Genomic DNA, 57,671 nt, shown 5'->3' with positions numbered 1-57,671 from the left:
GGCCCCTCGTAACCCGCAGCCGCTAAAAGTTCGCATACCTCTTTTTTGTTTAGGAGCGTTGATTTGCGTGTTAAGAGGAAAGCAGCGGTTATAAAGTCTCTGATGGCGCCTATTATCGGCCCTCCAAATCTGGGTGAAAGTATATGGTCTTGAACCTGCATAAGTAAGCGGGCTTCGGTTTGGGCTTCCTCACTTTGCGGTACATGAAGGTTCATTTCATCCCCATCGAAGTCCGCGTTATATGGCGGGCAGACACATAAATGTAGCCTAAAGGTCTTATATGGAAGAACCTTAACGTAGTGAGCCATTATAGACATCCTGTGCAGGGACGGTTGCCTATTAAATATCACTATGTCGCCGTCCTGTAGATGCCGCTCAACAACAAAACCTGGTTCAAGAGCCTCAGCGAGCTTCTCTTTATCAGCGACGAACTCAAGCCTAATTCGTTTTCCATCAGGCCTAATTATGTAGAGCGCTCCTGGATATTTATCCGGCCCGTTTTTCACCAGCTCACGTAGTCTGTCAATGTTCCACGGCGTAACTTTTTCAGGCAGAGTAAGCCTCATAGCTACGAATAATGGGACGCCAACCTCATTTATATCCAAGTTTGAATCTGGGCTAATTACTGTGCGCGCTGAGAAATCAACCCTCTTACCCGACAGGTTGCTTCTAAATCTCCCTTCCTTACCCTTTAAGCGCTGGGATAAGGTTTTAAGCGCCCTTCCGGAGCGATGTCTGGAGGGCGGTATACCGGAGGCCTCATTATTGAAGTAGGTGGTGACATGATACTCAAGAAGCTCCGATAGATCTTGGATTATAAGCGTTGGCGCACCGGCCTCAATATTTTCCTTAAGTCTCTGATTTATTCTAATTATGTCTACGAGCTTATGGGTTAAGTCATCCTCAGATCTTATTCCCGACTCGAGCGTTATAGATGGTCTAACGTAAACCGGTGGAACCGGCAGCACTTGAAGGATCATCCATTCTGGGCGGGCGTATTTAGGATCAAAACCTAGAAGTTCAAGGTCTTCATCAGGGATCCTCTCAAATCTCTCACGTATCATGCTGGCCGTTAAACGCTGGGAGCCGCCCTCCTCAGTATACTCATGAAATACCGTTGGCTTAGTAAACTCTATCTTATACTGTTTTGCGCCGCAATACGGGCATTCACGGTTCTTTCTAGCCTCCTCAAGAACCCTATTATAGAATGATGTGGGAACAGTGCCAAGCATCTTCTTTAATCTTTCCATTCTGGCCCTAAGCGAGCTAATGGTTTTTTCAGGCAACAGGAGGCGCCCACAATTCCTACATATCGCTTGAAGAAGATTATAGATTATTTCGGCAAACTCAACATGTATTATTGGCACAGCGAGCTCTATATGCCCAAAGTGACCTGGACACCCCGCAGATGTGTTACCGCATGTCCTGCACCTCTGCCCAGGCTCCAGTACACCTAGGCGGCTGTCCATTAGGCCTGATGGTATAACCGCTCCGTCCTCATCGTAAGTATCGGCGGTTTGAATCTCAACAACAGACATTTTTCTTATCTCTTGGGGTGACATAACGCCGAATCTTATTGAATCTATCACTTTTTGGTATGCTTCCTCAATCGCCGCCATTTTACGCCCTCTCCCTTAACTTTAATCTGGGCGCAATACATAGGCTCATTAGCTCCTGTAGGAGGAGCTTAAACGCATATGAAACCGTGACCGGTGAAACTCTTGCTTTATCTTCACATAAGTGGCACACATATTTACGCTGCCTCATATCGTAGTAAGCTATGAAGCCGCAGTTTTCACAAACATATATCACGTGTTTATCTGACTCTTCGAGAAGCCTGTCTTGGAGGAGAAGAGCTGCTCCATGCCCAATTAGGCAGTCTCTCTCCATCTCTCCGAAGCGCAGCCCGCCGCCTCTCGCTCTTCCCTCGGTCGGCTGCCTAGTCAACATTTGAACCTGTCCTCTGGCCCTAGCATGAATCTTGTCAGCCACCATGTGATGTAGCTTCTGATAGTACACCACGCCGATGAATATGTCCGCCATGTATTTTTCGCCAGTTACACCATTATATAAAACCTCGCGGCCAGTGTAACTGAACCCTAAGCTTGTAAGCATGCGCTTGAGGATCTCGCCTCTCCTCTCGCCTACGAAGGGGGTTCCATCCATAAATTCGCCCTTCAAAGCTGATATTTTGCCAGCCATCGATTCTAGGAACTGTCCGATAGTCATTCTTGACGGGATAGCGTGCGGGTTAATTATCACGTCTGGGACAATTCCATCCACGCTGAAGGGCATATCTTCCTGCGGCACAATCATCCCTATGACCCCCTTTTGACCGTGTCTTGAGGCAAACTTGTCGCCTAGCTCGGGTATGCGCTCATCTCTAACCCTAACCTTCACAAGCCTGTTTCCCTCACTAGTCTCCGTTATAAACACCGCGTCAACCACGCCTTTCTCGGAGGGCCTCATCTCTATGGACGAATCCCTCATTGTTGGGCCCCTAACCTCGAACTCCTTATACTCTTCGAGAAATCTCGGCGGGCTTACTCTACCTATTAAAACGTCTCCGCCAGAGACTTCCGTCTCCAATCCCACTATTCCATCTGGCTCTAAGTGGCTGTAGTATTGCTCTCCACGAAAACCTCTGGTTCCGGGCTCAGGCACAGTTAACTGATCCTTTAAGCCGCCTAGGTACTGGCGGCATTCAGCCTCATACAGCCTATAGAAGGTGGAGCGGAATAAACCGCGCTCTACAGAAGCCTTGTTAACGACTATAGCGTCCTCCATGTTGTATCCTTCGAAGGATAAAACCGCTACAATGCAGTTTTGCCCTGAGGGTCTGAGGTCGTACCCTATAATCTCCATGGGTTTTGTTCTGACCAGAGGCTTCTGCGGATAATGGAGCGTATGGGCTCGCGAGTCAACTCTAAATGAGAAGTTGGAGGCGTAAACTCCTAAAGCCTGTTTCGCCATCGCGGACTCGTAGGAGTTGCGTGGAGATTGATTATGCTCTGGGTACGGTATTAGAGAAGCGCAGATCCCAAGAATGCCGTAAGGCGTCAACTCAAGATGGGTGTGTTCAGGCGTTAAGTCCTCTGGATAAAGCGCTATATAGGCGTTTTCTTCCTCCTCCGCATCCAAATATTCGATTATGCCGTTCTTTATCAGATCGCTCCAAGTCCATTCTCTGGAGATAATCTTTTCAACATGCTCTTTCCTCAGCTTAGGCACACCGTTCTCCACTATGATTAGAGGTCTACGTATTCTTCCCTCATCACAGTTCACGTAAATCTCACGTTTAACACCGTAAACCTCAGAGAAATACGCGATGTTGACCTCAGGGAGTATCTCACCCATTCTTCTCGCTCTTCTTATATCATTGACTAGGGCTTCTGGGTTATCACAGTAGCCTACTGGAACACCATTCACAAAAACCTTTGTACCCGTAGCCCTGAGCTTCTCATCAGCCTCAAGTAGCGGGACAACTCCCCGCCTATAGAGTTCACGTTTGATTTTATCCGGATCCACACCGATAGATATCGAGGCTGATAAAGCCAGATTCTTAACCAGCCCACAGTTGGCGCCTTCAGGCGTCTCGTTTGGACAGAGCCTACCCCAATGCGTAGCATGCAAATCTCTAGCCTCAAAGTTAGGCTGGCTTCTGCTCAGCGGCGACTGAACCCTCCGTAGGTGGCTGTAAGTGGATATTAGGTTGGTTCTGTCGAGGAGCTGCGTTATGCCAACTTTACCCCGGCCCCAGTTGCCGGTCGCCAACGCATGCTGGAGCTTCTCAGTTATTATGCCGGGTCTGACGGCTATTGAGACGCTTAGCATGCGCCTCTTTGAACCCATTCTTTCAAGCTGATACTTTATGTCGCGGCAAAGATTTCTGAAGGCAATACGGAATAAATCGGCTAATAGGGAGCCAGCGAGCTTCAACCTTTTGTTCTTAACATGATCCTTGTCATCCGGTTTGCGCCTACCTAGCTTTAATTCAATGACTCTAGCAGCCATCTCGCCAAGTAGAATCGCCTTATCAATCCTTTTCTTATGAGACCTCCCAATATGAGGCATAAAGTTCCTGTCTATGAGGAGCTCGGCTCTTTGAATCCTATAACTCTTCACTTGGCCGTGCGCTACCCGGTTACCAATAAATAAGAGGGCTTCCTCAACAGTGTTCACTCCAGCGGCATCCTCAAACGACGGCTCCAGCTCACTCTGTATGCTTTTGTCCAGTGAAACCGCTTCAGCTATCTCCTTATCCGATTCAAGTCCAAGAGCCCTCATTAAAACAACGAACGGTATTTCCGAGGGGATGCCTGGAATAGAAACATAAAGCGCGCCGTTAGGCTTCATTCTAACCTCGATCCTAGCCCTAAAGCCCACTGTGGTCGAAAAGATTTTAGCCCTATAAATCGGTGTTGCGCCCTTAATCTCAACATCCGTGAGAATACGGTTTGGGGCTAAATCTTCTAGGGCAACTATAACCCTCTCAGAGCCATTAATTATAAAGTATCCTCCCGGATCTAGAGGATCCTCGCCTTGCCTAATAAGCTCTTCCTCGGATAAACCGTACAGGTGGCAGTATCTAGATTTAAGCATTGTTGGAATATCGCCTATATATACAAGCTCCTTATCGAGCTCTCTATCGCCAACAACCGGCGTCATCTCAACGGAAATCGGCATAGCGTATGTTAGGTTCCTTAAACGCGCCTCCATAGGATATATTTCGCGGCGCGTCCCATCAACCTCAGTAATATAGGGGCCATAAATAACGCCGTTTTCAGTCTCCCGCGCAATAAAAACTTTACCAAGCTTTATTTTAAATGGGCCTTCCGGAACCTCAATCTCAACCTCGCCAACCTCATCCACGATTTCCTGGAGGCCGTGCTCAATGAACTCGTTGTAAGAATCAAGATGTTGCCTAACCAACCCCTTCTCTTCGAAGAATGACTTAAAAACTAGAAAAGCGTCGTCCGGGCTAATCAAACCTTAAAACCTCCCCGAGCTCAAACATGTTGCAGCATAGCGCTGAATAGATTCAAGACACATTATTAAACCTTCCTATTAATTTTATTTACTGCCAGCATAACCTTCAGGTAAGAGCAAGTAAAATCTAAAACAACAAATGAAATTAATAAACTTTGCTTTTCTAAAAACCCTAAATCATGCTGGAAATACCTGCCGAATCAATTATTTGGCCCCAGCTCCGCAGGCCGACGTCCTAATCCTGACTAGACCACGGGTCCAATGCTAGTTGCTTCTGTTTGGCGGACCCGGGGGGATTTGAACCCCCGACCTCCGGCTTTCTGCGCTGGAGCCCCAGCATCAAACATATTTTGTGATGTTAATGCTATAAACATTTTGTTGTGAATTTAACGCGTTTAAGGGCGTCAAACACTTGGGAACCCAACCTTTATATTTTCTTGAATCCTTCTTTTTATAGAGTTTGAGGGGGTTTATATTTGGGGATCCCGATATCTCCGGAGGAGTTAGCTGAGGCAGAGGAAGTAGATTTTGTCGAGGAGAAAGAGGATTGGAACGTTTATAGGTTGAGTGACGGCACAATACTGAAAGTTAAACTTGTTTTAACAGGGGTGAAGAGGCTTAGAAAATGGAACCCTGATGGGACACCAATCTATGTGATAAACTCGCAGAACATTGTGCGTGTGGTTAATGTTCCTAAAGAACTGAAGGCGAAGGCGAGAGAGCCCTCTTTTAAGCCGACTTAAACCATTACTTATCTGTTAAAGACCTATTTCCCTGAGAAAACCGTTTATGCAGTCCTTCATCGACTGAAGGAATGGATGCTTGATTCTTGAAGGCTCCAAGTTTTCAAGCCTCTCTATTCTAAATGACAGTGGTGGATGGGGGTCCAATCCGATCCAGCTGCCAACCCTACCTGAAACCCTCTCAAACCATAGGCGCCTATAACCTATCTTCCTTAGGGCATTAGCTAGGGCATCCGATTTCCCAAGCGTAAGCGCCGATTCAAGATCCGCTCTAGCCTCAAAAAACTTCGCTACAAAGTATATGAGGCTTAAAGCGAACAAGAAATACAGGAAGCCGAACATCATGATGAACGGTGTTAGCTGCAAAAGAACGTAAACCCTGAAGAGGTATTCGGCCGACGTCAACATGAAGAGCGAGAGGGGATCCCTACCCTTAACGTGGCTTATTTCGTGACCTATAACCGCAGTTATCTCCTCCTCATCTAATTGGATTAGAAGCCCGGTTGTCACTAGAATGAGGCTGAAGCGCGGGGACGGGCCTGTGGCGGCTGCGTTAGGAATTATAATGTTTGCTATTCTGACTTTGGGGACAGACATGTTGAATTTATTGGCGACATCGTTGACTATTCGGTAAACATCGATGCTTTTTATCAACAGGTTTTCAGGCCTAATGCTTATACCATAATTTCTAAATACTTCTTGAACAGTCTGGGCGTCTATTGGTTTTCCAAGCGCCAAAGTTTTCTCATAAATTTCCCTCTTGATTTGGAGAAGGCGCTCCCTAGGATAATTCTGCCTGATAAAGTCGAGGTCTTCTGGGGGAATATGATATTGTAGTATGTGCACTGTAGGCGACTCTTTCGTAATAGGCCAGTCGCCCATCTGCATAATGATTTTGTCCGAGAATAAAATCAGAATAAACTGTGATAACACTAGGATTAAAGGAGCGTATGTGGGGCCGAAAAAAGCAAAAACCATATAGCTAAATAATATGAATATAAGGAATAATAGAAGCATGTTTCCAGTAAAAATTTGGCTAAGAACCCTTTTTCTCCTCGTCAACATTTTTTCACTCGTCAAATGTTTGCCTGGAACCCAGGCAAAATACAGTGTTGTTCTTCTGACATCGTCTTCGAACATTTGAAACATTATCATTAGATCCTCTTTTATCCTATTTAGAACCCTTTGTGAAAAGTGATCGCCGTAGGGTCTCATCTTGATCTCAAAGGGATCTCCGGTGGTGATCTCAACATCAACATACCATGAGCCTGAACCCAAGAGTGAGAAAGCTAAAGTTTCTTTTCCGTTAATGATCCAGCGCCTAACGTTTGCGAAATTCTGGTAGTGTGGCACTATATATTTCCTATATATAAACATGAGTAAATCGTGGTAGTAGGCGGGCGAAACCTCTGTTTGCACGTTAAATGAAAATTCTCTGACCTCGCTTAAAATCTCCATTATTCATCCATCTTTCACGTTCTACATTTATTGATGAATGCTTGCCGACTATTAAATATGTCTCTTCCCTTAAATACGTGGTGCGCGGCGGGAAAGCGTAAAGATGGCGTAAAGGTTTTTAAGGGATCACAATAATGCTTTTATAGAGAAAGTAAGAATTCTTTGGTATTAGCCAGAAATTTGGCGGTAACTATGGAGCCCAGTAAAAAACCATTAAATGTGCTCATGAAACAATTGAACTCCTATATCGGTGTTACCCTTAAAAATAATGTGGAGTACAGGGGCACCATGATTCACTGCGACAGCTACATGAACATTATATTGAATAGCGCGGAAGAATATAACGGCGATCACTTAATCGCAAATTACGGTAAAGTTTTAGTGAGGGGAAACAACATCCTCTACATAACGCTAAACCCGCCGCAGAAGAAAGAACAATAATTGCGTAAGCGCCATTATAGTCGCTTAAAAAGCGAGTCTAACTTTAGAGGCTGAAGCCTAAAAGAGGATGCAGGATTGGATGCTGTCGAGTTAAATTATGTTTAGAAGTTGAGGCGTGAAAGGGAATAGTATACGATTTCGCCCCTTCTATTAATAACGGCTAATATAAGTTCTTTTTTCAGGTTTTGTGCGCGCAGCAATATTTGTGTAAGATCCTCTATGGATAGAGCCATACCCTCATATATGCCGTAAACCAAGTAGTCCGCTGAATCTTTACTGTATTCCCCTCTACCATAGAGGCGGAAGTCCACACCTAATCCGAAACCTTCCCGAACAACGTACCCCCTGCTTCTTAAATCGCGGTAGATAAGGTATTTAACCCAAGCATTTTTCTCAATAGACTCGTATTTTTTCAGGATGTCTTGAAAGCCGACGGGGGTTCCAGTCTTCTCATCTATGACCTTAAGTAAGCCTCTGCTGCATAAGTACAGGGCTTCATAGAAAGTTAGCAGAAGCCCCTCATCTTTTTGTACTCCGTAACCTCTCAGCGATAATTTTTCAGAGTTCTCCCTAGATTCAACAATAACCCCATTATCCCTAAGCCAAGCCTCAATAATCTTCTTTTTCGCTTCTTGCTCCCCGCCACCGTTCTGTCCAACCATATTTTGCCCCAACTAAAGATTTTCTGCCCTCAAATATTTTTCCTTTCATAAAGCCTTTCAAAGTACTCTTTGCCTAGAATCCCCGCTTCGCATATTACAGCATCAACATATTTTATTGGCGTTATGTCGAAGGCTGGATTAAGCACGTTCACCCCTAAGGGAGCTACTCTAACGGATCCTATATGCGTCACCTCGCTAGGATCCCTCTCCTCTATAACCACGTCCCTCGCAAAAGCATTTAAGTCGAATGTTGATAGTGGCGCCGCAACGTAGAAAGGTATGTTATGCTCCTTAGCTAAGACAGCAATGGTGTACGTGCCTATCTTATTTATCACAGCGTCGCGGACCACTCTATCCGCGCCGACAATAACTTTATCGACAGCTCCCTTAAACATCAGGTATCCAACCATGTTATCGGTTATCAGAGTTACCGAAAACCCGTCACGCATAAGCTCATAGGTCGTTAACCTAGAGCCTTGGAGTTTAGGTCTAGTTTCAGTAGCTATCACCTTTACACGTTTACCTTCTTCCTTAGCGGCACGTATAACTGCGAGCGCTGTTCCATAATCTACGGTGGCTAATCTTCCAGCATTACAATGCGTTAAAATAGTGTCACCGTCCTCTATCAACTTAGAACCGTGTTCGCCGATCCTACGGTTTACTTCAACATCTTCATCAGCTATCCGCTGGGCTTCATCAATAACTAAGCGCCTTAAAACCTCAACGTCGCCAGCGGAGCCTTTAACCTTCTTTAAGACCCTTTCAATAGCCCAAAAAAGGTTAACTGCCGTAGGCCTTGTCCCCCTGAGTATATCGGCTGCGCGCTCAATCTCCTCGATGAAGGCTTCTCTGGTTTTCGCTTCTGAGTAATATGCCGTTAACGCTAAGCCGTAGGCCGCTGCGACGCCTATTAACGGAGCGCCCCTAATCTTCATTTTCCTAATCGCGTCAGCCACTTCGACGCAGCTTCTTATCTCAAGCCATGCTTCCTCGTCAGGAAGCAATGTTTGGTCGATTGTGGCAACTACACCATTTTTCCACTCAATTGTCCTCATGCCTAAGCCAACCAAAATATGGATTAAAAGACTTTTAGCCTTTTAACTCTATCTAAAAATTTTCAGAAGCCAAGCCCAATTTTCCAGCTGTAAAGAGCTATTTCAAGGATTATAACCACGATAATAAACAATATTATGCCGGCTCGTATCAGCGTTGAAGCTTGGCTTGGATTACGCAGGTACTTCACGCTTTGATATATAAGTATTAGTCCTGCAGCGCCTAAAGCATAGGTTATCATTACAGCTATGCTTTCGCCGAGCATCTGATCATGTAGGCCTGGATAGAGAAATATGAAGCCTCTTGAGTATGGAATTACGCTTCTAATAGGCATCGAGATCATGTATATTCCTCCGCCAAACAGGAAAATCGTGAAGAGCATTAGAATTATCGCCACAACATTTTGCGGAGGCCTATAATTTAACATTCTGCCAACCCTTCTCCAGAAACGCTCCAGCGTTTGGGAAATTTTAGCCATCCTCGGGCAACCGTCCTGCGAGCGGATCGATTTCTCCTTAAACTAATCAACAAAAATAGATTTAAATGTTATCTTTCCACAATCAATATCGCGGTCTCGAAGATTTTAGAGATTAGACATATTAGGAAACTTTTTAAGTCTTTTCGCAGTTCAAGATAGATGGCATGGTGGTATCTTATGCCTCAGCAGGTGCTGTGTGACGGATGCGGGGAGATTTTATATCAGGGCTACGACATAAAGTCTCCCGAAGAAATATACGAGATGCATGGCGGCAGATGCCCTAAATGCGGAAGAAAATTATCGCTTATGCCTCAAAAGATCGATATTCTGCCAGTGAGAGAAAGGTCGGGAAGAAACCAGAGGTCGCTTTCCCCCAGCAGGTAATGCAAAAATATTTTTATAGGAATTTAAAAATAAGATCTTGCATCATTAGCTTAAGGGTGCTTTAATGAAGCCCAAAGAAATACCTGGAAAACTCATGGATCTACTGCATGAGACGTTACGCCTTCGACCAAAAATAACGCACTCGTCTCTTATCAGGGGAACCACCCTCCTCTTAATTCTGATAATATCTTCGATTATCAGACTGCTACCTTTACGCTGGGGCTTCTACCTTAACGAGTTTGACCCCTACTTCCACTATTATGTAGCCAAACACATATCAAACAACGGTTTCGCGTACTTCTTCTCATGGCACGATTATACCGGTTGGTATCCTTATGGTCGCGATACGCGCTACTTCTCTAATCTTGGTTTAACGGTGACCGCCATCACATTACATAAAATTCTAAGCATACTCGGGGTTTCACCTTTTCTTACTTCCGCTTCAAATCCTCTGGATCCATTAGCCTCAGACCCCTTATACAACCTATGCGTAATCTTCCCAATCATAGCGGCAGCGTTCACCTGCCTCGCCATATATCTTCTTGGAAGAGATCTTGGAGGGGAGGCCGTTGGATTATTATCGGCGCTATTGCTGGCTTTAGATCTCTCCCATATCGGCCGAACATCGCTAGGATGGTTTGACGATGAAACCATCGGGATACTTAGCGCCATCCTTCTAATATTATTCTTTGGTAGGGCGGTGGATAGCGGAAGAACCCTAAAGAGCAGCGTCGCGTACGCTGTTTTGGCAGGAGTCTCTCTAGGATACCTCTGCATGTCTTGGGGCGCGGCTAGATACATGGTCGCTGTGATCGCGCTTTTCTCCTTCACGCTTCTAGTTATAAAGAGGTATTCGCCGCGCCTACTTTTATCTCACACGATTACTTTTGCTATAGCCCTCTCTATAGCTGCGGCGACCCCGCGAACGGGAGTAGGCTTCCTCTTCGAGGCAACCAATCTCCCGGTTTATGGCGTGCTCTTCCTGCTCTGTTTAGCCGAGTTAAATAGGCTTACACCAGCACTAAGAAGAAAAGTAATATATTCTCTAGTAATCATTGCTTTAATAGCCGGGATCTTCAGCGCCCTATTTATAGCTGGCTTCATTAATCTTCCCGGTATGAAGTTCCTTTTCACATTAATCCCATCGCTCCGCTCAATCAGCCCGCTCTTCGAGTCTGTCGCTGAGCATAAGCCTTCTTCATGGGCAACCTTCTACTACGACTTCGGTTTCGGAACAATATTTGTGCCGGTAGGCATATTCTTCGCCGCTTTAATGGCGACCAACTTAAGCGTACTCATCATTCTGTACTGTATAACATCCATTTACTTCGCCAGCTCAATGGTCAGATTAATTATCCTCGCATCCCCAGCCATATGCTTGCTCTGGGCATTAGCGTTGAAACGCGTCTTCTCGCCGCTTATTCTAGCTTTAAGAGAGAGGATTCCATCCCTCGGACGAAAAGCGAAGATTAAGCCCATTGAGAAGGAGCTAGTCGCCGGACTTCTAATACTGGTATTCGCGGTGTTTACATTAACATATGCTTTCGGAACAACATTCATTTTAGGCCCACAATCCCCGGGTCCAAGGGTTCTCTCATACGCTGATACCCCGGCAACTCTTTCGGGGGCTAGCCTCTCAGTCAGACCGTCTTCTTTAGTTCCAGATTGGATAGAAACCTTGACGTGGATCCGCGAGAGCCTGCCGCCCTCACCTTCCAAGCCCGGTGAAAAAGGAACTGTTGTTGCAAGCTGGTGGGACTACGGCTACTGGATAACTGTTTTCGCTAATAAAACCACTCTTGCAGATAACGGCACAATAAATGGCACGCAGATAGCTCAGATTGGAAGAATGTTTATGTCGAATGAAACCGAGGCCGTTGAAATACTTAGAAGATACAATGTTACTCATGTAGTCGTATATGTAACTTTTGACACCCAGGGGAGAGATGCACCCGGATATGGCGGCGATAACGGTAAATGGAGGTGGATGGCGCTAATAGGCGGATTGAACGACACCCTCTTTGGGAACTATACGCTTGGATGGGACTGGGTAGACAACAATAGGAATTATCAGGTTGACAGCGGCGAAGTAATAGCGAACGAGAGAGGACAGAGCACCGTATTATATAAGCTGATGAATTACGGTAAAGAAATAACATTATACGGTAGAGAGGTAACAGTCAATCTCCAACACTTCAAAAAAGCCTATTTCTCACAGAAAGAGGGTTCGCCAAGCCCTGCCCCGGGAACATCAATCGTGCCGCTGGTATGCGTATATGAAGTAATCTACGAGTAACAGCCGCAAGCGAAGACATAAATTATCCTCCAGAAAAATATTCGCTTAAAGGCAAACATAAATAACGAGAACACGGGGCCCGTGGCCTAGCCAGGATCCAAGGCACCGAGCCAGAGAAGAAGCAAAGGCGTGCATGCCTCCGGAGCCGGAGATCCCGGGTTCAAATCCCGGCGGGCCCGCCAAAAATCCAATCCTGCCGCTTTTCCGATTCACGTTTTATCTTATTTATGGTGATAGTATCTCAGGATACGGGCAGTATTTATCAAAACTTGAATGTATGTAAATGACTGCACTCATTTATTTTTCTGGCATAGATCTCAATGCTGAAAAATTTTTGCAATCTAGGTTTCAGCGTGCGTGCAAGTATAACCTTAAATCTCTGATCCACAATAATAGTGAGGATGCATGTGCAGGCTTTAGGGAGCGGAAATATTAGGAAGGCTGAGGCGCTAAAATACTCTACTCTAGCGATCATGAGCGTCTTCCTTGCAGAATTGTTTTCAGGCTTAATCGTTAACAGCCTCGCAATATTGAGCGACGCTCTACACGCTTTATTCGACACGTTATCATCGTTTATGCTTCTGGTTTCGGTGCGCGCGGCACTTAAGCCCCCTGATGAAAACCATATGTATGGTCATGAAAAGTTTGAGTTGCTGGGCGGATTAATCGGCGGCTTCACGCTAATGGTGTTAGCAGCCTATATCGCTGCCGAGTCGATTCTCAGGATCTTTAGGGTCGAGTCTTACATTAAGCTCGACCTTAACTTAGCTGGATACATCACTTTAACATACACGTTTCTAATAGATTTATTGAGAATATTGATTTTCAGATCTGTCTCTGAAAGAAGCCCAACCATATCGGCTGGCTTTTACCACGCGCTTTCAGACCTAGGTTCAACTATTATCGCGCTTTTAGGCTACTGGCTCTCAACACATGGGATATTTTATGGAGACCCCCTAGCCTCACTGATATTAAGCGCTCTCCTAATTTCGTTAAGCGCTAGGCTCATCTGGAGCAACGCCATGGAGCTCAGCGACATAGCGCCTAAAGAAACTGTTGCAAAGATCAGGGAAGAAATCTCAAAGGTCAGCGGAGGCTTATTCAGCTACGAAAACCTGAAAGTTAGGGAGATCGGCGGAAAGCTATATGTTAGAGCTACTCTTAAAATCCCAGACTATATAGGTTTTGAGGAAGCACATGGCTTCGCAAGCAGGGTAGAAGACGGCATCAGAAGGGAGTTCAAAGACGTGGACATATATTTCCACATAGAGCCGGTGGGCATGAGGGGAATGTCCACGAAGGAGTTCATCGAGAAGCTTGTGGGCAAATTTAGAGACGTGAAAGGAATTCACGATGTAAACATATCCCATCATGATGGGAAAATCTACGTTATATTGCACGTGCAGGTAGACCCATCAACGCCTATAAGTGAAGCCCACAAGCTGGCAGATAGAATCGAGGAAACTATTCGCAGAAACATGAGTAACATTGAAAACATATTTGTCCACATAGAGCCGTCAAACATCGAGCTAAATAAGGGCTACGTGTTGGATGAGAAGGAGGTGGAGGCGCTTACACAGGCGGCTGCCGAGAAACATGGGGGTAAAATAAGGGTTAAGCGCGTGATATCTTACACCGCGGATGGTAAACGCTACATCAATATTGAATGCTCTCTTGGCGAGGAGACTTCGGTTGAGGAAGCGCATGAAATGGCCACTGAGATAGAGGAAGCCATCAAGAATAGGGCTTCTGAAACAATTGTTTCAGTACATATGGAGCCGGGAGATGAGGGGGCGCGTTCCTAATAGCTTACATTGAACTATTGTCCCGTAGAGGCTGAGGGGCAGATTCCGTTAAGTATGCATTCGCCGCATTTAGGGCGCCTTGCCACGCATATTCTTCTGCCATGAAATATTAGTAGATCAGCGAACCTAAGCCACTTATCTCTGGGAACTATTTCCATTAAATCCTTCTCGATTCTCTCCGGACCATTCTCGTTTGTCAACCCAAGCCTCCTAGAAACCCTAATGACATGGGTGTCAACTATTATCCCCTCTATGACGCCGAAAGCATATGAAAGAACAATATTAGCTGTTTTTCTGGCGACCCCTGGAAGGCTCAGCAAATCCTCCATTCTTCTAGGTATCTCGCCATTATACTTCTCAACTATTATTTGGCAAGCCTTCTTTATGTTTCTGGCCTTAACTCTACAGAACCTCACAGACCTTATATCGTTCTCAAGCTCCTCTAAGCTAGCGTTCGCGTAGTCTTTAACAGTCTTATATTTCTTGAACAGGTTCTCAGTAACCTTGTTGACAAGGTCGTCGCGGTACTGCGCTGCAAGGATCGCTGCGATAAGAAGCTCTAGTGGATTACTCCATTTTAAGATCAGCTTCGCGTCTGGATGAACCTTCTCTAAAAGGTTGATTATTTCGGTAACCCTATTCTTCAACTCTTCTTTTTCCGATTTATCTGAGCACAATGCGCGAACCCCATAAAAATTTCACATTTAAGGAAACTTAAAGCTTTATTCCCCTGCAACCCATAATACCATAATAAAGATGGCGGTGAAGCCGAAAAATACTGCGAATGGTGACTTAGGATTGAAGATAAGAGAGGTGAGAGTTGTAAAGCTCGAAAAGCCGGAGAAAGGCGGATTTAAATCTGAGCCGAGAAGACAGCCCTGGATAGTTGACGCTGAGGTGGCAAACCCGATGTCTAAGTACCCCAGATATAAAAGGCATAGAAGCAGCTGGCTGCCCGGATGGGAAACCCTGTGGGTGAAGATAATCGCCGAAGACGGATCCTGGGGGGCCGCCCCGATCTCTTACGGTAAACCAGCCGCGGTTATAATTAGCGATCATTTAGGGCCGAAGATTCAGGGCGAAGACTGCTACGCTATTGAGAAAATATGGGACATGATGTTTAGGCTGACTAAACCCTACGGCTCTGAGGGGCTAGCCATGTGCGCCATCAGCAGCATCGATTTGGCCCTATGGGATTTGGTTGGAAAGCTATATGGGGCTCCAGTTCACGAGCTGATCGGCGGCCCTGCGAGAAACAAAATATTCTGTTACGCCACCGGAAACGATTTTGACTGGTACTTGGAGCTGGGCTTTAAAGCGATAAAGCTGGCATGCCCGTATGGTCCTGCGGATGGCTTCTGGGGAATTAAAGAGAACGAGAAGCTCGTCGCCGAAGCCAGAAATACTGCCGGACCGGATGTGGAGATAATGTTGGACTGCTACATGGCCTTTGACGTGGAGTACACTTTAAGGTTGGCTAGGCGCCTAAAGCCGTACAACCTTCGATGGATTGAGGAGCCACTGATCCCTGAAGATTTAAACGGTTACGTTGCGGTTAAGAGAAGGGTAAACTGGGTTTCTTTAGCCGGCGTAGAACATTGGTTTTCCCCATGGAGGTTCAGAGAAGCCATAGAGAGAAGGGCTCTCGACATTTTGCAGCCGGACATACATTGGGTGGGAGGATTAACGGCGTGCATTAAGATTTGCCATGAAGCCGACCTAGCTGGACTCACGGTCTGCCTTCACGGCGGAGCAAACGACCGATATGGCCTCCACTTAACCTATTCTATGCCAAACACCCCTTGGGCCGAGTTCTTTATATCTTCTCCGCCGGGCGTGCCGCTTGAGGAAGCCTATCCAGATAACCCTGTTCCGAGAGACGGATATATTGAGCTTGACCGCGGCGCTGGTTTCGGTGTCCCAATAAGGGAAGAGTGGCTTCATCCAGTTGAACTATAATGTTAGTCTACGCGTTAAAGCCGGGGCTTCATCAACCTCTTCGGCGATACCGATGCTTAAAATAAGTGATGATGCTCTCTGCTTCCTCACAGCAAATATTTTTCTTGCTCAAGTCGCGTTTTAGTCCATAGAGATTCAACTTTTACTTGAAGGCTCTAGCCGGGCTTACATAAAGTAAAAGTCTATCTACTTCAAGGTTTAGTCCAAGCTCTTTACTGGCGGTTGGATCCACGGCCTCTATCCACATAAGCCATCTATTTTTAGCATAGTCATATGCAACCCCTGCGTAAGTATGTATGGGGTAGACTGGATGCTCATATATTGAGCCAGGCTTCCATTTAGCCTCAAATATCGTTTCAAGATTCATTCCCCTATGGTCTATAGTGTAGGCTGCAAAGGTATCTGTAAGCGCAGCATCATTAATAACCTCCCTAGTCACGGTGCCGATGAAAACGGGTCCCATACAACCAGCTAATATGGAGCCATAAAGCAGTAGATAATTTTGCTGTTTCACGCCATTAACCGTCGGCACACCCAGCTTAACCCAGTTTCTCCCATCTCTACTTAAGGCTAAGGCTGTATGCACAACGTTTGCGCCCGCCGCCCTCGCCTTGTAAAGGCATATGTATCTTCCATCCACTATGTCGATTGTGGGATCCCTAGCTTCAGCGCTATCGTACTCCGCATCGCGTCTCAGAACAAAGCCTTCGCCAACCCATGGACCGGAGGGGTCATCCGCGGACATAAGGTATGTTTCCCATCTCCTCTCGGAGACATCGACTGAGATGTACAGCATGTAGCGTCCAGTTAGCGGATCTCTTAAAATCTGAGTCCCCTCTATACTTTTAACCGTTTGACCGCAAATGGAGCTTATTTCCTCCTTACTTATACACCAAGCTAAACTGTAGTTTTCTCCATCCTGAGAACGATATATTTCAAGAGCATATCCTCTCAATTCAGCGCCAGCCCTAGGTCTACTCGTAAGCCAGAACTCCTCATCCCATGGATCAAACCACAGTTTACCTGCACCACACCAGTGGCCCGGCTCAAACTTCGGCGGATTTAAAAGAACCTTTCTAAATTTTCTTCTAGAGAAGATCGCTTGTGGTGGATATGCTCCCTGCCACATATAAGACGCCGCCCGCTCATTTTTAAGCTAACCTTAATTAAGTTGGGGTCGAAAATTTAATGCTTTTCAAATAATTTATTTGAGCCTATGGTTATATTAGTTTGAGGAAAAACGGTCTTGACTCTAGATAAAATTATTGAGAAGGCGTATTACCTTATATATGGAAGAAGAGTTGAGCAGATTGAGGAAGGAATATATAACGTTGTTGGTGAACATGGAACTTACACTGTTGTGAGAAGTTTAGATGGTTCAGTAACATGTAATTGCCCGGGCTTCGCTTCAAGGAAGAAGTGCTCCCATTCCCTGGCAGTCATCTTGCTGAATAATCCGCACCTATTGAGAAGCATTGAGAGAGAACTGAAGAGAGAGGAGAAGAGCCGTAAGGCTAAACGCTAATTAAGGGCTTCTTAAATTGTTTTAGGGAAAGCATAATTCACTAACGAAGATGATTGACGGGTATGAGAAATGAGCTCTAAGAGGACATCCCTCGAAATATTCCGTTTAAAGAAAGTACTGGAGACTCTGGCCTCAAAAGAGGGGAGAGGAACAGAGCTCATATCGCTTTACATTCCGCCTGGAAGACAGATAAGCGAGATAATTGCTATGCTTAAAGACGAGTGGGGCACAGCATCAAACATTAAATCAACCACAACGCGTAAGAACGTGCAGGACGCCATAGTCCGGGTGATCCAGAGACTCAAGCTCTTCAAGGAGGTCCCGGAGAACGGGCTTGCCATATTCTGCGGCGCCATACCTCAAGGTGGACCTGGAAGCGAGAAGATGGAGACTTACGTTATTGTTCCGCCGGAGCCGATAAACATTTACCTGTACAGATGTGATTCAAGATTCCACATAGAGCATTTAAAGGATTTAATTAAGGAGAAGGAGACGTATGGTGTTGTACTGGTGGATTCAAGCGAAGCAACGTTTGCGACTATAAAGGGGCGACGCTTGGAAATAGTTGATGAGATAACTTCCGGTATACCGGGTAAACATAGGGCTGGCGGACAGTCAGCTAGGCGATTCGAACGTATACGTGAAGCTCAGGTTCAAGAGTTCTTTAAGAGGGTTGCTTCACATGCAAATGAGGTCTTTCTGCCCATAGAGGACTTGAAGGGGATAATTATCGGCGGGCCCGGGCCGACAAAGTATGATTTTGAGAAGGGGGAATACTTGGATTATAGGCTTAGGGAGAAGATCATAGGTGTCGTTGACACGGCTTATACTGGCGAGCAGGGCGTTAAGGAGATCCTTGAGAAAGCTCCGGAAATAATGAGGAATGTGAGGTACATTGAGGAGAGGAGGATTGTTCAAAAATTCCTTTATGAGGTTGGACATGATACCGGATTAGCGACTTACGGCGAAAGAGATGTTAGGAGGGTTCTTGAGGCGGGTATAGTTGACACGTTACTGCTGTCAGAAGCTATCGATGTAACGCGTGTAACGGTCAGCTGCACGTCATGCGGATACACTTATCACGAATCTATGAGGAGCCATGAGGTAATGGGATTTACACAGTCGCTTCTGGGTAAGCAGTGCCCTAAGTGCGGAAACCCGACGCTTGAGGTTGTTGAAGAGAAGGATTTAATTGAAGAATTGGCTGAAATAGCCGAGGCTGCTGGCTCAAAAGTCGAGATAATATCGCCGGAAACAGAGGAGGGACAGATGCTGCTAAAGTCCTTCGGCGGTATAGCGGCCATCTTAAGGTATAAGATGGAGCAACATTAATAATAAACCCGAAACATTATGTTTCTCTAAGTGGAATAAGGTTAGGCGGGGTTCAGGGAAATGTCGGATCTGGAGCTCGAAATGATAAGATACAAGAAGCTTATGGAGCTGAGAAAGCGCCTTATGGAGAAGACCGAGCCTGAAGCTGAAAAACCGAGGGAGGTTAATCCATACGAGGTTTTAGATAAATTTTTTGTCGATAGGGCTTGGGAGGTCTTCAACGCTGCAAAAGCCCAGTATCCTGAAGTCGCGCAATATATTGAGAAAGTCCTTGTTAAACTCATTTTAGAGGGAAAGATTAGGGATAAGATAACGGGTGAAGAATTATATGGATTGTTTCTGCGCCTCGGATATAAGGTTAGGCTGCCAACACGCATCAACATTGTAGAGCACGGTAAAATAAAAAGCCTAGAAGAGAAGATAAGGGAGGAAACCTCTAACCAATAAACTTTCTAACAGTTTTTAAGGCTTCTAGAAAAGCCCCGCCCCTCTCAGTCAACCTGTAAACTTTCCTATCGCCAACGTTCTCTTCCCTTAATAAACCCCTTGAAACTAGAAAGTTAACTACGCGCTTTGTCCTATCGACTGGTAACTGCACGCTATAAGATAGCCTCGTTATCGTTATAGCGCCCTTTCTCCTAACAGCGTCTAACACATCAAAATAAATTTCATATCTCGTTCTCTTTTTCAACTGTGAACACTTTCATCCCTAATTTTTGCTTCTAGGTTTCAGATAAATCTTGTTTCCTACGATAGAATAATCTTCCGAGATAAATGATCTATCACGCCGTTATATCTCGCTAACAATTATATGGTCTAGATTGGTGGGGCTGGTAGGGAGTCTACCTTCTTGGGTTCCCTAGCGAAATAGACGTTTTCCTCACTTTTCAATTCCTCAGTGTACTGGAGCTCGCCCACGATTCTGCAGCCCCTCTCCAAATATGCTTTCCTAACATATATGTTTCTCGCAACTGCCCTCTCCTCCATGATTAAAGTATCCGTATAAATGTCCTCTACTTCAGCCCTCTCACCAATTCGTACTTCCCTAGCTACAACTGGCCCGCGTATTCTGCCCCTCTTACCTATCCGAACACTCTCAGCCCTTAAACCCTCTTTAGTGGCGATCTCTCCACCAACATCCACGGGGCCGACAGCTTTTACAAGCTGAGCCTTTAGGCTTCCGCCAACATCTATGGCTTCTGCCTCTAAGACTTCGTTTACCTCCACAATTCCGCCAACATCCAGTTCGCCTGATAACTTAAAGCTTCCTTCAACCTTTAATTTTCCGCCAACGCTTATCTTAACGCCTTCTGCGCTACCGGATATTAGGACTGATCCGCCTACATCTATCTCATTGAAAATTAAGTCTCCATCTACGGTCAGCGTTCCGCCGACATCGATTTTCTCTCCCCTAGATGCTCCGGTTAACTTCACGCTTCCACCAACATCGATAGACTTAAAGGCTAATGGTCTGTTCGAGTAGAACGCCCCACCAACATCAATCTTGTCTCTTATTTCTCCACCAGCGATTTCAGCTGCTCCGCCAACATCTAAGCGCTCTGAGAAAACCTCCGATTCAGCGTGGAACTTTCCACCAACCCTAATTTTATCCACTTTAACGGTGCCTTTCCCATAGAAAAATCCGCCTATATCCAGTAGATTGCTGATGGTTGAGCCGGCTATTTTAACCGTGCCGCCAACATTTATGGTTTTTGCGTTCACATTCCCATAGGATTCAAATGTTCCACCAACATCAATTCTATCAGCGTTAATGTCTCCGCCTACATCAAGTTTTCCGCCAACTTCAATATCCCCGGCATTCAAGTTTCCTCTAACCCTCAGCTCTCTGTCGACTTCAATATCTTTTGCCTTTACATTACCTTCCACGAAGAGCGAGCCGTCCTTGACTTTTACAGCCCCTTCGACAAATAAATCTCCCCTAACAGTTATCTCACAATCTTTGCCCCTCAACATGGCTGAGGATACGCTGCAGTCGAATGCACAGTTACCATAACATTGAATCATCCCTAAGACAGCGATCTTTTGAAGACCTTCTTTAGCTTTAACCGTTGCATCTTCAGCCACATATAAACTCCCCTCAACAACATCCAAGAAAACCGTTTCTCCCCGCGGAACTTTAATGTCGCCCAACATTTTCCACCATGAGCCATATTGAGAGCAAATTTGGTTATAAGATTGAGTCACAAAACGAGCGCACAAATAGTAATCACAAAATGTTACTCTTAAACCTGCCCTTTAAACAATTACCTTTATATTTCCCTTAAAGAAATAGTATTTCGGTATCGTTGTCGGGAGGAAGGTGCCGTTGAGCCACCGCCAACGCCAAGTACGTTAAGCGGTGCCAAAACAAACGCCAATGATCTGAAAACATATTTTAAAGATGGTTTTATCATGAAGGAGTTTAATGCGGTGATGTTTTTATGAGTGGAGAGGAGAATATAGAGTTTAAACCTAGAATAAAGGATAAGACTTGGGATCCGGCTAAAGAGGCTATTTTGTTTAGGAAGTGGCAGGAGGACGGGATATACAGGTTTGATGAGACCTCTCATAAAGAGGTTTTTAGCATTGACACCCCACCCCCATATGTGAATACTCCGGTTCACATAGGGCAAGCATACACGTACGTCTGGATGGATATATTTGCGCGGTACAAGCGTATGACGGGATACAATGTGCTCTTTCCAATAGGCTTAGATAAAAACGGTCTGCCAATAGAGGTTCAAGCCGAGAAAACCTTCGGCATAGTTATGCACGAAACCCCTAGAGAAGAATTCATCGCGAAATGTAAGCAGCTACTCCAAGAGAGCGGCGAGACTTCGCTAGAAACATTTAAGCGCCTAGGTTTAAGCTGCAACTCATGGGATCTTGAGTATAGGGTTGGGGGCAGATATGAAACTGACGATCCAGAATATAGGCGCTTAACGCAGGAAACGTTCATAGAGTTCTGGAAGAGAGGTTTAATCTATGAGGATGAGAAGGCCACAAACTACTGCCCGGTTTGCCGCACAACGATATCTGACGCTGAAGTAGAATACGAGGAGGAGGAAGCCCTATTAAACTACATAAAATTTAGGGTTCAGGAGACCAACGAAGAAATACTGATAGCTACGACTAGACCAGAACTGCTATGTTCATGCCGCATAATCCTCTTCAATCCTTCTGATGAACGCTACCAGCATCTTAAGGGGAAACATGCTATTGTCCCAATATATGGACATGTTGTCGAGATTATTCCGCATCCATACGCTAAGCCGGAGTTCGGCTCAGGCCTAGTCATGATATGCAGTTTCGGCGACTACAGCGACGTTAGAATACTTAGAGAACTAGACCTTAAACCTATATTCGCCATAAACGAAAAGGGTGAGATGAACGAGAACGCTGGTAAGTATGCTGGCTTAAAGGTTGAGGAGGCAAGAAAGCGTATAGTAGAGGATCTTAAGGCTGAGGGCTTACTCGTCAAGCAGGAGAAGATTATTCAGCGTAGACCTGTCTGCTGGAGGTCAAAGAACCCCATCGAGTTCGTCCAAATGAGGGAGCTCTATTTAAAGCAGGTTGAGTTTAAGGATGAGATATTTAAGCTCGCCCATCAAATGCGTTTCTTCGCGCCGGAAAGTAAGCAGATACTTATCGACTGGGTCAACTCCATCGATATAGACTGGGTCATATCTAGGCGGAGATATTATGGGACCGAGATACCTTTATGGTACTGTAAGAGCTGCGGCTACACCTATGTGCCTGAACCCGGAAGATACTATCAGCCTTGGAGAGAGCCGCCGCCAATAGATAAATGTCCAAAGTGCGGTGGGAGAGAGTTCCACGGCGAAGAACGGACATTTGACACGTGGTTTGACTCAGCAACCTCAGAAGTCTACATACTCGGCTACCTGTGGAATAAAGAGTTCTTTAATAGAAACTTTCCATGCTCGCTTAGACCGCAGGGGAAGGAGATTGTTAGAAATTGGCTCTACTTCGCTGTCTTAAAGTCTTTTCTACTCTTTGGGAAAGAGCCCTTCAGAAACGTTTGGATACATATGCATGTGGTTGATGAGCAGGGTAGAAAGATGAGTAAGAGCGCTGGAAACGTTATTGACCCGCAAGATGTTATAAGGATGTTTGGCAGCGAAGCCTTTAGAATATGGACTGCGCTTGAGGGAAACATAACTAAGGGTGACATAAGATGCTCCTTTGAGCGAATACGCGGAACCTCAAAGTTTCTTACGAAGCTATGGAATATTGCCAGATTCATATCGTCCTTCCCACAGGTAAGCGAAGACTACGATCTTGCGCCGCTTGACAGAATGATTTTGGCTAGGCTAAATGAACTTATATCTGAGTGCCGAAAGGGATACGAGGATATGAACGCCTTCCAAGCTGGCACCGCGATAAGGACATTCACATGGAATATTTTTGCGGATCACTACATTGAGGCTGTTAAGTCTAGGGCTTATAATCGAGACCGCCTTTTTAACCCAAGGCTTCAGCGCGGCGCATGGTACACGCTCCACAAATGCTTGGAGACGATTCTTAAGCTTCTGGCGCCAATATGTCCATTTATAACGGAGGCTATCTGGCTCGAACTATACTCAAATAGGAGCATACATGTCCAATGTTTCCCAGAAGAAAGAGATGAATGGAAGGACAGCATCCTCGCCCTGCTGCCTAAATTCATGGACTTCAATAACGCAATATGGCAATACAAGAAGAAAAATAATATTGCTTTAAACCAAGAGATTAACGGTATAGTCTACGCGCCAGCCGACCTAAAGCCATTTGAAGAAGACTTGAAAGCCATGCATAAAATTGGAGCCTTAATATTCGGTAAGCCGGAAACCGAGGCGGCTGAAAAAATCTCTGAGGAAGTCTTTATAGTGAAAGCTTAGGGCTGCAGAAAGCTGCTTAAATCTCTTCCTTTTCTAGATTTCCCGCTTAAAATTATCTCTTTTCCCAAGACTACTCTCATCCCGTCGAAGGCTGCCCTAGTCGGCACACCAGTCCTCTTCTCCATTAGCTCAGCTTCTTTTTCAGGCCCCTTAAGTATCATTTGCATCCCGAAATGAGTTATTAAAGCCATTTCCGGACGGGTCTCCTCAACTATTTTTATGGCGTCATCGGTTGTCATATGCCCCTCCCAAGGTTGACCGGTCGGCCTTAAGACGGAAAGTATAAGCAGCCTCAACCCGCTGTAAAACTTTGATACGTCGCTAAAGTATTCTGAGTCGGGCATATAAGCGAAGCCGCCGAACCCCTTAACTTCAAAGCGAAAACCGACCGTGTCAGGATCAGAGTGGACAGCTTTACATACAGTAACATTTATCCCGCTGACCTCAAATGATTCGCCAACCACGGCCTCTATAACCCTTTCAGGCATAGCTTGATGATACCTCGATATGGAGTTCTCGCAGACCTCATTACCCTTTAAGACGCTGCGGGCGGCCACTAGAACACCGCGCTTCTTAATGGTCCCCTCACTCATGGCCTCTATAAGCGGCTCAGCATCATTCGCATGATCGAGATGCGAGTGCGAGACAAATATAGCTCTAATTTTCTGCGGATCTAAACCCATTTCCAGCGAGTAGACGAGTGCACCAGGGCCTGGATCAATATGTATATTGACGTTGCCCTGCTCTGAAATAACCCTTATTCCTCCAGTTCTCCTCTTCTGAGTTATTGTCGCAAAACGTCCGCCTCCACTCCCAAGAAAAACAAGCTCTAACATCGCTGTAACCTCAAGCGTTTATGCGAGAAAATAATTATGTATTACTCACATATAGTGTTAGCTTTACTATCGCAGGATGTTTAAATCCATAAACAAAGGCCAATGTTTATCTAATAATGCTATTTTAAATAATGTGGGATCTCCTTAAGTCTCTAGTGGCGGTGGCTGGGTAATGAGGATAATTATAAGGATTGGTGGTTCGGTTGCGGCTTCGCCGCCAAACCCAGAGCTAATCCGCAGGTATGCTGAGCTAATAGTGGAGCTAAGGAGAAAAGGGCACGAGGTTGCCGCCGTTATTGGTGGGGGCAAATTGGCTCGGGAGTTCATAAGCTTGGGGCGCGAGTTAGGTTTGTCTGAGCAAGAGCAGGATGAGCTGGCGATATCGGTTTCAAGGCTCTTTGCTCAGGCATTAGCTATGAAGATTGGTGGGTACTCGTGGAGGAGAGTGCCTGAAACAGTTGAGGAAGCTGCGAAAGTTTTGGGTGAGAGGGGGATAACTGTTATGGGCGGCATCAAGCCGGGCATGACGACGGACACCGTGGCCGCTCTGCTAGCTTCAGAGGTTGGGGCAAACCTCATTGTTAAAGCGACCGACCAAGAAGGCGTATATACGCGAGACCCGCGAAAATACGCGGATGCCAAGAAACTGGACGAGGTGAGCTTTGATGAGCTGGAGAAAATATTGACCGAATCTAAGCATCAAGCTGGCATACATCAGATAATTGATCCGGAAGCCGTCCGCATATTGAGGGAGAAACGCATAAAAACTATTGTTGTTAATGGTTTTAAGCCGGAAAACATATTGTTGGCTATCAGCGGTGTGAGCGTCGGAACAGTAATCCAATGATAGTATAATCTAGCGAAGCAAACTTAGCTTGTTTATAGAATTTAATGATTCTACGATGCTGCCTTGCATCATTTTTCCTAGGGAAAATTATTGGGTTTTAGGTTTTAAGTACTCTATTCTCATCTGCAATTTCGCTTTCTCTTCGCTATACCCTTTTATCTTCCTCTCTATCTCGTCTCTTTTTGATTCAATCTCTTTTCTACGTCTAGAGACAGCGTTAAGCCTCATTTCAAGCTGATGGTATCTGTACTGGTCTCTGCAACGCCGCATCTCCTCGAATATTCTGTTTTCCTCGCTTAGAGCCGCAGAATATTCTTCATCAATCTTCCTTTTCTCCGACTCTAAAGCCGTCAGCATACCCTCAATCTTTCGGAGCTCTTCCTTAAGCTTTTCCAAGATTGTTGTTTGCGCCATAAATTGAAAACTAGCGATCATCCGAAATAAATTTACCGGAAAAATAGTTTTATCATTCTACCGCTTGAGACCAAGATAATTAGGATTCCCATGGAAGCTTGCAGCGAACCAAATCAGCTAATCCACTATGCCACTTGCTGTCAGCTATGGTGAAATGGGCCTTTAAAGGCTGTTCGCCGCGCAGAAGCTTAATCATAATGTGATTCCAGCCGCTTTTAAGGTCTGCCGCCGTGTAGTTTGAGCCATCGCCGCCATAATTCGGCCTTAAGGGAACTGGTTTAACTGTCTCATGAATCATCTTGCCGTTAAGCCAAAGTCTCATTCGGCTATTGTTCGGCACACCGATCACTACCCTTCTATCGTTTGGCGAATAAATAAAATGTCTCAGATATATTATTCCAGGCTTCCCCATGAAGAAGCCCTCAACCTCAAGCGAGTTTTCAGGCCATGAAACCGCCTTCCATCCTTCGCCGACCTCGTAGAGGTTTAAATCCTTTTCAGGCGGGAAACACGCCTCTAGGGATAGGGGTTCGCGAAAGACCTCGGAGACAAGCCAACGGAAGCCTCCGGTAAAGACCACCGGGATGCACATAAGCCTCGGCCTATTCTCTAACACTATTTTAACTATGCATTCATTTGAGGGGTTTATGTGGGCTGCTGGGGCAGTAACCGAAAACTTGAAGGACGCTTGCTCTTTTGCCTTCAGCGTTATTTGCTGTGGAGTATTCGGCTCCAAAATCCATCCTCTCGGTGTATAAACCTCCATGCTGCCAGATACCGGCGTTAACATCATGTTTTTAACGGTCACTAGGAAACAGCTTTTTTCATAGGGAAGAACGGCTGGTCTATCTACGTATGTTACTGAAGCCTTTACGCTCACCAAATCATAGTCAATAGTGTTAGGCGGCAGATCCCAAAGGTTTTTAATCTCATCGATTAAGGGGTTGAGAACCCTCTCCGCGTTTGCAAAGTCATCAGTTTCGGAAACTTCAATTGGAGCGTTAAAGCTGGATAAGATCTTTTCGCCTATGCCGCATACTTCGTCCGTTAGCTCTCCGAGTGTTCTTGGAACATGTATATTTTTTATCCCCTCGCTAACCACAACTCTATCGCCCAAAGGTTTAACCCATTTTTCAGGAAGATCGCTTCCGCCGCAAATTATTCCCCATATTGCGCCCACAGTTGCCCCGGTGCAGTCAGTATCCCACCCGCAATTCACAGCCTTACAAATAGCGTCCCCGAAATCCTCCCCATAAAGCAAGCCGATTGTTTGGAAGCCTAAGTTTATGGGAGAGTATTGGGCTATGGGGCTGTAAACTGCTCCTTTAACTTTCTCGCGCGCCTCCTTCCAGTCTAATCCGTTTAAGTAGGCTTCTAGCGCCGTTCTTACGGCTTTATGAGTCAGGGAGTCTTCAGGAATGGCCGCTAAACCCATATTCACCAGCTTAACCCGGTCGCTTATAATAAAGGCCGCCGATTCAACAACAGCGTTAAATACTTCGCCGTAAACTGATTCACCTCCAGCATGATCACATATAGCATCTTGATACGCATATCTAGCGGCTATGTTAGGCGCTCCCGGCGCTATGCAAGCCCATATCTCCGACCTTATCGGGCTGCCCATGCAATTCTTAAACCAATTATTATACCAGCCTGAAACAGGAGGCTGCAAACCAAGCTTCAAGTTCATCTTATGTAAGCCGTACTCATCATAATTGTAGATTATGCAGTCAAGCCAATATTCAGCCAACTCTCGCGCAGTCAAGTTAACCCCGCGGTCTCTGAGCGCCTGAAGCCAGACAAGCTGAATCTCCAAGTCATCATTAGGTACTCCGCCCTCAACAAGCTTAGGATACCACCAAACATCGAACATCTCCTCCCGCCCATAAAGGGCTTCTAGAGGCCCCCCAACTGTTCCGCCAGCGTTCTTACCCAGCCAGCAGCCGTAAACTTTATCCCAGTAGGTTTTCCTACTAATCCGTAACCTCATGTAGACCCCCTAGAAAATAATGTTATCAAAACCAATATATTGTTTAACTTAATGTGGAGCGGGGAAACGGCACAGCATAAATACTTGAAGAATCATTTTACTTATTGATAACATTGTTGTCGAAATCGAAGGCCACCCGAGTCGCTTTACTTCTCATCTCAGCGATATCCTTAACCCTATATTTTCTCCCAACCTACGACCCACCCCCCATATCCACGGGCGCTAGATGGAGCTATTATTACAGGGAGAAACTGACCTCTAACGGTAAAACATGGTATGAAGCCGATGAGGAGCTAAACTACTCAGTTGTAGGTGAAAGAGACGGCATTTTAATTGTAGAGCTAAACCGCACTTTTAGGCAAATATATTTTTCCGCAAACGGGTCTGAATCCTTCGTGCTTAATGGATCAAACATACAGCTATTCTTCGTAGACCCCAAAAGCCGCATGTATCAAGATGGAACCTACACTAGCTGGTGGATACCAACAAACATCTTTATTGGCAGTCTAGTCCCAGTATGGAACCTAAACCTTCAGGTTAAGGGGCTATCATGGACTATTGTTAACGGAAGACTTGTTGAATGCTGGATTCTGGAGTATAGGAGCGCAAATGAGGAATATACGGCTCTTTATGAGAGAACTCTAGGCCTATTTATCCGGCTTAACATTAGGAGAGAGGCGGGCTTATATCAAACACTCCTAATAGAAAGGTGGCTTAGAGACACAAGCATAGGGCTGCCTCTACAAGCCACGTTAAGACCATTCCTAGTAATTGTGGGGGCTTCATCCGCAGCAGCCCTACTCTCATATTACGCTAGAAGAGTCCGAAAATATTTGTCAAGGCCCAAGGAAGCTCAGGGCCCAATCCTAACCTGATTTGAGCCTAACAATACATGTTTACGGAATGGCATGAGAGCTAGACAAAAAGCGTATACTTGCTCTGACTTTATTGCTCAGCGAGCCACCTATAAATCGTCTTCAACGGTATGTTAAGATCCTCTGCTATCTTTTTTGCACTGTAACCTTTGCTCTTAAGATCTTTCACTAGCGCTTTACTTCTTCTCCTCTCGGCTTTACTGTATCTCGCTTTGTTTTCAAATATAACTCGGTCCTCATTACCGAATAGCGAGAGAGCTAGCATAAAGGCTCTAACATAGTTGCAGTCTCTGCTCATGTAGCCGATTATCCTAACCCTATAATCCTCAGCAATGTATTGTTTGATCTGACTTAAAGTTTCCTCCATTAAATCGAAGCTCATAGGTGAAGAAAACCTGATCTCCACTAACCGACTCTCCGGCTTAACTACCACCGAGTACTTTTCTTTAGCCATCTCCCATTCACCCGCAAATATGTTTTCATTTTATTAGAGGAGGGCGGCTTATAAATTTTTCTCATTATAGAAAAATTTAAAAATGCGAAAAGTTTATAAGTTTCTTCTCAAATTATAAAAATTGAAAAATGAGAAAAAGGAGGCGATGCCTATGATTGGAGTAAAAGCAGTATTAAAGATGATTGAAAATAAGATAACTGATCGAGGACCTCCGATAAAAAATTCTGTTTAAACTTTTTTTGGGTTTTTAATCGCCGGACAAGTTGATTTTCAGGAATAATGTTAAAAGGTAGTTCGGAGAAAACATTAACATTAATTATAGCTTGATGTAAAAGCAAGCTGCTTCTTATGCGCATTTAAAGATTTAAATAGTAAAGTAACACTTTTCTATAGGATCGTAATATCATGCTAGATCTAATGTCGACGGAGAAGTGAAAGAATTGTCTGAGGAAAAACATGAAATTACGAGCGAACTCTTAAATGAAGCCATAAAGTTTCATGGTCATCTGGGCCCATTCCTTGTGTTAGGGTTAAAGGCGGGATTATATGCTAATGGGGTTCTTGGAAAAGACTGCTTTAGGACTAGAGTTTTTGTTGAAACTAAGCTGAGCCCGCCGTACTCCTGTCTTATTGACGGGATTCAAGTTGCTACAGGTTGCACCATGGGTAAGAGAAACATTGAAGTTAGGGATGGAAATCTTATATCGATAAAGTTTACTAGAGATGATAGGGTTCTTGAGATGAGACTTAAGGAGGAAGTTCTTGAGTATTTGAAGGATATGCGTACTGAGGAGGATGCTAGACGAAAAGCCTTAGAGATTATGCGAAAGCCAGTTAATGAATTATTTGATTTTAATGCAACAGGGCTATAGTTGCAGGAACCATATGCTTCCTGCCATAGCCGGTATCTTCCTCAAAGCCGCCTTTAATATGAGCAGCGAAGTAATTGACGATAGGGGCACGTGGATTGCGTTGAAAATTCCGGTAAATGTGAGAGCCCATATCCAAACGTCAAACGATGAGGTGATGCTCATGCCTACAGCTCTAAGCGTGGTCTCTGCAAAAAGGAGGTAGTTAGGGGCTATAATGAGGAAAAGCAGTATATTATTAAAGGTGCAAACAATAACCCTTAAAATTATTCCAAAAATTGTTCCGAAAAGGAAGATTTTTGGTAAACTTACTCCACCATATCCTCGAAGAAGTCTCAGCCCAATCTTAATCCCGATCCAGAAGCCGATAATCATTGGCACCACCGCTAAGAACTTCATCAATGGTCCGAGCCATCCACTTCTGAGGGTTAACCCAATCCAATGAATAATTTCGGCGATTAGCGCTGGAACCGGTCCACCGAGCATGAAAACCATCATGACGGGGATTTCGGCGAAATCAAACTTCAAGTAGGGGAGTAGAGGAAAAGGAATCTCAGCCCTTGCTATAGTTAAGATTATGGATAAGCTGGAGAACATGGCGATATAGGCGAGGACTACGCTTTTTCTGCGGAGCATCGCTTCACCTCCTAATGCTTCTCTCATTCTACTTATTTAAAAGTTATTACTCAAAAATAAGTAACATTTAAGCCTAAAAATAAACCTACAATATTTATAGCTTTAGGGGTGTGAGTGGAGTGCAGAACTTTTGGAGCATAATTGTAGGTAGGAGAAGCATCAGAATCTATTCGCCAGAGACTATTCCAGAGGAGACCATCCTTAAAGTCATTGAGGCTGTTAGATGGGCTCCTTCAGCCCATAATGCTCAGCCCTGGCGATTCATCATAGTGACTGCCCCTGATGTGAAGAAGCGCTTAGCTGAAGCTATGGCTTCTGATTGGATGAGGGATCTTGAGGGGAATGGTGTCTCCAAAGAAGAAGTTGAAAGGTTGACCAGCGAGTCGATTAAACGTTTTTCGGAGGCGCCAGTTTTAGTGGTTGCTGCTTTAACTATGAGGGATATGCATAAGTATCCTGATAGGCGGAGGCAGAGACTTGAGCATTTGATGGCGGCGCAGAGCTTAGCCGCCGCGATACAGAACATCCTTTTGGCCGCTCATGCTGAGGGTTTAGGCGCATGCTGGTTCTGTGCACCCTTATTCTGCCAAGAGACCGTTAGGAGGGTTTTAGGGATGCCGCGTGAGGTTGAGCCCCAGGCCCTAATAACGATCGGCTATCCGGCTGAAAGCCCTGAGCCCCCGCCTAGAAAGCCACTTAAAGAGATAGCCTTTAAGAATTATTGGGGTGTTAGCCTATGATAACGGCTTTAGCTGGCGGGGTTGGCGCCGCGAAATTTCTTTCTGGTCTTGTTAAAATTATTCCTGAGGAAGATCTAACGGTTATCGTTAATACAGGGGACGACATAGAGCTTTTTGGACTACATATTTCGCCGGATCTAGACATAGTCGCCTATACTTTAGCTGGCATAGTGGATGAGGAGAAGGGTTGGGGAATAAGAGGTGACACGTTTCACTGTTTAGAGATGCTGCGGAGATACGGATACGAGACATGGTTCAATCTAGGCGACAGAGACCTAGCGACACATATTCATAGAACGATTCTCTTAAAAAGCGGTCTAAAGCTCTCTCAGGCAACTAGGAAGATATGTGAAAGTTTAGGTTTAAAGGTTAATATTCTCCCAATGACCGATGATAGGTTTGAGACCTGGATCGAGACTGAAGCCGGGTTAATGCATTTTCAGGAATATTTGGTTAAGAGGGGGGCTAAGGACAGGGTTTTAGGCGTAAAATATGTTGGTGCGGAAAACGCGAGTCCAGCGGAAGGGGTTATCGAGTCTATATTGAAAAGCGAATTAGTGATTGTTTGTCCAAGCAACCCGATTGTAAGCATAGGCACAATATTGTCAGTTAAGGGCGTGAGAGAAGCGTTAAGAAAAAGCCGGGCGCGTAAAATTGCTATAAGCCCTATAGTTTCCGGAGCGCCGATAAAAGGTCCGGCCGATAAGTTGATGAGCGGGCTTGGCTTAGAGGTATCGGCTTTCTCGGCGGCATATTTATACAGAGACTTTCTAGACGTATTTGTGCTAGATCAATTAGACGTAAGAGAGAAAGATAGGATAGAGGGGCTTGGAATAAAAGTTATTTTGACCAATACAATAATGAGGACATTAGAGGATAAAATTAGCCTTGCGAAAACGGTTCTTAAAGCATTCTAAAGCATTTAACGCCTAAACTTCATATCTGAGGGCTTCAGCTGGCTTTAACCTAGCTGCATATATGGATGGGTAGGCTGCGGCGACAACGCTTATTAAGGCAGCTACTCCAATAGCCATTCCAATAATGGTTGCATATCTAACTATGGCTCCTTCAAAGAATACTAGAGGCCCATATTGAATATAATAGATGACTACTGCAGAAACCCAGCCGACCACTGCGCCGATGGCGCCGCCTATTATACCTAGCAGTAAAGCCTCTATAAGGAATATTTCTAGAACAGCGCTATCAGTTGCACCCAAACATTTTATGGTGCCTATTTCCTTGTAGCGTTCGGTCACCGACATCAGCATAGAGTTCACTATTCCAACTCCGCAGACAAGTAGGGCTATAATAGCTACCCATATCTGGTACTGTTGAGGGGCCCCGCCGATCTCGGGCCTAGAGAGTATTTCTCCCATAGTTAATAGCGACACAAGAAAAGCGATGCTTAATAAGACTGAGAGCGAGGTTATCATGGTTCTTGTAAAACGCTTCCTGATGCTTTCAAGACAATACTTGAATGCATCGCTTATCGGAAACTTTATGCTTCCAACCTCACCTATTCCAGATTCAGTCTGCCCGCTCATAGATGTTATTCCATCCTCATTGTTATATATTATCCACTATCGAAATATATTTTGGATGTATTTAAATTTTGTCAGTGGTTTTCTCCTCTAGGGTTCTTTGAACCTATGAATTCATACAGATTAAATTAAAGGGGAGGGTTAAGCATACAGTTTATAAAGCCTATAGCTGTGCGGCTCTATCCATAGTGGAAAGACCGTTTCATCCTCTCTCTCATACCCCTTAATCTCTCTATTTAAGGTTAAGTCGTACAGCTTAGCGCTTTTCCCTCTAATCACTAAGCTGTATTTTGAGTGATGGGGCAAAAAGGATTCAACCACAATGGTATCGTTGTCGTAAGCAAACAAGCAAATTTTGCTCGGCCCCTCAATATAGGCTTTCATGTCCCCAGCCAAAATCCGCCTTATCTCTACGAGAACCTCTTTAGGCAGATGGTATAAATCGCCGAAATTATCCGGTACAGTTAGGATGTAAAGCGCCCCTTTAGCGTACTGAGAGTATAAGAGTAGTGGGTACCCGTTGCCTTTGCTTAGGCAGGTTACAATCTCCCAAACATCGTTGGTTGGATACTTTATTTGAGGTATTAAGATTTCGGCATCAGAGTGATATATTTCAGAAAACATGAATTTAGAGAACCTGCTAACCAAAACTCTCTTATCCGTACACTCAACCTCAACAATGCTTGATAAGCCTTTGTCTTGAAGGGCTTTAAGCAGCCCGGAAGTGATGATGATTTTTCCGCCCTGAAGCAAATGCTCCCTAATCTTTTCGAGAATTTCTTGATCAAATTTCGCGTTCTCCGTCAACAGTATTGTTTCTTTGTTGTTTGGAAAGTATGGTGTAAGATCTAATGGTATGCCTATCATGCCGATGTAGTTGGGCAGAAAATCTTCGTTTGACGAGGAGTTGTAGGGTTTATAGCATGGGACGCCGATCGGTTGACCCAGATGGCTCAGCGCTATATCGGCATCCTCAAGAGCGTTTCCGGCCACATGCGCAACCGAGCTAAGCGCTCTTCGGGAAACTCCTGCTCCCTCACCGATCGATTTAACCAACGCACCATAGCAGAATAAGGTGATCTCTCTCGCTTTAGCGAAAAGGGTAAACCTAATTTGCTGAGCATATATATCCATAACTCTTCTAGCAAATGGATCCACCCATCCTCCGAGGTTCTTTCCGGGGCTAACGTTTTCGAGGTACCGCATAATTAAGTAGCTTTGGTATGGCTGTAGATGCTGATAAGTATACTCTGAGTCCCTGGTTTCGGTTCCAGTATAGATGCCATCAAAAATTTTCGATTCTCCATTCAAGTCATAGCCTAGAAACTGATAATGTTCATACCAGTTAGGATATTTAATTATTAATTTTACTTTTGGATTAACTGTTTTCGCCGCCTCAATTATGTTTTTAGCAGCCTTAACCAGCATTTTAAGCCGGTAACTTGCCCAGCTCTCATCACCCTTCTGTTTAATGCAAACTTCACATTTACAGTTCGTAAAGAAGAAGTCGTCGATGATTATTTCATCAAAAAATTTGGCAGTATAGGAAAATATCTCCTTGAGCTTATTTACATGTTCGGGGTTAGAATAGCAGAAGGTTCGCATCCATTCTCGCTCATTCATAACCGGACAAATACCGCCGGAAACTCTAATGCCCCTGTCCTCAAAGAACCCTTTAATTTTCAGTATAGTTTCCTCATCGGCCAAGACCATATCACGAAAGGTTTCGAGATACACCTTATTAAACTTGACAAATCTAGATATCTCGTCAAAAGATTTTTCTAGCCAAAATTGATCCGCCATTCTTAACACATCGTAGATTTGACAGTAGATCGCCACATCAAAATTTACATAACCCTTTTGCAGAGCCACTCCTCCTGTTTAACATTCACTAAACGAACTATGTTTTAACAATCAATATTTACAATCAATATTTAATAATATTTAATTTAATATTTAGCGTCCCTATACTCGCAGCCGCCTTTTCACTTTTGATCTCTATGGGCCTCGGTGCTGGAGGGCGATTTCTAGAAAAATTTATAACTTGGCTCTTCATATCCAAAAGTAAGAGAAAAGGCATGATACCTCAAAATTTTCCCTTAGATCGGGTCGTGTAGGCCTTGTCCGAGACCAGAAAATGTTTCTCAACATGCAATAAGTTCAAATGCGGAAAGAATTTTTTGGTGTTCCGCGGAAAAATGCCCTGGTGCCGATGGACTGAGGAGCCATGTAATCCGGTGAACTGCAACTACGCGATGTGCATGATTAGACGCCTACTTCCAGGAGGCATATGCGGAGAGACACTAAAGAGAAAAACCATTGAGAAGGGGCCGGAAGAGGAGGCTGTGCCTTCGATAAAAGTTAGAGGGAAAATTTTCAGAAAAATCGGCGAAAGAGAGATTTTTTAAGGCTGAATCTGGGCTTCCAGCGAGGCTAGCGAAGAACTGCGTCATTAAACCTATTTTATTTTTTAATGTTTGTTTACAAGATAAATGCCAGTTAATATAAGCGCGAAACCTAAGAGTAAAGAAGGCCTAACGGGTTCTTTCAGAAAAATCCAGCCGAAGAAGAGCGCCGCTGCTGGCACTGCTAGACTTGATGTGGAGACTATTGTCGCCTCTTCGATTCTTATAAGGGCTAGCCATATTGTGGATGCCACCGCTGATCCGAGAATAGCTATGTACAGTATTGAGAGAATATATGTTATGTCCACGCTGAAGGTTAATTTATCTAGCATTGACGTAACGGTTATGAGGAAAACTGTTCCTATAGGAAATTGAACAACGTTTACGATTTCCGGGTTAACATGCGTTAAAAATTTTTTGTAGTAAATCGTTGTAACCGCCCAGAGGAAGGCGCCTGCAATAAGAAATAGTGTCGCGCTCGATAGAGTTATTTGGCTGACACGCTCCACATATATTATCACTACGCCAAGGAAGCCGAGAGCTGCGCCCAGTACCCTGACCATGGTGATTTTTTCGTTCAGAAATAATGCTGCCAAGCAGAATACGAATAAGGGCTGCGTGTAGGTTAAAATCGAGCTTAGGCCTGAAGTTTCATATAGTAGGCCTATATGGGTTGACGCCATTCCAGTTGCGTTCACTATACTGTTGAATACAAGCTTAAGCCACGTATTAGCGTCCCTCGGAATCTTTTTTCTCTCAAGTATTAAGACTGGTGATAGCGCTATTGAAGCCAATAAAAGCCTCTGCGAGATAAGGTTTAGTGGACTAACAAAATTCAACCCCACTTTCATAACAGTCCAGTTGAAACCCCATATTGAAACCACCGCGGCCATAAGCGCCCAGCTTCGTCTTTTCAATTAACGGAGCCTCCGGACAAAGATTCTAAGTTGCTTAAAACAGTTATTAAAGGTTTATTTGAAGAAGGTTTAAATTGCATTGGGTTGAAATATAATTGTTCTGGCTTTAGATCATAAATTAACTGAATTAACGCTTTCAGAATCTCGGAGGTTTGCTAAATGGCTAAGATTAAGCTCGGCGTAATAGTTTCTCTAAGAAGGGGGAATTTGGAGGAGGAGATTGAAAAGGTTCACAAATACGGTTTTCCAACATGCCAGGTCGCATGCTGGGACATGAACCTATACGAACGTGATGTTGCCCATTATCTCAAGAAACTGTCCAGCAAATATGACGTTGAGGTTACAGCTGTGTGGGCCGGCCTGCCCGGCAAATACGTCTGGAACTTTATAGATGGCCCCAGCACAATAGGTCTAGTGCCCATAGAAACGAGAGAGGTGCGCGTAAAAGCATTGAAAAAGGCTTCCGATTTTACTAGGGATTTGGGCGTTGAGAACATAGCTACGCATGTTGGCTTCATACCGGAGAACCCTAGAGACCCCATTTATATTTCGCTTATAGATACGCTTAAAGACGTTGCTGAGTACTGCGCGGACAATGGGCAGTTCTTCCTTTTTGAGACGGGGCAGGAAACGCCTATAACGCTCCTTAGGACAATAGAGGATGTTGGGGCAGACAACCTCGGAGTAAACTTTGATCCAGCGAATCTCCTGATGTATGGGAAAGCTAACCCGGTAGATGCCTTAGACATCCTTGGGAAATATGTTCGCGGAGTTCATGCAAAGGACGGTGAATATCCTACTAATGGGCGGGAGCTGGGTAAAGAGAAGCCCTTAGGGGAAGGCAGAGTGAACTTTCCATCTTTGATATCGAAGCTCAAGGCGCTGGGCTATAATGGCGCCATAACCATAGAGCGTGAAATACAAGGACCACAGCAGATAGAAGATATATTGAGGGCTAAGAAAATACTAGAGGGGCTCATTTAACATCATTGGATCTGGAGACTCAGGATTCTCTTGGAACCGTCAGATCCGATATATCGACGCTGTGGTCGTATATGCGGTTCAACAATGAGATAACCGTAGCTAAGTCTTGAGCCCTCTCTAAGGGTAGAGAGCTTGCCGACAATTCAACTTTTCTGCTCAATTCGCTTATCTTCGACTCATTTTCCCTCACGGACTCCGCGATAAGAATGTTGCGTGAGAGAAAAGCTGCGACCGCATCGTTATAGACTTCATGAATAGCCTTATATAATTCGTATAGAGCGTTTGCCACGTTGCCTCCTAGCTTTAAATCCCTGAACTTAACCGCGTACTCCGCTATCTGTGAAGATTGGTCGGCTACGGCTTCAACTAAACTTGCCGTCAGCCTATAGTCTAAGCAGTCTATAGGGTACATGTTCAGTCTCTCACCTAGACTGGGATTCTGGATAATTGTTCTCAGAATCCTGACAAGTAGGAAGTAGAGCCTATCCACCTCATTATCTCTAGCAATAACGTTTTTAGCTAATTGCGTGTCTCCCTCCAAAAGCGCTGTAACAGAATCTTTACACATGCCTGAAGCAATTAAGTGCTCTCGACGCAGAATTTTTTCAGGCGACAACGCTGATGGCTCCAGTAAGCATTGCATGACAATTTTGCTATAGTTTTCTTCAATTATCTCTAGGCCTATGAGGCGGGATGACGATTTTTTAATCGCGTCTCTTTGATCAGGCGTTATTCGATCTTTTGCTTCAATAGTTATAATGTCGTAGCCTAAAAGATACTTGCTGATGATCTCGCGGCTTAAGTGCGGTCCAGGCCTAATAATAGTGGTTCTTGGGGCAGGTTCAACATTATACTTCGGGTCAATTATGAGCTTGCCGTCAGGGGTCACCGTGCTCGCAACTATTGTTCCACGTGTTATGCCGTGACGCATAGCCCATTCCTTAGGCAAAGTTACAAAAAATGTTCCGCCCCTAGTCATCTGTATTTTTCGGATCTCCATTCTCTTCCCTTCACAAAATATAATTTCTATCTCATTAAGTATATCTTTATCTTCAGAAATATAAAGAGTTAAGGATGTTGCGCTGAGATACATATGCATATATTTACTGTAAGAACCCCTATAACTCTTATAGGAAATAAGGCTTTATTGAGAAAGGAAAATGTCAGGCGACTTAGAAAGCGTTAAGGCCGCGGTATCTCTTGTAATTGAGGCAGGGTATCAGATCGACAGAGAAGCCTTCGAGTTTCTAAAAAAGGTCTCGCATAAAACCGATTTAACTTCTCTGGTTAAGGCCGTCATCGAGGAGATTAACGCTCTCCCGGAAAAACCTTTGTTCATAACGCGTAAACTTTTGGAAGAGAAGGTGGACAAGTCTATTCTGCTTGGGGAGGATAGAAGCGCAGGTTTTGTCAGTGGAAAGACCAGCTTTCAGCCATATGCCAAGGGTGTTGAGAGCGATTTTAAAGTGATAAGTGATCCTACAGAGAAAATAAGCGCCACAGGTTCTCTAGAAGATTGCATAGAATATTTTAGGAGCAGGTTTAGAAAACTTAGTAAAATAATAAAGAGCAGGGGAGACGCTAGAGACGCTGGAAATATCTCCGACGCCTTAAAGGCTCCAGAAAATTCAAGGGTAAAGTTCATATGTATGGTGACCGATAAACGTGAAACAAAGCGTGGAATATTTTTCAGGGTGGAGGATCTAGAGAGCTACGCGACAATCTTCGCTCCAGCGGAAAAACATGAGGTATATTCTAAGGCTCAGAGGATCCTTCTAGATCAGGTTATCTGTGTGAGCGCTTTGCATGGTAAAGGAGATTTATTTGTGGTAGAAGACATAATTCTACCAGACGTCCCATTAAGAAAATCAGCCAGATCCTCGGTGCCAGTCTGCGCGGTTTTACTTTCAGATCTACATGTCGGAAGCAAAATGTTTATGGAAAAGGAATTTAAGCACTTCGTAAAGTGGCTGAGGGGAGAAGTCGATAAAGAACGTCTTAGAGATCTAGCAGGTTACGTCAAATATCTGGTGATAGCTGGCGACATAGTTGATGGTGTTGGAATATACCCGCAGCAATACGATGAGCTGGAGATAAAGGATCTCTATAAGCAGTATGAGAGGGCGGCGAGGGAACTCGAAGAAATCCCTGACTATATTGAAATAATCGTTATACCAGGCAACCATGACGCGACTAGGAGAGCTCTACCTCAACCAGCTATCCCGCGAGACTACGCTGAACCCCTTTATAAGCTTGGGAGAATTCACTTTTTAGGCGACCCCTCAGTAATAAGCCTACATGGTGTCACAATCCTTATAACTCATGGAAGGAGCCTAGACGACATAATATCCTCCTCCCCAAACATGAGCTTTCAGTCACCCGAAGAAGCTATGAAAGTTCTCCTACAATGTAGGCATTTAGCCCCAATTTATGGGATGAGAACATTGATATCTTCTGAAAAAATTGATCATTTAGTCATAGAGCATGTGCCCGATATATTCCATGCAGGACATGTACACATGATGAAATACACCACTTACCGCGGCATACTAGTAGTGAACTCCGGAGCATGGCAAAGACAAACAGAATATCAGAGGGAGATGGGTCATGTGCCTAATCCAGGCATAGTTCCCGTGGTGAACCTGCAAGACTTTAATATTTTCTCAATGGATTTCACTTCAGTAACATAAGGGTGGGAGAAAAACGTTTAAGCGTTGTCCAGCTGTTGGGACAAATATTTTGACTTATAGCTCATTAAGCTTCTGAACCTATCATCTTCAGAAAAAACATCAAATATGATTTTACGTGGAATACCTAAACTTATTTTCTTTGTTCGCCCATACCGCCCAAGGCTGACGACTCTCGAGTTTAGGAGCCCCATAACATCTAGCTCATTTATTAGCCCACTAACCCTTCTTTGCGTTAATGGGGTTATCCCTATCTGTTCACAAAGTTCTAGGTAAAGATTATATATGTCCCCTGTAACTGAGCGGTTGGGATCAACCTTGTTAAGAAAATACACGCTTAAAAGAACAATTTTTGAGTGCGTCGGCAAGCTCTTTATGCTCTCGTAAACCTGATCATGCTCTATCCTCTCTTGAGCCTCCCGCACGTGCTCCTCAGCAATCTTCCTGTCGCCTCTCCTCTCAGCTATTTCGCCAGCAACCCGCAAGAGGTCGAGAGCCCTTCTAGCATCGCCATGCTCAGAAGCCGCTAAGGCAGCGCAGAGCTTAAGGGCTCCTTCAGATAAAACCCCATCATAAAATGCCATTTTAGCTCTTTCCATAAGTATATCTTGAAGCTCCTCAGCAGTATAGGGCTTGAAAACCATCTCTTCCTCGCTTAACGTGCTTAAAACTCTTGGGTCAAGAAAATCTTTAAATTTTAAGTCATTAGATATGCCCACTATTGAGACTTTGCTCTGCCTTAAACTTTCATTTATTCTTGTAAGCTCATATAGCAGTGCGTCGCCGCGAATCTTTACAAGAGCATCGATTTCATCTAGAGCAACTATGAAAATTATGCCTTGAGACTCCAGATTCTTTTTAAATCTATCAAATATTTCGCCGACAGCAAGGCCTGTAAAGGGAACCCTGACATTAATGCTTGAGCATAGGGCTGCTAAAACCCTATACTCTGTCCCTGCGAGCCGGCAATTCACGAAGCAGACTTTAACCGGTGAACCGACTTCCTCAGCTTTTTGAGTAAGTTTATTTAGCACAAACTTGACAACTGCCGTCTTTCCAGTGCCAGTTTTACCGTAAATAAAGACATTAGAGCAGGGTGAACCCCTTAAAGCTGGAGCAGTTATCTCGCCTAAATGGAGGATCTCCTCTCTTCTATGTGGAAGGTTATCTGGAACGTAATCGTGCCTTAAGACCTCTCTATTCTTGAAAATCTTTGAACCCTTAAGGAAATGCGCAAATACCTCATCTAAAATATTTTCTCGATCCATCCGCTGAACCTCAGCTAAGAGAAATGTCTCGTTTTTACTTAAAATGTTTAAGGGTGAGCGATTAAAGGTCTCTGTACAAAAAACTAGATAGGAATATGAAAAGCATTAAAGGAAAACGGGGCCCACCCCTATATTTCTACTGGAAACAGTCTCATAGATTCTTTTTATTTTTTCTTTTTTTTCTTTAAGAAAAACAGTCTCCCATTTTTAATGGGGAGAATTGATATTTAATGAAATCTATACAATATTCTGTATAATGTCAACAAAACATTTTAAGATATCTCTACATAATATGATAACCACCTATCTATATCGGAGACATGACGAAGAATAGATTAGTGCTCAAAATTGTCAAGAAAACAAGTTACTTTAATTTCCATTAACGATTTTCCAATGGAAAAATAGGGGTCTGGGCGATACTTCTTATGGATAGAAAGAAAAATTCTATTAAATATCTTTAACAAAGATGTGAACTGCCCGTTAAATCTCCGCTACTATAACCATAATTTTAAATCTTCTAAACAATTTCAGCGATTTAACACACCATTTTTTGTTAAATGAGTCACCCCTCCCTTTCCAGTGGAAAATAACAAAAATTTTTGTTTTTCTCGCTTTTGAAGAAAAATTCTCAATGTTAACCTTGTTAACCAGAAAAATTGCAAATTTTTCTCTTTTTCAAAAATTAAGAATAATTTTTCTCTTTTCTTTTCTAGATGTTAACCAAATAATTTATAACTTGTGAAGTGATAATTGTTAATGATGGCGGGAGCATTGGTGGAAGAATAATTGCCCGTAAGAAAGATGAAAGTCGAAGTTTACGATGAATCTGGGAACCGTTACACGATTAGTTTTGAGGGTAGAGTTACGAAAGAAAAGGCTCAAAAAATTTTCGACATAATTGAGCTGCTTGGAGGCATACCCGTAGCTGAACCATCCACTTTTTCACAGGATCTCTCGAAAATCGAGAAAGTGCTCTTTGTAGTGAAAAAGAATTTCCCGATATCGTGGTTCTCGGCTAGGGACGCTCAAGATGTGTATGAAAAGGAAACCAGCGAATCAATTAGTTTAAGCGCTATCTCAACCTATCTTTCAAGGCTTGCGGAAAGAGGGGTACTTATAAAAAAGAAAGACGAGAATAGAATCTTCTTCAAGCTCGTATCACAGGAATTAAGAGAGATTATAAAGCCTTTTAAGGGCTAAGTTTTCCCTTTCTTTAAAATGTTCTCCATCTCCCTCTTCAATTTATATACGTATGGTATTCTATCTTCTCTCCTCTCCACATAACCACGCGCATATAGGCTCTTCATTAAGCGCGCAGTATGCTCCCTAGTCAGCTTGATCCGATCTTTTATCTCAGAGACGGTTTTTTCCCCCTCCTCCGCCAAAATTTCTAAGACCTTCAGCTCCGTCTCAGTCAATGAGGTTAAGACCTTGTCTTTATCTTCTATTGGAAGCAATGCGGATAGGTTAGTTGCATCAGGCTCTTTCCCAGCTTTTTCTAACCCACTATCTCTCTCAATTTTATCCACTCTCTCCAACAAACTATTATATTTGGCCGCTAAATCCTCAATCTTCTCTTTTAGGCCCCCATATTCCGCGGCCATCTTCTCACAGCGTTCAGATAGGCTCTCGACTCTTTCCCTAAGGCCTAAAATCAATGATTCTAATTGCTTCTCTCTATCAACGGAAATTTTCCCATAGTTCTCAGCAACCTCCTGAAGCCTTCTCTCAATCTTTTGGAGATCCTTGTTGAAGCTGAAGATTATGTCTTCAAACAATTTTTTCATGTCCTTATGTTTCAAAAGCTCGCTTCTTAGCTTCTTAAAATAGATCAGTAGGGATACGGAGGAAATACAAAATATGATCGTGTAGATTATTAGTATCGTGATCTCCATGACGTCACCCCTTCGTGACATCACAAATCACGTGATGCAAACTAATCACAACCTGATCACATTATGATCACATGTCTCTTAAAATACTTTCGTTTCTTTAACATACATTTTTCATATGGAAACATATCTAGTTCGTGGTGACCCACTAGGCTAAAAGATGTGAAATTGACCTAGGAAAGGTTCTCTCACCTGGTGGAGAGATCGCTTAGCCCTCAGATTTTTGCCTCTACTAACAAGGTATCTTCTTCAAGAGTGTGATGTTACGTGATGTGATTTTGTGACATCACGTTCTTCCCGAGAGCGCCCTTGCTTTTGAGAGCGTAGATAAACCTTTCTCTATCTCATTTTGAAGGGTTTGCAGTATTCTGATCTGCTCCTCGCTTACCCGTCTCATTTCCCATAGCTCCTTATATTTCTCGCTGTAGGCGCGTATTTTGCTTGAGATTTCAATATAAGGTTCAAGGCGTGCGTCCTCGAAGACTCCCAGATAGCCTAAAAGAATCACTGTATAAATGGATCTGATTATATTTTTTCTTGCCTGCGCTAAGGTTCTATTGAAGGCCCCGCGACTTACGCCGGATTTTATGAGCCTTAGCTTCGCTTTATCCTCGTAAACTATTTTTTTATCGACTATTTTTTCAGCCAAAATGTCTATTAGAAATGTTTCTGCCTGCGCTTTGGTTAAATTGCTGTTTTTGAGTAGTATTTTAAAAATCGGGTCATTATTTAGGCCTGTAAGCCATCTTTGGATCTCCTCTTTTACTTTTGGATCTATCAAGAGTTTTTTCCTCCAATTGAATACATTTTTGTCTACAAGTTAAATTTTTGGGTCTCCATTTGACGGGGCTATCTGTGATGAGCTGCTTAGCGTCTAGGATCACGAGATAGCTCCTAAATCTTTAAGAGCGGAAACATCCTAATAATTTTATGTTTTAATTGCGTTGGGTCCAATATGGGAAGAAGACGGAGAAAAGTGATTCGAATACCGAAGAAAAAACTGCCGAAGGTTTTCCTGTGCCCCAAATGTAGCCAAGAATCCATAAGAATTGAGATAACGGAGAGCGAAGAGGGAAGAAGAGCGATAGTTAAGTGCGGCAATGTAAGCTGCGGGTTCACGAAGGAACTTCAGGTGAAACCTTTCTTTAAAGAAGTCGATGTTTATTGTCAGTTTATAGATGAGTTTTATGGATCCTAAGGTTGGAGTGAAGATGGTTGGTAAGGTTGAAGAGTACATAGTGAAACGAATTGAAAATGAAAAGGCAATTCACATGACGCTTATAGACCCGGAGAAAGTAACCCCTGAGTTCGCCGCTTTGCTCTCGCGGGAAAGTGAGGCATCCGGTTCCTCAGCAATAATGATTGGGGGCACAACCCTCGCGTCAATAGACTTGCTTAATAATATCACAAAAGCGGTTAAAAAATCTGTGAAGATTCCAGTTATATTATTCCCAAATAATGTGACTGGAATCAGCGAGTATGCCGACGCAGTATGGTTCATGTCTCTATTAAATTCAGCCGACCCCTACTTTATACTTGGCGCACAAACGCTCGCTGCACCATTAATCAAAAAGATAGGCCTAGAAGCCATACCGCTCGGATACATAATTATTGGTGAGGGAGGATCCGCAGGCGTCATCGGTAAAGCCTGCCCCATCCCATATAATAAGCCTGAGCTCGCTGTAGCTCATGCTTTGGCCGCTCAGTTTCTCGGGATGCGGTTTGTTTACCTGGAAGCCGGGTCAGGGGCCAGTCGTCCCGTCCCCCCCGAAATGATTAGGATGACTAGGGAAGCTGTTGATATAAAGATAATTGTAGGTGGGGGAATAAAAACGGGCGCCCAAGCTGAGCGCGCAGTTAGGGCGGGCGCCGATATGGTGGTTACTGGCACAGTGCTCGAAAGTAGCGGAATAGAAGAAATTAAGTCCAAGATTACTGAAATAATTGAGGGTGTGAGAAGGGGGGCTAAAAGCAGGTTTAAGGGGGTTTAGAGTTGACGGCTTTCGAACATTATTTTGAAGCTCTTAAGAAGGCTTTAGGGCGGAACGATATTTATGAGATCTGGCCTGACTTTGAACCGGAGTATGATGAGCGAGAATATGCTTGGGCGACCCTAAGAGGATTAGGTGAATCATTGCTTCTTAATTGCGGTCAATGTGATGGGCCATCCGATATGAGACATAGTAAATGTAAGGCTTGCGTTGATAGAAGAAAGGGTATTGCTGAAAAAACTTATGAGAGGGTTATGGGGCGGCCTATTGAGAAGTGGAATGCTATAATTCTCTGTAGAATCCACGTCGAATAGCGTTGGTAGCTATGGAAGCCGAATGTAAGATAAGTGAAGAGTATAGGGAATACTTCCTAAACCTGTCTAAATCGCTGGAAGAGATCTATGAAATCGCGAGGAAAGCCAGAGCTAAAGGGATTGATCCAAAATCTTACCCTGAGATAGAGATGGCGAGCGATCTAGCAAGCCTAGTGGAAGGGTTTATCGGGCTTCATGGAATCGCTGAAAGGATAAGAGAGCTCCTAAAAATCATGTCCAGAGAAAGGGCGGCGTTCAAGATATCTGAGGAGATTGTCTGCGGAAAATTTGGGCATTTAAGCGACGAGAAGGCCGCGGATTTAGCCATAAGAACGGCTCTGGCCATATTGACCGAAGGGGTCACGGCAGCCGTCTACTCCGAAGGCATAGCTAAAGTGGCGATAAAGACGAATACTGATGGATCAAGATACTTAGCCATATACTTCGCTGGGCCGATACGCTCAGCTGGCGGAACCGAGGCGGCTCTGACACCGGTCATCGCGGACTTTGTTCGTCAGCTGCTAAGCTTGGATCGCTACAAGCCAACTAGAGAGGAGATAGAGCGCTTCATCGAGGAGCTGAGGCTCTATGAGCGGGAGGTTGGGCGCTTCCAATACAGCGTTTCAGATGAACAGTTAAGGTTTGCGCTTGAGCGAGTTCCGGTTGAGATTACTGGAACGCCCTCTGACCCTGTTGAGGTATCGTCGCATCGCAATCTGCCGCGCGTAGAGACTAATCGAGTCCGCGGCGGGGCGCTTAGAGTTGTGAATGATGGCATTATTGGGAGGGCTTCAAAAGTCTTAGCTGTCGTTGAGGATCTTGGAATCAAAGGCTGGGAGTGGCTTAGAGAAATTAAGGAGATTGTTAATAAGGAGAAGGGTAAATCTTCAGCCGGCTTCATGGAGGAGGTTCCGGCCGGGAGACCAATATTATGTTTCCCGTCGAGGAGAGGGGGTTTTAGGCTTCGGTATGGTAGGTCGAGAAACACTGGGCTTTCAGCGGTCGGGGTTCATCCGCTGACCATGACGATCCTACAGAATTTCTTAGCTGGTGGAACACAGCTAAAGGTTGAAACCCCTGGCAAATCTGGTATTGTAATGCCCGTAGACTACATTGAGCCTCCGATTGTTAAGTTGAGGGGCGGGTCTGTGGTTAAAGTCTCCTATGAGAACGTAGATCTAGTTAAGAGTGATGCTGAAAAAATCCTCTTTTTGGGCGACATCCTCATAAGTTTCGGCGATTTCCTGTATAATAATAAGGCTCTTCTACCTTCCGGATACTGCGAAGAATTCTGGCGGGAGGATCTTAGGAAATCTATCGTTGAGGGATTTAACGGCAGCGTTGAGGAGGCTGCTTTAAAAGCTGGGATTTCACCCTCTTCACTAAAATCTTACTTGGGCGACCCATTCAACAATAAGCCTAGCGTCCAAGAAGCTATCTTGCTGAGCAGAATGCTGGGAGTTCCTTTTCACCCATCTTACACCTACTTTTGGTCTAGCATAAATGTAGAGGCTCTTAGGAAGGTTCGAGCTTGGCTTTTAAGCTCAAACATTAGGCGTGAAGGAGAACTGATAGTTGAGATACGCGGCGGCTATGACTCAAAGGTTAAGGCGGCTCTTGAAGACATATGCATCCCACATAAAGTTATTGGTAAAAGCATTATTATTGAGGGCTGCGACGCACATGCCTTCGCGACCTCACTTGGATTAGATAATAGCCAATCCGAAGTCTCTGAAAACTTATCGGTCCTAGAGAATTTATCGCGTCTCAGCGGCTTAACTTTCAGGGATAAAGCCGGCTCGTTTATAGGGGCTAGGGTTGGGCGGCCGGAGAAAGCCAAGGAGCGAGAAATGAAGCCTCCGGTGCACGTACTGTTTCCCGTCGGTTTAAGTGGTGGGGCGCAGAGAGACTTAATGAAGGCTTATGAGAAGGGTGCGATTAGGGTTGAGATAATCAGCCGGATTTGCCCCAGATGTCAGACCGTAACTTTTAAGAGGATATGTTCGAACTGCGGTTCGGAGACAAATCTCAGGTTTATCTGCCCGAAATGTGGTAGAGAGATCGAAAAGGAAGAATGCCCGGTATGCGGGGTTGAAGCGAGAAGCTTCTGCCACCAAATAATCTCCATTAGAGATCTGATAGATGAAGCCTGCCGGCGGGTTGGCTATAGGCCTGAGCAGGTTAAAGGTGTAAGAGGTTTAACAAATAAAACCAAGATACCTGAGCCAATCGAGAAGGGGATACTGCGAGCCAAATACGGCCTCTCAGTTTATAAGGATGGCACGGTGAGGTTTGACGCAACCAATGCGCCGTTAACCCATTTCAAGCCCTCGGAGATAGGGGTTTCCGTGGAAAAGCTGAGGGAGTTAGGCTACACGCATGATTATTTGGGCGATCCGCTGAAAGATCCGGATCAGATATGTGAGCTTAAAGTTCAAGATGTTGTGATTCCTTGGAAGAGCGCTGAATACCTAGTGGCCATAACAAAATTTATCGATGAGCTCCTCGAGAAGGTTTATGGGCTTCCACCATTCTACGGGATAGATAGGCCCCAGGATTTGGTCGGCCAGCTGATAATAGGTTTAGCGCCACACACATGTGCCGGAGTTTTAGGTAGGGTGATAGGTTTCACGAAGCTTAATGTCTGTTTCGCTCACCCATTCTGGCATTCGGCTAAGCGGAGAGACTGTGATGGTGATGAAGACAGCATAATGATTGCTTTAGATGCCTTATTGAACTTCTCAAGGGAGTATCTTCCAGACCAGATAGGTGGAATAATGGATTCCCCGCTCTTCATAATCCGCATAGTTATGCCGGAAGACGTTCAGAGGCAGGCTCACGAGTTTGATGTTGCGGACAAATATCCTTTAGAGTTTTATGAGGAGACCATTAAATGCCGGCCAGCTAGGGATTTGCTGCCCATAATAGATATAGTTAAGCATAGATTTAACTCTGAATCGCGTCTTCAAGGCTTTATGTTCACTGTGCCAACATCAAACATAGAATCTGGAAACAGGGAGAGCGTATATAAAACCTTAAAACGCATGAGCGATAAACTGAACGCGCAGCTGGGGTTAGCGGAGAAAATTAAGGCTGTCGACGCCCACATTGTCGCGGAAATAGTTTTAAACACCCATTTTATCCGCGACATATCTGGAAACCTAAGAGCCTTCGCAACGCAAAGTTTCCGCTGCAAAAGATGTAATAAACGCTTTAGGAGGATTCCGCTTAAAGGCGTATGCTTGGAATGTGGCGGTGAATTAACGTTAACTGTGCATAGGGGTACGATAGAAAAGTATTTGGAGGATGCTTGGCGCCTAGTCAAAAAGTATGGCATGTCTGAGTATTACGCTCAGCGTTTAACCCTGATTGAGGAGGAGATCAATTCGCTTTTTGAGAGCGGCAGAAGCGTCAGGCAGTCTAACCTATCAAAGTTTCTTGCTGGGGCATAAGTAGGCTGTTTATGGGAAGAATTGCTAGATCTGCTCTATTTCTCCCTTCAATGCTTTTATAAATGTTGGTGCCACGGAAACCTTCGCGTATTCGTTCTCTATGCTATCCGTCCCCACGACTTCCTCAGCGCCGCGCTCCATTATAGTTTTTATGGAATCCTTAAGAAGTAGGACATGCGACGCGCCCACGAATACCCTCCTAGCGCCCTGCTCCTTAAGTATCTTTACGGCGTTCGCCGCCGTTTTACCAGTGCTTATAATGTCGTCGATCACTATCGCGTCTCTCCCACTAACCCTCAGATCCTTCGAAAACGTAACTATCTCCCCGGTGTGGCGGTCTCTCCTCTTTTCTAAAGCGTCCCATTCAGCGTTGAGTAGTTTAGCAGCATACTTGGCTCTTCTCTTTGCTAAGTCCTCGTCGTCCGGCGCGACTACGATCGGATCTTTTAAGTCTTTTTTTGCGAAGTATTTTGCCAGTTCCCCTGAGGCAGTCAAATTATATACTGGGATCCCATACATTTTTAAAACATTCTCGTTGTGTACGTCGATGGTGTAGAGAGCATCTGCGCCTAGGCGCTCAATTATTTCAGCTACCATAGATGCGCTTAAACATTCGCCCTCTAGAAATCGCTCGTCTTGCCGGCTATAAGCGAGGTATGGCGCGAAAACCTTTATGGTTTCTGCGCCTAAATCCCTTGCAGTATGGAGAATTAAAAAGAGTTCCATGAGATGCATGTCTTGAGGCGGACACAGGCTCTGAATAATTAAAAGGTTTTCTCCAGAGATATTTTCCTCAAACTTAAAGTAGAACTCTCCATCTGGAAAACGCTTCGTTTTAACGTTAGCTAACGGGACGTTTAAAGACTCACTTATCTTTCGAGCTAAACCCAGCGAACTTGGCCCACCTACGATCTTCAATCTTTCTCCTCCGAGTAAGAATTTACAGAACGAAAAATAAATCTTTCCAGAGGATGCTTTATAGATGGTTTTTAGAGATCTGGTTTCTGGTGAAATCCCTATGAGAATTTACACCATAGGCTATGGGGGAAGAAATATTGAAGACTTTATCAATGCTCTAAAGAAGCATGGGGTTACCATGATAGTTGATGTTAGACGTTTTCCTAAGAGTAAAAACTCATCGTTTAATGGAGAATCGCTTAAAAGGATTCTTGAAGAAAATGAGATAAAATACGTCTTTTTGGGTGAAAGCCTAGGGGGCTTCGTTAAGGGGGGATATGAAAAATATATGGAGACTCAAAGTTTTAGGGAGGGTATTGAGGCTCTTCTCAGCGTTGTTAGAGGTGAAGTTGCCGCCTTAATGTGCATGGAGAAGAACGTTAAGCACTGTCATAGGCGCTTCATATCCAAGCACCTAGAGAATTTAGGTATAGAGGTCGTACATATTTAGCGAGTCCACGTTTTCAGAAAAAGATAATAAGCATGAAGCAAAAATTTTTAATTGAACTAAAAAAGAGGTGTAGTTTATGACAATACGCGTTGCTATTAACGGTTTTGGAAGAATCGGTAGACTCTTCTTCAGAGCTATCGTTGAAATGGGCGCCATGAAGGACATAGATGTTGTCGCCGTAAACGATGTTACAGACGCGAAGACTCTGGCCCACCTGCTGAAATACGACTCGGTTCACGGAAAGTTCCCCGGCACCGTTGAGGCGAAAAGCGATAGTATAGTGGTTAATGGTAAGGAGATAAAGGTTCTCTCACAGAAGGATCCCGCACTGCTTCCGTGGAAAGATTTAGACGTATACTTAGCCGTCGAATCCACAGGCTTATTCACCGATAGGGCTAGCGCCTCAAAGCACCTTCAGGCCGGGGCTAAGAAGGTTCTTATTACTGCGCCGGCAACAGACCCTGATATAACCGTTGTTTACGGCGTAAATCATGATCAATATAACCATGAGAAACATAATATAATTTCGAACGCTTCATGCACCACGAACTGCGTAATACCGATGGTTAAAGTCCTCATAGAGAACTTTGGGATCAAATCCGCCCTCATGACGACCGCCCACGCCTACACAAACGATCAGAGAGTTTTAGACCTAGTTCACAGGGATCTTAGGAGAGCTAGGGCTGCGGCGCTAAGCATTATACCCACGACGACCGGCGCTGCTAGGGCTTCCTCTATGGTTTGGCCTGAGCTTAAGGGTAGAATCGACGGCATAGCCCTTAGGGTTCCGGTTCCAAACGTCTCCATATGCGATCTCACAGCGGTCTTGGAGAAGGATGTGACGAAAGAGCAGGTTAACGAGGCCTTTAAGAAGGCCGCTGAAGGCTCGTTGAAGGGCATATTGGCCTACACTGAGGAGCCGATAGTATCCGTTGACGTGAACCATACAACATACTCCTGTATAGTTGATGGACAATGCACAATGGTTACCGGCGGAAACCTCGCTAAAGTCTTCGGATGGTATGATAACGAATGGGGCTTCTCCTGCAGGCTAGTAGACGTCGTGAAGCTTATAGCCTGTAAAGCAGGGCTCTAGAAATCTCCCTAAAATCTTAAACCTTATTAATTATTTTTATTTTAGGTGAAGGTTAAAGATATCTTGGGAGGGTTCAAGTATGCCTGAGTTTCTAACCCTTGACGATTTTGACGTTGAAGGTAAAGTGGTTCTCGTTCGGGTTGACTTTAATTCGCCTGTCGACCCGCAGACGAAAAAGATTATCGATGACACGAGGATTAGGGCGCACGGCGAAACTACAATAAAGGAGCTGTCCGATAGAGGTGCCAGGGTCGTTGTTTTAGCGCATCAGGGTAGGCCGGGCGACCCGGACTTCATACCTTTGGAGCAGCATTCCCAGATATTGAGTAGAATTCTCGGTAAACCCGTTAAATTCGTAGACGACGTTTACGGCGAGAAGGCGAAGAAAGCTATAAGGGAGCTTAAGAATGGAGAAATACTGGTTTTAGATAATGTTAGGAATTTCCCAAAGGAGGCTAAGGAAGCCCCGCCGGAAGAGCACGCTAAATCCGACCTAGTTATCAATCTCGCGCCGCTGGCAAATCTCTTCGTGAATGATGCTTTTGCAGCAGCGCATAGGAGTCACGCTTCAATAGTCGGCTTCACAGTTGTCCTTCCAAGCGCCGCTGGAAGAATCATGGAAAGGGAGCTGAGGGCGCTTAGCAGGGTTATGGAGCGCCCGGAGAAACCTTGCATCTACATACTTGGAGGGGCTAAGGCCGACGACTCCCTCAGAATATCTAAGTATGTTTTAGAGAATAATATTGCAGATTATGTTTTAACAGCCGGAATAACCGGACACTTGTTCCTAGTGGCTAAAGGCTACAACCTAGGCAAACCAAACATGGATCTCCTCGAGAAGAATAAATTACTAGATCTTGTACCCGGAATAAAGGAGTTGATGGAAAAGTATCCGGCTAGAATCGAGACGCCTGTCGACTTAGCCGTTGAGGTTGAAGGCAGAAGGAAAGAGATTTCTCTAGGGGAGCTGCCGACGGATTATCCAATATACGATATTGGAACAAAAACCATCGAAAGATACTTGGACCTAATAATGAAGGCTAAGTCAATAGTCTTCAGCGGTCCACCGGGAGTATTCGAGAAAGAAGAGTTTCGGAAGGGGACAAAGGCTTTATTTGAGGCTATTGCTTCATCGAGAGCCTTCTCTCTGATAGGTGGAGGGCACAGTATAGCGGCTGTTCAAAGCTTAGGGCTAGCCGACAAGATGGGCTATATAAGCACGGCTGGAGGCGCCCTAATAGAATTCCTCATGGGTAGGAAGCTGCCGGGCGTAACGGCGCTGGAAGAAGCCGCGAAGAGGAAGCGCTGAAAAAAATCTCGGTAAAATCCGCCCCCAACATCTAATTTTTTCTTAAAGAATCTAATTTAGGCGGATGATTTAGCCACCATCTTCTTTAAGATCACTATTATTTTTAATTATACTGTATTTTAGTGGTGATCTGGTTGAATAATCGCGACAGAACGATTATAATTTTTAATCGCGGTGTCCCCGACCGCTTAATATGGCAGCCTAGGCTGCATCATTGGTACTATGTGAATAAGGCTAGGGGAACACTTCCAAAGAAGTATGAGGGCTTGGATCTTCTGGAGATATATGATGATTTAGGGGCTTCGCCGCGCGCCTACCACTATTTTAATGACACGATAAAGTGTGTTGAGGGCGACGACGTTAAAGTGTACAGGGCTGAGGATGAAAAATACATATACACGAAGTATGAGACCCCGAAGGGCAAGATCACACAGGTTGAGAGGAAAACTGAGCATGGGGTATCCAGCATGAGGGTCGAGTATTTTCTCAAGAGCATCGACGATTTTGAGATCCTAGCCTACGTTTTGAGGCAGCAGAGGTTCGAGTTCGATAGGGAGCTTTACCTTGAGAGGGAGAAAGTCCTCGGAGACCGCTCCGAGCCGACGGTGACGGTTCCATGGGGTTCAATACAGAGGCTCTTCATCCTCTATATGGGTTTCGAAAAAGGTTTGATAGCGCTTTGGCGGCACCGGGAGAAGGTTGAGTGGCTCCTCCAGGTCTTCGATGAAAATGATGATGAAAGATTTAAAGTTATTAGGAAGACGCCCTTCAAGATAATTAATTTTGGCGACAATATTGATGAAAACCTTTGTCCGCCAAACCTTTTCAGAAGGTATATGCTGCCATATTATCAGCGTAGAGCAAGGGAGATGCATGAGGCTGGAAAATTCTGTACGTCGCATTGGGATGGGAGAGTTAAGCATCTTTTACCGTTGGCGAAGGAGACAGGTTTAGACGGCTTAGAGTGTGTTCCACCTGAACCGCAGGGCAACGTGACGCTTAGGGAGCTTAGAGACGCTGTTAAGCTTAACGGCATGATTCTGCTTGATGGGGTTCCAGCGATCTACTTCCTACCTATCGTTGAGGAGAGTGAGTTAAAAGCTTTTATCTATGAGCTGCTCGATCTATTTGCGCCAAATATAATAGTTGGGATCTCAGACATGCTGCCACCGGACGGCGACATAGAAAGGGTTCGCTTAGTGGGTGAAATAGTAGCCGACTATCGCCCTTAACGTCTCATAAAGAATTTTTATGAGGGTTCATGCTCTTCCTTAGGAAGAGTTTGCAGTACGAAGGTGCTGAGAAGGGTTAAAGATATTGTGAAGGGAAAGAGCCCTGTGAAACCATGCTCCTCAACCAGCCACGCCGCGATTAAAGGGGAAACTGATCCAACGATGCTTGGAGATAGCATGAAGATCGTGTATGCTAGACCGCGCCTCTCTCTTGAGGAATATCTTGCCACAAGAGTTGTTGAGGGGGCGAGCGTGCTGCCTCCAAAGAACCCTCCCATGAGATAGGAGGGCGCTATTATCCATGGTGACCCAAACCATATGGCTGAATGAGAGAACGCTGTGCCCACATATGCGATAGTGATCCAATGCTTGTTTCCAATCTTGCCGCCGAAATAACCCCCGGCCAATGAGCCTATTATTCCAATAAATGGGCTTAATCCGAAGAGTAGGCTCGCGTTTGCCTCAGAGAACTTTCTCGCTGAAACTAGGTATGTGGTCATGTATGTTGATAGCGCCTGCTGCCCAACACTATTTATTCCAGTAGCTAAAAGGAGAAGCATATATCCACGTGCCCTATCATATTTCTCTGAGTTTTCATCGCCGTGGTTTTCGCTCTTCGCTCGCCTATCGCCTGACGCAACACTTATATCATTCTGGGGTTTCTCAACTGCTCCCCCATACGGTAGACTAAACGTTAGCAGCGCTGAGAGAAGGACAGGAAGCCCCCAAACCATATAGGCGAAGCGCCAGCCAAACCCTTCAAGCATTAACCCAAGGGTTATGGGCCCTATCGCTACCCCGGTTGTCCCTCCAGCTCCATGTATCCCTAGAACCCTACTCTGCCTCTCCCCCATAAAATTCTCACTTAGAACCTTCAGTGCAGGCGGATGATAGACTGTTGACGAGAAGGATACTAGGGTTGCTGAAGCCAGAAGCATGATGAAGCCCTGGGAATGGCTTGCGAGTAGACCTGAGAATCCGGCTACAAGCAGGCTTGCAGCCATCAATTTGCGGGGGTCAACTCTATCAGCGATGAAGCCGTAAGGTAAACTCAGCATGATTGAGATTAACTGCGGCACTGAAACAAGAAGCCCAGCCTCATGAATCGTTAAGTTAAAATCCCTCATAAATACCGGTATAAGCGCAGTATACATCATCGTGAACACATGCACGAAAATATGCGTTACAGTACATACGGAAAGCAGCCACCAATCGCTCCTGCGCGCCAGACGCAACATAAAGCTCACTTAAAAGGCAAGCTCTTAAATTTTAAACGAGAATATGCGAAAAATGAACCTAAAAATTTTCCTCATAGAAAACCATAAATTTGGCTTTGTTCACCAAAATATTCTTGGGGCCGGTAGTTCAGTCTGGTATGAACGCCTGACTTGCACTCAGGAGGTCGGGGGTTCAAATCCCCCCCGGTCCACCAATCTTTTGGGTTCACATTCCCTCGCTTTTTAAGTTCTGCAGATTCTTCTTTTTCGGGGCTTGTATTGAGGGAGGAGATCTACGACTTCGCTAGGAGGGTTGAGCGTTATAGGCGGATTATCGCCGGGCTTAGGAATGGCGATATCGCGCTTAGGTTGTTGGATCACTTAGCTAGCCTTGGGCTTAGCGAGGCTGCACTTAGCAATCAAGCAGCACATTTAATCGCCGTGCTACACTTAATAGACTTTGATGTTAGGGAGGCAACGCGCGGAGATGTTGAGCGCGTGGTGGCGAAGATTAACGGTAATAAGTCTTGGAGGGAGGAGACAAAGCGCCACAAGAGGCTCGTCTTGAGGAGGCTCATACAATTCGCTAAGTATGGGAGCTGTGAGAGGGGTGCTCCTGTCCCGCCTGAGGTTGCATGGATTAAGGTTTCTAAAAGGAGGGTGGATGATTCCAGAGTAAAGCCGGAGGCTCTGCTTACGGTGGATGACTTTGAGGCTATTGTAAAGGCTACTGATAATGCTAGGGATAGGGCTATGATTTATACGCTCTTTGAGGGAGCGTTAAGGCCGGGCGAACTGCTAAGTATGAGTGTTGGCAGCGTGGAGTTTAAAGATAAATATTGCCTTATAACGGTTGTTGGTAAGACAGGGCTCAAGAGGATTCCACTCGTAGTCTCATATAAGCCGCTCTTAAATTGGCTTAAGGAGCATCCGCTTAAAGACAACCTAAACGCCCCATTATGGTGCTCATTAGCAAGAAATTATCTAGGCAGGAGGCTCAGCTACAGGCACTTCCGCCTAATAATAAAGCGTCTGGTGAAAAAGGCTGGACTAAAAAAGGACGTATGGCCATACCTATTCCGCCACTCAACACTAACAGCCCTTGCAAAGGTCTTCACGGAGCCTAAACTTGAGATGTTCGCCGGGTGGGTACATGGTTCAAAAATGCCAGCTCGCTACGTCCACTTCTCGGCACGCGACCTAGAAGACGCAGTACTAGAGATCCATGGACTAAAAACTGCAACGAAGGCAGTAGATATGCCCAAGATTATTCAATGCCCGCGTTGTGAGGCTGAAAACCCGCAAGGTAATGTCAGATGCGAGCGTTGTGGCTATGTACTGGATAGATCCTTGGCCATGAAGATTGAGGAGAAGGAGCGGAAAAGAGAGGAGGAGATTATCAAGGCGCTTGAGGAAGCTTTGAAGCGTCTCGATAGACTTGAGAGGGTGGTCCACGCCATTCTCTCAAATACTCAACACACTCCCCAATAAGGGACCTCAGAAGCCTAATTTCATCTAGAATAACCATAAGATCCTCCTCCCTAACAAGAATATGTCTGCCGCCACCCATATGCATCACCAAAGATATGGAGTGCTCTAAACTTAAAAGTAGATTATATGAAAGGCTGGCGTGCAGATGTTCCGGTTAAGCGCCTAAGACACGCAGATGCGTATTATCTAGCCTAAGGAGCAAGACTTACGCAAGCCTCCCCTCACGGAAACAAACTTTTACTACCACTTATAAAAAACATAATAGCGCTTTCTTAATCCGTAGCAGGTCGATTTCTAAGCCCCGAAAAGTCAACAGAAACTAAAAACCTCGAAAAATCAACACATAAAGCAAAGAGACGTTAATGTGCGCTAAGAATCACCAGAACCCCTAATGGTTCTGGTGACTTTTAATGCACAAATCGTATTGTTGACTAAGAGCGGCAAATAAGAATGTTTATTCAAGGTTATAGTTTTTGTTGATTTTTCGCGGCACTTGACGCTAAATTAAGGTGTACGAAAAGCATGAGTTTCGTCAAGTGGCTTTATTCCTCCTTTAGTCGGAGCCATATTGTTGTTAAGGTTTAAATCACTCAACTGCATATCTATATTTACATTCACTCTTATCTCCATAGCTAAGTCTTTTTGCGCCACGGTTAATATTCGGATAGTATTTTTCAAATAGTTCCTTATTGGATAGTATGTAGCGCCAGCTTCGCTCAATCAGATCTTGCCAGCTTGATGGCGCTTGCTCTATCTGTAGCAACTCTGCTAAAGTGCCCG

The 57,671-nt window shown here is 44.7% G+C and carries 53 protein-coding genes and 2 tRNA genes (1 of these 55 running past the window's edge); 30 read left to right on the top strand and 25 right to left on the bottom strand.

The features are described from left to right. Both QXR61_05560 and QXR61_05555 read right to left on the bottom strand, forming a co-directional pair. A protein-coding gene (locus QXR61_05560) for a DNA-directed RNA polymerase subunit A' (GenBank protein MEM3757409.1) crosses the window boundary here: on the bottom strand, nucleotides 1–1,619 show its start. 2,227 nt of this gene lie to the left of the window's left edge; 1,619 of the gene's 3,846 nt are visible here — the first part of the coding sequence; its start codon is at nucleotides 1,617–1,619; its stop codon lies off the left edge, out of view. A 1-nt stretch (nucleotide 1,620) separates the two neighbouring features. Beyond that, nucleotides 1,621–4,989 carry a DNA-directed RNA polymerase subunit B gene (locus QXR61_05555; GenBank protein MEM3757408.1) on the bottom strand — a complete coding sequence of 1,123 codons (3,369 nt, stop codon included), beginning with the start codon at nucleotides 4,987–4,989 and terminating at the stop codon, nucleotides 1,621–1,623. Between the two features lie 476 nt (nucleotides 4,990–5,465). On the opposite strand from QXR61_05555, the gene QXR61_05550 reads away from it, so the two are divergent. Continuing rightward, the gene (locus tag QXR61_05550; GenBank protein MEM3757407.1) at nucleotides 5,466–5,732 is read left to right on the top strand and encodes a hypothetical protein; all 267 of its coding nucleotides are present in this window, start codon (nucleotides 5,466–5,468) and stop codon (nucleotides 5,730–5,732) included. 15 nt (nucleotides 5,733–5,747) lie between these two features. Here the strand turns inward: QXR61_05550 and QXR61_05545 are convergent, their stop codons facing one another. Beyond that, the gene (locus QXR61_05545; protein ID MEM3757406.1) at nucleotides 5,748–7,190 is read right to left on the bottom strand and encodes a M48 family metalloprotease; all 1,443 of its coding nucleotides are present in this window, start codon (nucleotides 7,188–7,190) and stop codon (nucleotides 5,748–5,750) included. Between the two features lie 192 nt (nucleotides 7,191–7,382). On the opposite strand from QXR61_05545, the gene QXR61_05540 reads away from it, so the two are divergent. Next, nucleotides 7,383–7,631 (top strand): LSM domain-containing protein, encoded by a 249-nt coding sequence (locus QXR61_05540; GenBank protein MEM3757405.1) that lies wholly within the window; start codon nucleotides 7,383–7,385, stop codon nucleotides 7,629–7,631. Between the two features lie 101 nt (nucleotides 7,632–7,732). Here the strand turns inward: QXR61_05540 and endA are convergent, their stop codons facing one another. The 3 genes from endA to QXR61_05525 all read right to left on the bottom strand — a co-directional run bounded on the left by endA (nucleotide 7,733) and on the right by QXR61_05525 (nucleotide 9,824). Beyond that, nucleotides 7,733–8,293 carry a tRNA-intron lyase gene (gene endA, locus QXR61_05535; GenBank protein ID MEM3757404.1) on the bottom strand — a complete coding sequence of 187 codons (561 nt, stop codon included), beginning with the start codon at nucleotides 8,291–8,293 and terminating at the stop codon, nucleotides 7,733–7,735. Between the two features lie 29 nt (nucleotides 8,294–8,322). After that, the gene (gene mtnA / locus QXR61_05530) at nucleotides 8,323–9,348 is read right to left on the bottom strand and encodes an S-methyl-5-thioribose-1-phosphate isomerase (GenBank protein ID MEM3757403.1); all 1,026 of its coding nucleotides are present in this window, start codon (nucleotides 9,346–9,348) and stop codon (nucleotides 8,323–8,325) included. 62 nt (nucleotides 9,349–9,410) lie between these two features. Continuing rightward, nucleotides 9,411–9,824 (bottom strand): hypothetical protein, encoded by a 414-nt coding sequence (locus QXR61_05525; protein ID MEM3757402.1) that lies wholly within the window; start codon nucleotides 9,822–9,824, stop codon nucleotides 9,411–9,413. Nucleotides 9,825–10,001: 177 nt separating this feature from the next. On the opposite strand from QXR61_05525, the gene QXR61_05520 reads away from it, so the two are divergent. The 4 genes from QXR61_05520 to QXR61_05505 all read left to right on the top strand — a co-directional run bounded on the left by QXR61_05520 (nucleotide 10,002) and on the right by QXR61_05505 (nucleotide 14,309). Next, on the top strand, nucleotides 10,002–10,208 hold the full coding sequence (locus tag QXR61_05520; protein MEM3757401.1) for a hypothetical protein: 207 nt from the start codon (nucleotides 10,002–10,004) through the stop codon (nucleotides 10,206–10,208). Nucleotides 10,209–10,272: 64 nt separating this feature from the next. Then, nucleotides 10,273–12,504, top strand: a complete 2,232-nt coding sequence (locus tag QXR61_05515; protein MEM3757400.1) for an STT3 domain-containing protein — start codon at nucleotides 10,273–10,275, stop codon at nucleotides 12,502–12,504. Between the two features lie 75 nt (nucleotides 12,505–12,579). Beyond that, a tRNA-Arg gene (locus QXR61_05510) sits at nucleotides 12,580–12,686 on the top strand. Nucleotides 12,687–12,911: 225 nt separating this feature from the next. After that, complete coding sequence (locus QXR61_05505) at nucleotides 12,912–14,309, top strand: cation diffusion facilitator family transporter (protein ID MEM3757399.1); 1,398 nt, start codon at nucleotides 12,912–12,914, stop codon at nucleotides 14,307–14,309. A gap of 14 nt (nucleotides 14,310–14,323) precedes the next feature. On the opposite strand, the gene nth is transcribed toward QXR61_05505, so the two are convergent. Further along, nucleotides 14,324–14,986: an endonuclease III gene (gene nth, locus QXR61_05500; protein ID MEM3757398.1), complete on the bottom strand. Its 663-nt coding sequence runs from the start codon at nucleotides 14,984–14,986 to the stop codon at nucleotides 14,324–14,326. Nucleotides 14,987–15,107: 121 nt separating this feature from the next. Between nth and QXR61_05495 the strand changes: the two genes are divergently transcribed. Further along, entirely contained in the window at nucleotides 15,108–16,268 is a 1,161-nt protein-coding gene (locus tag QXR61_05495; protein MEM3757397.1) for an enolase C-terminal domain-like protein, read from the top strand. A 142-nt stretch (nucleotides 16,269–16,410) separates the two neighbouring features. Here QXR61_05495 and QXR61_05490 read toward each other — a convergent pair whose 3' ends face one another. Beyond that, nucleotides 16,411–17,397 (bottom strand): hypothetical protein, encoded by a 987-nt coding sequence (locus tag QXR61_05490; protein ID MEM3757396.1) that lies wholly within the window; start codon nucleotides 17,395–17,397, stop codon nucleotides 16,411–16,413. 117 nt (nucleotides 17,398–17,514) lie between these two features. Between QXR61_05490 and QXR61_05485 the strand changes: the two genes are divergently transcribed. The 3 genes from QXR61_05485 to QXR61_05475 all read left to right on the top strand — a co-directional run bounded on the left by QXR61_05485 (nucleotide 17,515) and on the right by QXR61_05475 (nucleotide 19,572). Then, on the top strand, nucleotides 17,515–17,793 hold the full coding sequence (locus tag QXR61_05485; protein ID MEM3757395.1) for an SWIM zinc finger family protein: 279 nt from the start codon (nucleotides 17,515–17,517) through the stop codon (nucleotides 17,791–17,793). A 69-nt stretch (nucleotides 17,794–17,862) separates the two neighbouring features. Continuing rightward, the gene (gene prf1 / locus QXR61_05480) at nucleotides 17,863–19,125 is read left to right on the top strand and encodes a peptide chain release factor aRF-1 (protein ID MEM3757394.1); all 1,263 of its coding nucleotides are present in this window, start codon (nucleotides 17,863–17,865) and stop codon (nucleotides 19,123–19,125) included. Between the two features lie 60 nt (nucleotides 19,126–19,185). Next, a complete protein-coding gene (locus tag QXR61_05475) occupies nucleotides 19,186–19,572 on the top strand; it encodes a DNA-binding protein (protein MEM3757393.1) in 387 nt (128 codons plus the stop codon). On the opposite strand, the gene QXR61_05470 is transcribed toward QXR61_05475, so the two are convergent. Both QXR61_05470 and QXR61_05465 read right to left on the bottom strand, forming a co-directional pair. Beyond that, the gene (locus QXR61_05470) at nucleotides 19,562–19,816 is read right to left on the bottom strand and encodes a winged helix-turn-helix domain-containing protein (GenBank protein ID MEM3757392.1); all 255 of its coding nucleotides are present in this window, start codon (nucleotides 19,814–19,816) and stop codon (nucleotides 19,562–19,564) included. The two genes, QXR61_05475 and QXR61_05470, sit on opposite strands and share 11 nt — an antisense overlap. Nucleotides 19,817–19,941: 125 nt before the next feature. After that, nucleotides 19,942–21,279, bottom strand: a complete 1,338-nt coding sequence (locus QXR61_05465) for a polymer-forming cytoskeletal protein (GenBank protein ID MEM3757391.1) — start codon at nucleotides 21,277–21,279, stop codon at nucleotides 19,942–19,944. Between the two features lie 287 nt (nucleotides 21,280–21,566). On the opposite strand from QXR61_05465, the gene QXR61_05460 reads away from it, so the two are divergent. Then, nucleotides 21,567–24,026, top strand: coding sequence for a valine--tRNA ligase (locus tag QXR61_05460; protein ID MEM3757390.1), 2,460 nt, complete (start codon nucleotides 21,567–21,569; stop codon nucleotides 24,024–24,026). Here the strand turns inward: QXR61_05460 and QXR61_05455 are convergent. Next, the gene (locus tag QXR61_05455) at nucleotides 24,023–24,862 is read right to left on the bottom strand and encodes an MBL fold metallo-hydrolase (protein ID MEM3757389.1); all 840 of its coding nucleotides are present in this window, start codon (nucleotides 24,860–24,862) and stop codon (nucleotides 24,023–24,025) included. The two genes, QXR61_05460 and QXR61_05455, sit on opposite strands and share 4 nt — an antisense overlap. Nucleotides 24,863–25,034: 172 nt before the next feature. On the opposite strand from QXR61_05455, the gene pyrH reads away from it, so the two are divergent. Continuing rightward, nucleotides 25,035–25,709, top strand: a complete 675-nt coding sequence (gene pyrH, locus QXR61_05450) for a UMP kinase (GenBank protein MEM3757388.1) — start codon at nucleotides 25,035–25,037, stop codon at nucleotides 25,707–25,709. An 87-nt stretch (nucleotides 25,710–25,796) separates the two neighbouring features. Here pyrH and QXR61_05445 read toward each other — a convergent pair whose 3' ends face one another. Beyond that, complete coding sequence (locus QXR61_05445) at nucleotides 25,797–26,105, bottom strand: hypothetical protein (protein ID MEM3757387.1); 309 nt, start codon at nucleotides 26,103–26,105, stop codon at nucleotides 25,797–25,799. A gap of 97 nt (nucleotides 26,106–26,202) precedes the next feature. Beyond that, a complete protein-coding gene (locus QXR61_05440; protein MEM3757386.1) occupies nucleotides 26,203–28,113 on the bottom strand; it encodes an ADP-ribosylglycohydrolase family protein in 1,911 nt (636 codons plus the stop codon). 116 nt (nucleotides 28,114–28,229) lie between these two features. Between QXR61_05440 and QXR61_05435 the strand changes: the two genes are divergently transcribed. Continuing rightward, nucleotides 28,230–28,988, top strand: a complete 759-nt coding sequence (locus QXR61_05435; protein ID MEM3757385.1) for a hypothetical protein — start codon at nucleotides 28,230–28,232, stop codon at nucleotides 28,986–28,988. A 70-nt stretch (nucleotides 28,989–29,058) separates the two neighbouring features. Here QXR61_05435 and QXR61_05430 read toward each other — a convergent pair whose 3' ends face one another. Beyond that, a complete protein-coding gene (locus QXR61_05430) occupies nucleotides 29,059–29,442 on the bottom strand; it encodes a helix-turn-helix domain-containing protein (GenBank protein ID MEM3757384.1) in 384 nt (127 codons plus the stop codon). 440 nt (nucleotides 29,443–29,882) lie between these two features. Between QXR61_05430 and QXR61_05425 the strand changes: the two genes are divergently transcribed. After that, a complete protein-coding gene (locus QXR61_05425; protein MEM3757383.1) occupies nucleotides 29,883–30,314 on the top strand; it encodes a formylmethanofuran dehydrogenase subunit E family protein in 432 nt (143 codons plus the stop codon). On the opposite strand, the gene QXR61_05420 is transcribed toward QXR61_05425, so the two are convergent. Beyond that, nucleotides 30,309–30,947, bottom strand: a complete 639-nt coding sequence (locus tag QXR61_05420; GenBank protein MEM3757382.1) for a hypothetical protein — start codon at nucleotides 30,945–30,947, stop codon at nucleotides 30,309–30,311. The genes QXR61_05425 and QXR61_05420 overlap by 6 nt on opposite strands. A 119-nt stretch (nucleotides 30,948–31,066) precedes the next feature. Here QXR61_05420 and QXR61_05415 point away from each other — a divergent pair, with 119 nt between their 5' ends. Further along, the gene (locus tag QXR61_05415) at nucleotides 31,067–31,687 is read left to right on the top strand and encodes a nitroreductase family protein (GenBank protein ID MEM3757381.1); all 621 of its coding nucleotides are present in this window, start codon (nucleotides 31,067–31,069) and stop codon (nucleotides 31,685–31,687) included. Beyond that, nucleotides 31,684–32,604: a 2-phospho-L-lactate transferase gene (gene cofD / locus QXR61_05410; protein ID MEM3757380.1), complete on the top strand. Its 921-nt coding sequence runs from the start codon at nucleotides 31,684–31,686 to the stop codon at nucleotides 32,602–32,604. Before QXR61_05415 ends, cofD begins: the two co-directional genes overlap by 4 nt. A 12-nt stretch (nucleotides 32,605–32,616) precedes the next feature. On the opposite strand, the gene QXR61_05405 is transcribed toward cofD, so the two are convergent. Then, nucleotides 32,617–33,231 carry an FtsX-like permease family protein gene (locus QXR61_05405; protein ID MEM3757379.1) on the bottom strand — a complete coding sequence of 205 codons (615 nt, stop codon included), beginning with the start codon at nucleotides 33,229–33,231 and terminating at the stop codon, nucleotides 32,617–32,619. A 138-nt stretch (nucleotides 33,232–33,369) separates the two neighbouring features. Next, nucleotides 33,370–35,100, bottom strand: coding sequence for a permease (locus QXR61_05400; protein ID MEM3757378.1), 1,731 nt, complete (start codon nucleotides 35,098–35,100; stop codon nucleotides 33,370–33,372). A 311-nt stretch (nucleotides 35,101–35,411) separates the two neighbouring features. Here QXR61_05400 and QXR61_05395 point away from each other — a divergent pair, with 311 nt between their 5' ends. Continuing rightward, complete coding sequence (locus tag QXR61_05395) at nucleotides 35,412–35,636, top strand: hypothetical protein (GenBank protein MEM3757377.1); 225 nt, start codon at nucleotides 35,412–35,414, stop codon at nucleotides 35,634–35,636. 62 nt (nucleotides 35,637–35,698) lie between these two features. On the opposite strand, the gene QXR61_05390 is transcribed toward QXR61_05395, so the two are convergent. After that, nucleotides 35,699–36,550, bottom strand: a complete 852-nt coding sequence (locus QXR61_05390; protein MEM3757376.1) for an EamA family transporter — start codon at nucleotides 36,548–36,550, stop codon at nucleotides 35,699–35,701. A 159-nt stretch (nucleotides 36,551–36,709) separates the two neighbouring features. On the opposite strand from QXR61_05390, the gene QXR61_05385 reads away from it, so the two are divergent. Then, entirely contained in the window at nucleotides 36,710–37,534 is an 825-nt protein-coding gene (locus QXR61_05385; protein ID MEM3757375.1) for a sugar phosphate isomerase/epimerase family protein, read from the top strand. A 19-nt stretch (nucleotides 37,535–37,553) separates the two neighbouring features. Here QXR61_05385 and QXR61_05380 read toward each other — a convergent pair whose 3' ends face one another. After that, a complete protein-coding gene (locus QXR61_05380) occupies nucleotides 37,554–38,534 on the bottom strand; it encodes a PhoU domain-containing protein (GenBank protein MEM3757374.1) in 981 nt (326 codons plus the stop codon). Nucleotides 38,535–38,694: 160 nt separating this feature from the next. On the opposite strand from QXR61_05380, the gene QXR61_05375 reads away from it, so the two are divergent. Further along, nucleotides 38,695–40,224 carry a DNA-directed DNA polymerase II small subunit gene (locus QXR61_05375; protein MEM3757373.1) on the top strand — a complete coding sequence of 510 codons (1,530 nt, stop codon included), beginning with the start codon at nucleotides 38,695–38,697 and terminating at the stop codon, nucleotides 40,222–40,224. Nucleotides 40,225–40,241: 17 nt separating this feature from the next. Here QXR61_05375 and QXR61_05370 read toward each other — a convergent pair whose 3' ends face one another. After that, nucleotides 40,242–41,489 carry an ORC1-type DNA replication protein gene (locus tag QXR61_05370; GenBank protein ID MEM3757372.1) on the bottom strand — a complete coding sequence of 416 codons (1,248 nt, stop codon included), beginning with the start codon at nucleotides 41,487–41,489 and terminating at the stop codon, nucleotides 40,242–40,244. 786 nt (nucleotides 41,490–42,275) lie between these two features. Between QXR61_05370 and QXR61_05365 the strand changes: the two genes are divergently transcribed. Further along, entirely contained in the window at nucleotides 42,276–42,689 is a 414-nt protein-coding gene (locus QXR61_05365; GenBank protein ID MEM3757371.1) for a hypothetical protein, read from the top strand. Here QXR61_05365 and QXR61_05360 read toward each other — a convergent pair. Beyond that, on the bottom strand, nucleotides 42,686–43,405 hold the full coding sequence (locus tag QXR61_05360) for a helix-turn-helix domain-containing protein (GenBank protein MEM3757370.1): 720 nt from the start codon (nucleotides 43,403–43,405) through the stop codon (nucleotides 42,686–42,688). The genes QXR61_05365 and QXR61_05360 overlap by 4 nt on opposite strands. Before the next feature lie 262 nt (nucleotides 43,406–43,667). After that, the gene (locus QXR61_05355) at nucleotides 43,668–44,162 is read right to left on the bottom strand and encodes a hypothetical protein (protein MEM3757369.1); all 495 of its coding nucleotides are present in this window, start codon (nucleotides 44,160–44,162) and stop codon (nucleotides 43,668–43,670) included. Between the two features lie 174 nt (nucleotides 44,163–44,336). Between QXR61_05355 and QXR61_05350 the strand changes: the two genes are divergently transcribed. The 4 genes from QXR61_05350 to QXR61_05335 are packed head-to-tail and all read left to right on the top strand — an operon-like array spanning nucleotide 44,337 to nucleotide 49,138. Next, entirely contained in the window at nucleotides 44,337–44,579 is a 243-nt protein-coding gene (locus QXR61_05350) for a hypothetical protein (GenBank protein MEM3757368.1), read from the top strand. Further along, a complete protein-coding gene (locus QXR61_05345) occupies nucleotides 44,569–45,372 on the top strand; it encodes a geranylgeranylglyceryl/heptaprenylglyceryl phosphate synthase (protein MEM3757367.1) in 804 nt (267 codons plus the stop codon). The genes QXR61_05350 and QXR61_05345 overlap by 11 nt, the downstream gene beginning before the upstream one ends. Before the next feature lie 2 nt (nucleotides 45,373–45,374). Next, nucleotides 45,375–45,686, top strand: coding sequence for a hypothetical protein (locus QXR61_05340; GenBank protein ID MEM3757366.1), 312 nt, complete (start codon nucleotides 45,375–45,377; stop codon nucleotides 45,684–45,686). Between the two features lie 11 nt (nucleotides 45,687–45,697). Further along, nucleotides 45,698–49,138, top strand: coding sequence for a DNA polymerase II large subunit (locus QXR61_05335; GenBank protein MEM3757365.1), 3,441 nt, complete (start codon nucleotides 45,698–45,700; stop codon nucleotides 49,136–49,138). A gap of 24 nt (nucleotides 49,139–49,162) precedes the next feature. Here QXR61_05335 and QXR61_05330 read toward each other — a convergent pair whose 3' ends face one another. Beyond that, nucleotides 49,163–50,056 carry a ribose-phosphate pyrophosphokinase gene (locus QXR61_05330; GenBank protein ID MEM3757364.1) on the bottom strand — a complete coding sequence of 298 codons (894 nt, stop codon included), beginning with the start codon at nucleotides 50,054–50,056 and terminating at the stop codon, nucleotides 49,163–49,165. 100 nt (nucleotides 50,057–50,156) lie between these two features. Between QXR61_05330 and QXR61_05325 the strand changes: the two genes are divergently transcribed. From QXR61_05325 to QXR61_05310, 4 genes are all read left to right on the top strand, one after another. After that, the gene (locus QXR61_05325; protein MEM3757363.1) at nucleotides 50,157–50,546 is read left to right on the top strand and encodes a DUF488 domain-containing protein; all 390 of its coding nucleotides are present in this window, start codon (nucleotides 50,157–50,159) and stop codon (nucleotides 50,544–50,546) included. 76 nt (nucleotides 50,547–50,622) lie between these two features. Beyond that, entirely contained in the window at nucleotides 50,623–51,642 is a 1,020-nt protein-coding gene (gap, locus tag QXR61_05320) for a type I glyceraldehyde-3-phosphate dehydrogenase (GenBank protein ID MEM3757362.1), read from the top strand. Nucleotides 51,643–51,721: 79 nt separating this feature from the next. Then, entirely contained in the window at nucleotides 51,722–52,951 is a 1,230-nt protein-coding gene (locus tag QXR61_05315; GenBank protein ID MEM3757361.1) for a phosphoglycerate kinase, read from the top strand. 134 nt (nucleotides 52,952–53,085) lie between these two features. Further along, nucleotides 53,086–54,183 (top strand): uroporphyrinogen decarboxylase family protein, encoded by a 1,098-nt coding sequence (locus QXR61_05310; GenBank protein MEM3757360.1) that lies wholly within the window; start codon nucleotides 53,086–53,088, stop codon nucleotides 54,181–54,183. 17 nt (nucleotides 54,184–54,200) lie between these two features. Here the strand turns inward: QXR61_05310 and QXR61_05305 are convergent, their stop codons facing one another. Beyond that, the gene (locus QXR61_05305) at nucleotides 54,201–55,421 is read right to left on the bottom strand and encodes an MFS transporter (protein ID MEM3757359.1); all 1,221 of its coding nucleotides are present in this window, start codon (nucleotides 55,419–55,421) and stop codon (nucleotides 54,201–54,203) included. 116 nt (nucleotides 55,422–55,537) lie between these two features. Between QXR61_05305 and QXR61_05300 the strand changes: the two genes are divergently transcribed. After that, nucleotides 55,538–55,615: transfer RNA gene (locus QXR61_05300), tRNA-Ala, on the top strand. Between the two features lie 64 nt (nucleotides 55,616–55,679). After that, on the top strand, nucleotides 55,680–56,891 hold the full coding sequence (locus tag QXR61_05295) for a tyrosine-type recombinase/integrase (GenBank protein ID MEM3757358.1): 1,212 nt from the start codon (nucleotides 55,680–55,682) through the stop codon (nucleotides 56,889–56,891). 586 nt (nucleotides 56,892–57,477) lie between these two features. Here the strand turns inward: QXR61_05295 and QXR61_05290 are convergent. After that, on the bottom strand, nucleotides 57,478–57,671 hold a 194-nt coding region (locus QXR61_05290; GenBank protein MEM3757357.1), incomplete at its 5' end, for a hypothetical protein.

The sequence above is a fragment of the Candidatus Bathyarchaeia archaeon genome (genome assembly GCA_038882715.1).
Taxonomy (GTDB): domain Archaea; phylum Thermoproteota; class Bathyarchaeia; order Bathyarchaeales; family DTEX01; genus DTEX01.
The sequence above is the reverse complement of the archived record's forward strand: the minus strand, read 5'-3'. Positions and strand labels throughout refer to the sequence as shown.

Coding starts and splice junctions, on each gene's coding strand:
- QXR61_05545 (MEM3757406.1), bottom strand. CDS start 7,190: ATGGAGATTTTAAGCGAGGTCAGAGAATTTTCATTTAACGTGCAAACA.
- QXR61_05540 (MEM3757405.1), top strand. CDS start 7,383: ATGGAGCCCAGTAAAAAACCATTAAATGTGCTCATGAAACAATTGAAC.
- endA (MEM3757404.1), bottom strand. CDS start 8,293: ATGGTTGGACAGAACGGTGGCGGGGAGCAAGAAGCGAAAAAGAAGATT.
- mtnA (MEM3757403.1), bottom strand. CDS start 9,348: ATGAGGACAATTGAGTGGAAAAATGGTGTAGTTGCCACAATCGACCAA.
- QXR61_05525 (MEM3757402.1), bottom strand. CDS start 9,824: ATGGCTAAAATTTCCCAAACGCTGGAGCGTTTCTGGAGAAGGGTTGGC.
- QXR61_05520 (MEM3757401.1), top strand. CDS start 10,002: ATGCCTCAGCAGGTGCTGTGTGACGGATGCGGGGAGATTTTATATCAG.
- QXR61_05515 (MEM3757400.1), top strand. CDS start 10,273: ATGAAGCCCAAAGAAATACCTGGAAAACTCATGGATCTACTGCATGAG.
- QXR61_05490 (MEM3757396.1), bottom strand. CDS start 17,397: ATGTGGCAGGGAGCATATCCACCACAAGCGATCTTCTCTAGAAGAAAA.
- prf1 (MEM3757394.1), top strand. CDS start 17,863: ATGAGCTCTAAGAGGACATCCCTCGAAATATTCCGTTTAAAGAAAGTA.
- QXR61_05475 (MEM3757393.1), top strand. CDS start 19,186: ATGTCGGATCTGGAGCTCGAAATGATAAGATACAAGAAGCTTATGGAG.
- QXR61_05465 (MEM3757391.1), bottom strand. CDS start 21,279: ATGTTGGGCGACATTAAAGTTCCGCGGGGAGAAACGGTTTTCTTGGAT.
- QXR61_05460 (MEM3757390.1), top strand. CDS start 21,567: ATGAGTGGAGAGGAGAATATAGAGTTTAAACCTAGAATAAAGGATAAG.
- QXR61_05455 (MEM3757389.1), bottom strand. CDS start 24,862: ATGTTAGAGCTTGTTTTTCTTGGGAGTGGAGGCGGACGTTTTGCGACA.
- pyrH (MEM3757388.1), top strand. CDS start 25,035: ATGAGGATAATTATAAGGATTGGTGGTTCGGTTGCGGCTTCGCCGCCA.
- QXR61_05440 (MEM3757386.1), bottom strand. CDS start 28,113: ATGAGGTTACGGATTAGTAGGAAAACCTACTGGGATAAAGTTTACGGC.
- QXR61_05430 (MEM3757384.1), bottom strand. CDS start 29,442: ATGGCTAAAGAAAAGTACTCGGTGGTAGTTAAGCCGGAGAGTCGGTTA.
- QXR61_05420 (MEM3757382.1), bottom strand. CDS start 30,947: ATGCTCCGCAGAAAAAGCGTAGTCCTCGCCTATATCGCCATGTTCTCC.
- cofD (MEM3757380.1), top strand. CDS start 31,684: ATGATAACGGCTTTAGCTGGCGGGGTTGGCGCCGCGAAATTTCTTTCT.
- QXR61_05405 (MEM3757379.1), bottom strand. CDS start 33,231: ATGAGCGGGCAGACTGAATCTGGAATAGGTGAGGTTGGAAGCATAAAG.
- QXR61_05385 (MEM3757375.1), top strand. CDS start 36,710: ATGGCTAAGATTAAGCTCGGCGTAATAGTTTCTCTAAGAAGGGGGAAT.
- QXR61_05380 (MEM3757374.1), bottom strand. CDS start 38,534: ATGGAGATCCGAAAAATACAGATGACTAGGGGCGGAACATTTTTTGTA.
- QXR61_05375 (MEM3757373.1), top strand. CDS start 38,695: ATGTCAGGCGACTTAGAAAGCGTTAAGGCCGCGGTATCTCTTGTAATT.
- QXR61_05370 (MEM3757372.1), bottom strand. CDS start 41,489: ATGGATCGAGAAAATATTTTAGATGAGGTATTTGCGCATTTCCTTAAG.
- QXR61_05360 (MEM3757370.1), bottom strand. CDS start 43,405: ATGTCACGAAGGGGTGACGTCATGGAGATCACGATACTAATAATCTAC.
- QXR61_05350 (MEM3757368.1), top strand. CDS start 44,337: ATGGGAAGAAGACGGAGAAAAGTGATTCGAATACCGAAGAAAAAACTG.
- QXR61_05345 (MEM3757367.1), top strand. CDS start 44,569: ATGGATCCTAAGGTTGGAGTGAAGATGGTTGGTAAGGTTGAAGAGTAC.
- QXR61_05335 (MEM3757365.1), top strand. CDS start 45,698: ATGGAAGCCGAATGTAAGATAAGTGAAGAGTATAGGGAATACTTCCTA.
- QXR61_05325 (MEM3757363.1), top strand. CDS start 50,157: ATGAGAATTTACACCATAGGCTATGGGGGAAGAAATATTGAAGACTTT.
- gap (MEM3757362.1), top strand. CDS start 50,623: ATGACAATACGCGTTGCTATTAACGGTTTTGGAAGAATCGGTAGACTC.
- QXR61_05315 (MEM3757361.1), top strand. CDS start 51,722: ATGCCTGAGTTTCTAACCCTTGACGATTTTGACGTTGAAGGTAAAGTG.
- QXR61_05305 (MEM3757359.1), bottom strand. CDS start 55,421: ATGTTGCGTCTGGCGCGCAGGAGCGATTGGTGGCTGCTTTCCGTATGT.